The following is a 53,906-nucleotide window of genomic DNA, read 5'->3' as shown; positions in this document are numbered from 1 at the left end:
TCCGGCTCGAGCACTACCGCCCCGCGTTCGACCAGGGCATGCGCGAGCAGCGTGCAGAGGTCGAGGCGATCGCGACGAACCCGGAGTCCCCGACGTTCGACAACACGCTCGTCGCCCTCGAGCGGTCCGGGCAGCTCCTGGCGCGCGTGTCCATGGCCTTCTTCACCGTCGCCTCGGCGGACTCGACCGCCGAGATCCACGACCTCGAGGCCGAGATCTCGCCGCTGCTGGCCGCCCACCGCGACGCGATCACCCTCGACAGTCGGCTGTACGAGCGGGTCGCCGCCGTGCACGACGCCCGCGAGGACCTCGGCCTGACCGGCGAGGACCTCCGCCTGGTGGAGCGGACCCACACCGAGATGACCCTGGCCGGTGCGGGGCTCGACGCCGCCGGCAAGGAGCGCCTGACCGCGCTGAACCAGGAGCTCTCGACGCTCACGACACGGTTCGAGCGCAACCTGCTCGACGACACGAACGACCTCGCCGTGCACATCACCGACGAGGCGGAGCTCGACGGCCTCGACGACGGTGCCCGGTCCGCGACCCGCGGGGCCGCCGAGGCGCGCGGCCTGGACGGCTGGCTCATCACCCTGCCGCTGTTCACCGGGCACCCCTACCTGGCGACGCTGACGGACCGAGCGGTCCGGGCCCGCATCATGGACGCCTCGCTGCAGCGGGGTCGGCGGGGCAACGACTGGGACAACCGGGACCTCGTGCTCCGCATCGTCCGGCTCCGTGCCGAGCGCGCGGAACTCCTCGGGTTCCCGAACCACGCCGCCGCCGTGACCGCCGACGAGACCGCAGGGACGCCGGAGGCGGTGGACGGCCTCCTGACGTCGCTCGCGCCCGCCGCGGCCGCGAACGCCCGGGACGAGCGCGAGGTCCGTGCGCGGGTGCTCGGCCACGAGGTCGAGGCGCACGACTGGGCGTACGCGACCGAGATCCTCCGCGCCCAGCAGTTCGCGGTCGACGCGACCGCGATGCGCGCGTACTTCGAGGCGGAGCGCGTGCTGCACGACGGCGTGTTCCACGCGGCGAACGCCCTGTACGGCCTGTCGTTCGCCGAGCGGCCCGACCTGCACGGCTACAACGACGAGGTCCGGGTGTTCGAGGTCACGGACGAACAGGGCGCGTCGGTCGGCCTCTACCTGCTCGACCTGTACACGCGCGACGGCAAGCGCGGCGGTGCGTGGATGAACCCGATCGTCGAGCAGTCGGCCCTGATCGGCACCCTGCCCGTCGTCGTCAACAACCTCAACGTGCCGAAGCCCGCCGCCGGGTCCCCCACACTCCTGACCCAGGACGAGGTCACCACGCTGTTCCACGAGTTCGGGCACGCGCTGCACGGCCTCATCGCGCGGACGACGTACCCGCGGTTCTCGGGCACGAGCGTCGAGCGCGACTTCGTCGAGTTCCCGAGCCAGGTCAACGAGATGTGGCTCAACTGGCCCGAGGTCCTGGTGAACTACGCCCGACACCACGAGACCGGCGAGCCCATGCCCGCGGAACTCGTGCTCGGCCTCAGCGACTCCGAGGGGTTCAACGAGGGCTTCGCCACGACCGAGTACCTCGCTGCCGCGATGCTCGACCAGGCCTGGCACCGCCTCAGCTCCGCGGAGGCCGCGGCGGTGACCGACGTGGAGGCGTTCGAGCAGGACGCCCTCGAGGCCGCCGGCATCGCCGTCCCCGCGGTCCCCACGCGCTACTCGTCGACGTACTTCGCCCACACGTTCTCGGGCGGGTACGACGCGGGCTACTACGGCTACATCTGGAGCGAGGTGCTCGACGCGGACACCGTGGAGTGGTTCCGGGAGCACGGCGGCCTGTCACGCGAGGCCGGACGCCGGTTCGCCTCGATCGTCCTCGGTGTCGGAGGCTCCCGCGACCCGCTCGAGGCCTACCGCGAGTTCCGGGGCCGCGACGCCGAGGTCGGTCCCCTGCTGCGCCGCCGCGGGCTCGAGTAGGCCGCCCGTCGTCGCGCCGGGGCGCCGCCAGGCTCCGAACACCGCGATGCCGTTCGAACACCGGGATCGCGGTGTTCGAACGGCACGGGCGTGTTCAACGGGCCAGCGGGACGTCCGCCGACCGCGTTGCAGCGGCGCTACGCGGACTTCTCGACGCGCTTGCGCGCCCGCGGCACGATCGTCGGCGCGGCGTTCTCGAGCACGGACTCCCGCGTGACGACGACGCGAGCGACGTCATCGTCCGAGGGCACCTCGAACATGATCGGGCCGAGGACTTCTTCCATGATGGCGCGAAGACCACGGGCACCGGTCTGGCGGAGCACCGCGAGGTCCGCGATCGCCTCGAGCGCCTGCCGGTCGAACTCGAGCTCGACGCCGTCGATCTGGAACATCCGCTGGTACTGCTTGACCAGCGCGTTCTTCGGCTCGGTCAGGATCTCCATGAGGGCGGCCTGGTCGAGCGGTGTCACGGTGGTCACGACGGGGAGGCGCCCGATGAACTCCGGGATGAGGCCGAACTTGTGCAGGTCCTCGGGCAGGACCTCGCCGTAGACGTCGGTCTGGTCGAGCGGGCTGTGCAACGGTGCGCCGAAGCCGATGCCCCGCTTGCCGATGCGGGACGAGATGATGTCCTCGAGCCCGGCGAACGCCCCGGCCACGATGAACAGCACGTTCGTCGTGTCGATCTGGATGAACTCCTGGTGCGGGTGCTTGCGCCCACCCTGCGGCGGCACCGACGCCGTCGTGCCCTCGAGGATCTTGAGGAGCGCCTGCTGCACGCCCTCGCCCGAGACGTCGCGCGTGATCGAGGGGTTCTCGGCCTTCCGGGCGATCTTGTCGACCTCGTCGATGTAGATGATCCCCGTCTCGGCCCGCTTGACGTCGTAGTCGGCGGCCTGGATCAGCTTGAGCAGGATGTTCTCGACGTCCTCGCCGACGTAGCCGGCCTCGGTGAGCGCCGTGGCGTCCGCGACCGCGAACGGCACGTTGAGCCGCTTGGCCAGGGTCTGCGCCAGGTAGGTCTTGCCACAGCCCGTCGGGCCGATGAGCAGGATGTTCGACTTGGCGATCTCGATGTCGTCGCCGCGGTGCTCGGCCGCGGTGATCGCACCCTGGGCGCGGATGCGCTTGTAGTGGTTGTAGACCGCGACCGACAGCGCACGCTTGGCCGGGTCCTGTCCGATGACGTACTCCTCGAGGAAGTCGAAGATCTCGCGCGGCTTGGGGAGGTCGAAGTCGCCGTCCGCGGTGTCCTCGCCGGCCTCGGCCAGGCGTTCCTCGATGATCTCGTTGCAGAGTTCGACGCACTCGTCGCAGATGTACACGCCCGGGCCCGCGATGAGCTGCTGCACCTGCTTCTGGCTCTTGCCGCAGAAGGAGCACTTGAGGAGATCGGCGCTCTCTCCGATGCGTGCCATGCGAGGCCTCCTTGGTCGTCGCGCACCGGTGGCTGGCACACGAGGTCGTCGTGGAGTTGAGCCTAATCGCATCCGACGACACTGACGGCGCGACCGTGCCGCAAACCACCACGCGTTCGCTCGGGGCGGCCGGTTTGTGCCGCAGGACCGCCTCGGACTACGGTGGCCGTCGGGACTCTACAAGTTGTAGAAGCGAAAGGACCTCCATGCGCAAGCGCCTCGTCGCGGGCACCGCCGCCACCGTGGGCATCACGGCCGCTCTCGTCCTCGGGACCGCCGCCGCGGCGAGCGCCCACGTGGAGGCGACGGCCACGGACACCGCCGCCGACTCGTACACGACCCTGACGTTCTCGGTCCCGCACGGGTGCGACGGCTCCCCGACCACCGCGCTGACCTTCCACGTTCCGCGGTCGGTCATCGACGTCACGCCCACGGTGAACCCCAACTGGACGATCACCAAGGCAACGGAGCCCTACACGAGCAAGCAGTCCGCGAGCGACGACGAGGACCCCGCCGACGCCGGGACGCGCGTGACGAGCGTCACGTACACGGCGACGACGCCCCTGGCCGCGGACGAGCGCGACACCTTCCAGCTCTCGCTCTCGCTGCCCGACGGCAAGCCCGGCACGATCGTCGCGTTCCCCGTGACCCAGACGTGCGTCACCGGATCGACCGAGTGGGACCAGGTGCAGAAAGCCGGCCAGGACGAGCCCGAGCACCCCGCACCGGCCGTCACCCTGACCGCGGCGATCCCGGGCGCGGACGACGACGACGACCACGCGCAGGAGCACGCCAGCGACGCGGCGACGGGCAGTGCGAGCGGCACCGAGGCGAGCGGCACCGAGACGAGCGGCACCGGATCCGCCGGCGGGGACACCGACCTCGTCGCTCGGGGCCTCGGCATCGCCGGACTCGTCGTCGGCGCGGTGGGCGTCGTGAGCGCGGCCGCCATGGCCCGGCGGCGTCCCCGGTGAGCGCCCGCCGCATCCGCACCGGATCCGGTGCGGCGTCGCCGGCCGGGAGGACCGGGGCGCGTCGCGCGCTCGCCCTCGCGCTGGCATCGGTGGCGGTCACCGCAGGCGCCGTCCTCGGACTGGCGGCCCCGGCCTCCGCGCACAACTACATGATCGCGTCGACGCCGACCGTCAACGGCACACTGACCTCACTGCCGAAGCGGTTCGAGATCACGACGAACGACCGTCTGCTCGACATCGGCGACACCAACTCGGGCTTCGCCTACCGGATCGTCGGACCGAGCGGTCGGTACTACGAGAACGGCTGCCTCATCGTGGACGGCCCGTCGATGACGACGAAGGCGGCGCTCGGACGGTCGGGTGAGTACACGATCGAGTGGCAGATCGTCAGTGCCGACGGCCACACGGTGTCGGACCAGTACCGGTTCCGGTGGGATGCCCCGGCCGGGTTCCGCCCCGCCACGGGGAGCACGCGGCCGCCGGTCTGCGCGTCCGGGCCGGGCTCGTCAGCCGCCGCGTCGGACTCCGGCACGGGCAGCGCGGGCAGCGGCTCCAGCGGGGTCGTGGGCGACGCCATCTGGATCGGCGCGGGTGGGCTCGTGCTCGTGGCGCTCATCGTGGTGGTCCTGCTGCTGCTCCGCCGCCCTGCCGGATCCGCCGTGGAGCCGGCGACCGCCGGACGCGGCCGCGACGACGAGGACGACCTCGCCGACGACGCCCGAGACTGACCGCAGGCGCCCCCCGGCGAGATCGCAGTCGTTGCCGTTCTGAGGAGACCCAGAACGGCAACGACTGCGATCTCGCGGAAGGGTGGGCGGCCGCAGGCCGGCCGCAGGCCGCAGGCCGCAGACCGCGCAAGCGGCGAAGGCGCGCGGCCACCAAGCCGCCGGACACGACGGAGGGCCCCGACCAGAACGGTCGGGGCCCTCGGTCTGTCGGGACTACTTGACGAGCGCCGGCAGCGACTTGCGGCTGGTCAGCACCTGGTCGATGAGCCCGTACTCGACGGCCTCTTGCGCGGACATGATCTTGTCGCGCTCGATGTCGTGGTTGACCTGCTCCGGGGTGCGGTTCGAGTGCCGGGACAGGGTCTCCTCGAGCCAGGTGCGCATGCGGAGGATCTCCGCGGCCTGGATCTCGATGTCCGACGCCTGCCCGCCACCCTGCTGGGTTGCCGGCTGGTGGATGAGCACGCGGGCGTTCGGCAGCGCGAGACGCTTGCCCGGCGTGCCGGCGGCCAGGAGCACCGACGCGGCGGACGCTGCCTGACCGAGGCACACCGTCTGGATCTGCGGACGGATGTACTGCATCGTGTCGTAGATCGCCGTCATGGCCGTGAACGAGCCACCGGGCGAGTTGATGTACATGACGATGTCGCGGTCCGGGTCCATCGACTCGAGCACGAGCAGCTGGGCCATGATGTCGTCGGCCGAAGCGTCGTCCACCTGCACGCCGAGGAACACGATGCGGTCCTCGAAGAGCTTGGCGTACGGGTCCTGGCGCTTGTAGCCGTAGGCGGTGCGCTCCTCGAAGCTCGGGAGGATGTAGCGGTCGGAGGGTGCGGGGACGTTCTGCGCGCCACCGAGCATGGGGAGATGCATTCTCGATTTCCTTTTCTTGGTGGTGGGCTACTCGGCGGACGGCGCCGCGGCCGGGGTCTCGGTCTCGCCGTCGCCGACCGTCCCGCCGCCACCGATGACCTCACTGGACATCGCACGGAGGTGGTCGACGAAGCCGTACTCCAGGGCCTCCTGCGCGGTGAACCAGTTGTCGCGGTCGTTGTCCTTGAGGATCTGCTCGATCGACTTGCCGGTCTGCTCGGCGGTGAGTTCCGCCATGCGCTGCTTCATGTCGAGGATGACCTTGGCCTGGGTCTGGATGTCGGCGGCGGTCCCGCCGAAGCCACCGGACGGCTGGTGCAGGAGCACGCGGGCGTTCGGGGTGATGTAGCGCTTGCCCGGGGTGCCGGACGAGAGCAGGAACTGCCCCATCGAGGCGGCGAGCCCGATACCGACGGTGACGATGTCGTTCGGGACGAACTGCATCGTGTCGTAGATGGCCATGCCGGCGGTGATCGAACCACCGGGCGAGTTGATGTAGAGGTAGATGTCCTTCTCGGGGTCCTCCGCCGCGAGCAGCAGCAGCTTCGCAGCGATCTCGTTCGAGTTGTCGTCACGGACCTCGGAGCCGAGCCAGACGATCCGGTCCCTCAGAAGACGGTCAAAAACACTGGGGTTCAGTGTCGCTTCGGCCATGTGTAGCTCCCGTTCAGTTGTCGCTTGTCGTCGAACCTATCGGGTGCAACGCGGCGCATCTCCCGAGTTCGCTGTCGGCAATACCAGGGCCGGGAACGACGCACGGGAGGCCCGGGACCACCTGGTCCCGGGCCTCCCGTGCGCGCTCTTCGCATGTGCGACGCGCCAGCGTTGCGCGGCGCCGACCGAGCCTGCGAGGTCGGTCAGTCAGCTCGGCTCACTCGGCCTCGGCCTCGTCGTCCGTCGCCGGCTCCTGCGCGACGCCCGCGGTGAACGCGGACAGGTCGACCGGGTTGCCGTTCGTATCGACGACCTTCGCCTTGGCGAGCACGGTCGCGATCGCCTTGGAACGGGCGACCTCGCCGACCATGCCGGGGATCTGGCCGTTCTGGTCGATCACCTTGATGAACTCGCCCGGCTCCATGCCGTACTGCGCGGCGGCCTGGATCAGGTACTGGGTCAGCTCCTCCTGGCTGACCTGGACCTGCTCCTGCTCGGCGACGGCGTCGAGGAGCAGCTGCGACTTGAACGCCTTCTCGCTCGACTCGGCGACCTCGGCGCGGTGCTCGTCGTCCTCGAGGCGGTTCTCCTGCTCGAGGTGACGGTGGACCTCGTCGTCGATGAGCTGCTGCGAGATCGGGATCTCGACGCTGTCGAGGAGCTTCTCGACGAGCTGGTCGCGGGCCGCGGCGCCCTGGCCGAAGGTCTTCGACTTGGCGATCTGCTCCTTGAGGTCCGCCTTGAGCTCGTCGATCGTGTCGAACTGGCTCGCGATCTGCGCGAACTCGTCGTCGGCCTCGGGCAGCTCGCGCTCCTTGACGGCCGTGAGCGTCACGGCGATCTGGGCGGTCTCGCCCTCGTGGTCGCCGCCGAGGAGCTTCGACTCGAAGGTGGTGGACTCGCCTGCGGTCAGGGTCTCGAGGGCGTCGTCGATGCCCTCGATGAGGTCGCCGGAGCCGATCTCGTACGAGACGCCCGTGGCCGAGTCGACTTCTTCGTCGCCGATGGTCGCGGTGAGGTCGAGCTGGGCGAAGTCGCCCGCGGTGGCGGGGCGGTCGACCGTGACGAGCGTGCCGAAGCGCGTGCGGAGGTTCTGGAGCTCCTCCTCGATCTCGTCGTCGGTGACGTCGACCGCGTCGACCGTGAGCTCGAGGCCCTCGTAGTCGGGGAGGTCGAACTCGGGACGGACGTCGACCTCGAACGTGAGGACGAGGTCGCCGGAGAAGTCCTTGACGCTCGGGAGCTCGGCAATGTCGGCCTCGGCGCGACCGAGCACGCGGAGCTCGTTCTCCTCGACCGCCTGGCGGTAGAAGGTGTCGATGGCGTCCCCGACGGCGTGGTTCAGGATCTCCGGGCGGCCGACGCGCTGGTCGACGATGGCCGGCGGCACCTTGCCCTTCCGGAAGCCGGGGATGTTGATCTGCTCGGCGATGTGCTTGTACGCGTGGTCGATGCTCGGCTTGAGCTCGTCCGGCGTCACGTTCACGGTGAGCTTGACCCGGGTGGGGCTCAACTTGTCGACGGTGCTGGTGACCAAGGGTGTGTTCTCCTGAGGTTGACGATGGTGTGACCTGGTCGGGGCGACAGGATTTGAACCTGCGACCTCCCGCTCCCAAAGCGGGCGCTCTACCAAGCTGAGCTACGCCCCGGTCGTTGCCGGGCCAGGGTCGTGCAACGAGCGCGGGCAGGACGGACCCGACCGCGATCGATCCCGACGAGTCTAGCGGCACGCAAGCGCCGCGTTCCCGGCCCTCCCAGCGGCCGTGGAGGCGGTGGGCACCCGCGTCACGCGGGTGGCGGTGGCAGCGCGCCCCGGTCCTCCCGGCCGTCGGTGGCGGCGTCCTGCCCGCGACCGGTCCTGCGGTCCTGGCGGCCGTCGTCCGCGGCGTCCCGCAGGAGCCGGCGCCGCCAGCGGACGCCCACGGCGACCTGGACGAGCACCGCGGCCGCGAACAGCGCCACCGCGACGATCGCACGGACGACGTGCAGGAGCACGTGCAACGGCTCTCCCACCCGTCCGCCGACGACCGACGGCGCGAACGACAGGACGACGACGCCGACGGCGACGAGGACGTAGGAGACCACGCGCGAACGCCGCACGAGCGGATCGTGGCTGGTGGTGGCGATCCGGGGTACCCGCACGCCGCCGAGTGTAGGCGCGGTGTGCGTGGGCGCCCGGCCGTCCGCTACGATCGGAGGGCGGCGCCGCGGTGTCGCACGGGGATGTAGCTCAATGGTAGAGCCCCAGTCTTCCAAACTGGCTACGCGGGTTCGATTCCCGTCATCCCCTCCACGTGACCCGACCCGACGTCGTCCACCGTGCCGAGCAGGTGCTCGTCCTCCTCGAGCCGGTACCGCACCGGATCGCCGTCGTCCGATGCATCACGGTCGGCGACGAGTGCGATGGTCGAACTCCGGGACACGAGCAGCACGGCCGGGGTCGGCCGGCCGTCGCCACGGTTCACCTCGAGCCACATGAGGCCGTCGGACGCCAGGGCCGTCCGGATCCGCTCCCGCACCGCGTCGGGCCCCTCCTTCGAGATCGTGTACTCGATCCCGTCGTAGATGACGATGGTCCGGATCATGCCGGGGTCCCTTCCGAGGGCTCGGGGACGATGCGCAGTCCGCCGGGTGACCCGGCTGCCTGGGCCAAGGCCTCGACCCACTCGCGGTTGATGGTCGGCGGGCGACTGCCCGAGTAGCGGATGACGAGGGGCACGGTCCGGTCGAGCCAGATCGCGGTCCGACCGTTCCCGACGTCGCGGTCGTCCTTCCAGGAGAACATGAACGACTCGCCGCGGCGCAGCTTCGTCGCGATCACGATCTGCAGGTGCGCGAGCAGGCGGTCCTCGAAGTCCACGGTGTACGAGCTGTTGTAGATCACCCTGCCCATGGGACCAGCCTCCGATCCGGCTCCTGGGATCGCCACCAGGGAGCCCAACGCCTGTCCTGTCAGCGTACCCAGACCGGAACGACCACGCTGGCATCATGCGACGCATCCACTACGCCGGGGGGTACGTCATGACCGGCGACAGCACGTGCAAGGCCCTCCTCCGGTACGCCCGGGCACTCGCCGTGGCAGGCGTCGCCGACGTCGTCCAGATCCCGGTCGTCACGGACGGCGGCAGCAGGGCGTACGCCCACCTGCTCATCGGGCCCGCGAGCCAGATCTTCTCGACACCGGTCCTCGAGAGCCCGGACGAACCGCTCGACCAGGAGGTCATCGAGCGCCTCGAGCGGGGGACGATGTCCCTGCAACCGAGCCGGCCGGAGTGGCCCGCCGAGATGACCGACGTGCAGGACCTCAGTTTCCTCGTCGACCTGGACTACGACGCCACGTAGGGTCGGCCGAGGGCGTACCGGACGCGCAGCCGAGCCGGGACGCGCCGCTCGACTTGACGCGGGTTCGAACACACGTTCGAATAGGGGCATGGGACGGCGACGTGAGGACCGGTGGTCACCACCGGAGCACCCCGAGTCGCCGCGCCCTGACGCGTTCTCGCTGTCGGAGGACGCCCGGGGCGGCGATCCCTGCCACGCCGTCACGCCGATCCCGGTGTGGGCGTGGATCCAGTTCCCGTCGTTCCACGTCCGGGTCAAGGCGTTCGCCCGCAGCTGGACCGTCGACGCCGTCCTCGTGGAGTGGGCGCAGTTCGGTCATCCGGCCGAGGCCTGGGTCTGGCGATCCGCCGTCAAGCACCGCACCCTCCGCGAGGACGACCGCCGGACGCGCCGGGTGGCGGACGACCGATGGTGACCATGCAACGACGCCGCGGACGCACGGATTGCGTGAAGCGGACATTCTGACGCGACCGCATTGACAGCCCTGCCCATACAGAGGATCGTTCAGCGAATCGCACGTCGTTGAACATTTCAGCGCGCGAAGGATTGGACGGACGGACCAGTGCCGGCCGCATCGACCACGGGAGGGCAGATGAAGAAGACCGACGTCCCCTCCTGGATGTCCCACGTCCTCACCCCGCCCGAGGTCATCGCGGCCTACGTCGAGCAGCGCGTCAACGACCCGTCGCTCCTCGCCCCGGACCAGACCGAGCCGACGTACGCGGACTTCCTCGTGTCCGAGGACTGACCGGCCCCGGCGCGGGCCGGGAGGCCCGTCAAGCGGGCGGCGCGTCGGGTACCGGTGAGCTCCTCCCGCGCTCCCGTCGGCCGCTCACGGTGACGCCGATGCTCGCCAGCGTCACGCAGGCCAGCGCGACGAGCTCCCGCGCCGACAGGGCCTCGCCCGCGATCGCGAACCCGGCGAGCGCTGCGATGGCCGGCCCGAGACTCTGGAGCACCCCGAACACCCGCGGGGGCAACGTCCGGAGCGCCTGCATCTCGAGGGCGTAGGGCAGGACGCTCGACAGCACGGCCACGGCGCCGAACACGAGCAGCAGCACCGGATCCGCTCGGACACCGTGCACGGCGGCGCCCGCACCGACCGGGAGGGCGACGAGCATCGCGACGACGAGCGAGACGCTCAGACCGTCCACCCCGGGGATCCGCGCGCCGACGTGCCGGTTGAGCACGATGTACGCCGCCCAGCACACCGCGGCGACGACGGCGAACACGAACCCCGCGACCGCGGCGGGACCGGACGCGCCGACACCGAGCAGCACGACGCCGGCGAGTGCGAGCGCGGCCCAGACCACGTCGCGCCATCGCCGGGTGTACACGAGCGAGAGCGCGAGCGGCCCGAGGAACTCCACCGTCACCGCGATGCCGATCGGGATGCTCGCGAACGCGACGTAGATGCAGACGTTCATGCCGCCGAGGGCGAGACCGAGCCCGAGGGCGCCGAGCCACTGCGCCCGGTCCCACGACCGCACCGCCGGCCGCACCACGAGGGCGAACACGACGGCGCCGATCGTCAGACGGAGCACGGCCGCACCGACGGACCCGACGACGTCGAAGTGGGTCTTCGCGATCGCCGCGCCGAGTTGCACCGACACCATGGCGGCGACGGCGAGCGCGGGCGCCGGGACACGTGCCGCGCGGTCACCGTCCCGGGTCGGGGTCGGCGCGCTCATCGGTGCCTCATCGCAGGGACGCGAGGACGGCGAGGACACGACGGTGGTCGTCGCCGGTGTCCTCGAGTCCGAGCTTGGCGAAGATGTTCGACACGTGCTTCTCGACGGCGCCGGTCCCGATCACGAGGGTGCGTGCGATCGCGGCGTTCGAGCGCCCCTCGGCCATGAGCGCGAGGACGTCCCGCTCGCGCGGTGTCAGGGCGGCGAGCGGGTCACGCCGGCGCCCCATGAGCTCCGTCACGACCTCGGGGTCGAGCACCGTTCCGCCGCTCGCGATGCGCCGGATCGCGTCGTCGATCTCGTCGAGGCGCGTGACGCGGTCCTTGAGCAGGTAGCCGAGCCCGCTCGATCCGTCTGCCAGGAGCTCCTCGGCGTACGACGCCTCGACGTACTGCGAGAGGAGGAGCACCCCGATGCCCGGCACCGTGCGACGGGCCGCGACCGCGGCGCGCACACCCTCGTCCGTGTAGCTCGGCGGCATGCGGACGTCCATCACGACGACGTCCGGTCGGACCTCCGGCAGGCTCGCGAGGAAGGTCGCCGGGTCACCGTACTGCGCGACGACCGCGATCCCGGCCTCGTCGAGGACGCGCGTGAGGCCTTCGCGCAGGAGGACCGCGTCGTCGACGACGACGGCCCGGATGCGGGGTGCATCCGGGCCGTCGGTCATGCGCTCGATGCTAGCCGTCACGGCGCCGCGGTCGGCCCCGCGGCGGGCGCGACCGGACCCGTGGTGGACGAGGACGGGCCTCCCGGCATCGACGTCGGCGTACCCCGCAGCGCGCCGAGCGGGATCCGCGCCACGGCGTCGGTCGGGCCACCCGCCGGGCTCGACACCGACAGCTCGCCGTCGAGCGCGCGCATCCGCCCCATGAGCCCGAGGATCCCGTGGCCCTCCTGCACGGCGGCACCACCCCGGCCGTCGTCCCGGACCCGGAGTTCGAGCACCGGCTGACCGTCGGGGTCGGACGTCAGGGTGATCGAGACCTCGGCGGAGGACGCCTCCGCGTGCTTCGTGGTGTTCGTCAGGAGCTCGCTCACCGTGAAGTACAGGTTGCGCTCGATCTCGGTCGGCAGCACGAACCCGTCCGGCAGCCGCACGTCGAGGTCGACGGGCAGGGGCGTCCGGGACACGAGCGCCTCGAGTGCCGCGACGAGCCCGCGGTCGAGCAGGATCGGCGGCGCGAACCCCCGGGACAGCGCACGGAGCTCGTCGAGGGCGTCCTTCGCGTGCCCGGACGCCTCGGCCATGAGTCCGCGGGCACGCTCGGGGTCACGCATGAACGCGCGCTCGGCCGCCGCGAGGTCCATCCGCAGCCGGACGAGCCGCTGCTGCGGTCCGTCGTGCAGGTCACGCTCGATCTGACGGAGCGCCTGGCCCTCGGCGGTGACGGCACCGGCCCGCGACGCCTGCAGCCCGACGACGCGCTGCTGCAGCACCTCGGACCGGAAGCCGCCGAGGAGTGCTCGGTCCACCCAGTAGTGCGCGAGCACCGCGCCGCGGGTCCACAGCGGGAACAGGAGGACCGCTGCCGTCACCGACACCGCGCACGCGATCGCGCCGACCACCCACGGCCAGGTCTGGCCGATCCCCTGGTGGGCCAGGTACTGGTCGATCTGCCACCCGTGGGTGATGGCGGCGAACCCGGCGCCGACCGGGGCCACGACGCCGGCGACGAGGGTGGCGCCGGCGCCGATCGTGATGCACGCGACGAGCGGGTAGACGACGACCGCGTGCAGCAGGTACAGCCAGTAGTGCGGGTTCGCCACGGCCGACACGATCCGGAGGAACCAGTTCTGTCGCCACCGCGGCGTCCAGTCGACGGGGCGGAAGCGCTCGGGCTCGGCCCAGCTCATCCGGAGCTGCTCGAACGCGCCGAGCCATCGCGCGACGAACAGCGACGCCAGGAACAGCACGAGCGAGATCGGGTTGAGCACCTGCCCGGCGGTCCCGTGCAGGATCACGAGGGGGAACACGGAGTACACGGTGCCGAGGAGCAGCGCCGTGAACGCGAGGTACCCGAAGTCGCGGGGGACGTGCCTCCAGGCGTCCCGGTAGAAGGAGCGGCGCGGGGTGCCGTCACCGCCACCGCCACCGCCGGGCGGGACGGCGCCGTCGTCCGGGCCGGACGGGGGGACGTCGGAGGGCATGGGCACGGTCTCCGCGGTGTCGATGCGAGCTGTTTCGGTCATGGTCCGAGCCTCGCGGTCGGCGGGCTCGCGCCCCATCCTGCCCGCTCCCGGACCCGGGGTGGGGTTGTCCCCCCACCGACCCCCGAGCAGTCCCACCCGGTCCCCTTCCGCCTGTTCCCGACGCGGCGGTCGTCGTGCGACACCCGCATCGTCGCTACATGCCGCCGCACAGGTACCTTGGATCGCCGGTTGGGGAACTCCCCGCACCCCTTGTACCGCCCTTTGTATTTCGCGGTCTCGCTGCGCCGTGTTCCGCGGCTGCTTGCTCACTGCGGTGTTGATGCTTGTGCGGTGATCGCTGCGTCGAGCGCGTCGGCTTGGGCGTCGAGCTGCGCGGCGTGCTGCGTGTAGGTGTCCGCCATCTGCGAGTACGAGGCAGCGGAGGTGCGTGCTTGGGCGGCGTCGGTGCGGAGTTGGTCCCGCTGCTGGGTGAGCGCCGAGGTGATGGTGACGGGCGCGGTGTTCGTGGTGTCGGACACGGGCTGCTCCTGTCAGTACGCGGGTGCTGTGGCGAGCAGGACGCCGAGGCCGAAGACGAGGGTGATGACGACGCACAGGACGATGACGGCGATGGTGTTGTCGCGTGGTTCTCGCATGCGGTGGCCACCCGATCTGGTCGCGGTGCACTGGGGTTCCCCGTACTCGACGCAGCGTGACTGTGGTGTGTCTGCGGGTCGGGGAAGATGACGCCCGGTGTCGGTGGCGAGCCGATCGCTGTTCGGTCCTGGACGCAGCGATACGTCCGTCGCGCTATCCCTAGCGGACCTGGTTGTCGGCGGCGAGCTCTTGCCTGCCTGCCTCGTAATCCGTTCGGCTACCCGGTGCCCTCGGAGGATCAGTCCGGCCATCCGTGCCGTGTGCGGCACGGACATGGTCTGAAAACGCGGAAGGCCCCCGCCGAAGCGGGGGCCTTCCTGAAGTCTTACGAGGCGGGCGGTTCCGTCACCACTGGCCTACGGCACCACCGTAAGCGGACAGCATGAAACTGTCAAGCACCATGTGCAGGCGTGTCTCACCCCGGTGGGCGCAGGTAGGTCAGCAACTTTTCGCGGTCCTGAATAAGAGAATCGAGTACGGCCCGATTCGCCGAATCGGTATCGGGTAACGCACTGATGTCAGCAATGATGCGATCAATCTGACCGAGTTCTTTCATGAGGGAATTGGAATCCCTACCGGAGGAAGTCGCGCGCACCTGCCCCTTCGATCCGACAACCGCTTCCGCGGAGTATGAGGGTGAGGCCTGCGCCCGTCGATTGTTCCGTTGGCTCCGTTCCAACCGGTCGAGGCGCAAGACAATCTGACTAAGCGCCTCCGCAATCGCCTCGTTGCTCTCCGTTCCCGGTGGCGTTGTTGAGATTGCCGTGAAAGCGCCGTAGGCGGACAAGGGTGTGCGTGGCACGCCTGGGTTAGTAGTGAGCCACTCCTGAGAGCTCCGCAGGGAGCTGATCGCGGTATCGACCGACTCCGGGTTCTCGAGCTCGTAGAAAATGGCACGCTGATCGGCGATGTCGAACGGCATGGCTTCGCCGGTGGTGATCATGTGCAACACCGGACGTTCGTACCCATGTGCTACCGCGAGCTCGTAGAACACGTTTGGGTTGTGCCCTGATAGGTCCGCGACGATGAGGTCGCTCTCGTAGATCCTCTTGATCACCTGGGTCGAGATGGAGTCAGGCGATTCCTCATCGTCCGCCCGGATCACCTTCCACTCAGGAGCCGGGAATGCCTTCTTCACGATGTAGTCGAGCACAAGCTTCGCTCGGCGGTGCCCCTCGGTGCCAGCCTTGCCGATGGGTGTGACAAAGAAGACGGTCTTCGGGAGTTCACCGGTATCGACCGCGGACTTGCGCTTGCGGCCCGGGTCCGAGGCATCGGTCATCTCGCCAACGTACCAGCGGCGAAGACCGTACTTCTAGTCGCATCCGGCCTGCTAGGAACCGAAGGGTCCATACCTGCAGCCCAGTCACGACGTCCTTCCGTACTTGGCCAGCAGCCGATTCTTGGTTCGCTCAGACAGCCGAAGCTCCTTCGCTGCCGCCTTGTCGCCGATCACGGCGCGAGATGCGTTGTGAGCCCGCACATAAGCCCGGTACTCGTCGGCGGTGAACTGCCGGCCGCACTGACTGCATGCCGCGGACTCAGTGTCCGTTTCCGATTCGGCTGGGTAAACGGCGACACGGCCACCGTCGGTAGGGCAGGGCAGCGGGGACCAGTACGCGCGGCGTCTGGTAGGCCAGCGTCCCTTGATGGCCCACACGGTGCGGAGCTCGTCGCTCATGTACTCGACGTCGGCTGGTTCCTGCCAGCAGATGTCCTCGAGGTGCGCGACAAGCCACGTCGCCATGATCGAGACGGCGTAGCGGGCCTGGTGCGGTTCGATGTCGGCGGGGAGGCCGACGACGCGTCCCTCGCTGTTCGTCCACGCGCCTTTCGCCGGCGCCGGCGCTTGACGGCGTAGCCGGTCGGCCCACAGGCGGGTGAACATCACGAGGGTGGCGTACAGGGTGTTCGCGTCGTTGAACGCGGTCGTGTTGAACGGCAGCGGGGCGTCCTTCGTGCCGGACACTTCGTCGTCGCCGCGGGTGGCGACGGTGATCATCGACACGACGTGTTCGGTCAGGTCCGCGGCCGTCTCGAGGGCCTTCCGCATGTTGCCGTAGTAGCGCTCGGAGAAGTGGCCGCGGGTGGCGAGCTCGTCGGGGTTGTCCCGGGCGGTGCGGGTTGCGGTCTCGGTCATGCGTCCTCCTGGTGTGCGGGGTCGGTGGCGCCGCGTCCGGGCCACCTGGAATCGGAAGAGGCCGCAGACGGTGTGTCTGCGGCCTCACGGGTGGTGCTGTGGGTGGCGGGTTGGAACTCTCGCAAGCCGCACACGTCGCCACAGGTTGGGCAGTCGTCAGGCATCGGCGCATGGTCGCCTCCGCTCGCGATCTCGAGGAGCACGTCGGCGTGGCAGGGCTGGTCGAGCGGGCACCAACAGGCGAGGTCATGCCCGGCAAGGGTGCGTCGGACGTCATCGACCGTGATCATGAGCTCGCCGCGGACGAGGTCACGGCGGAATGACTGGACCGCCCAGTACGGCGCGCTGTTTCTGGCGTCTCGCTCCCAGCGGTCGAAGCGGCCGACGATGGCCCCCGAGTTGTCATGCACGACGTCGGCGGCGTCGCTGAACGCGAAGCGCGGATCGTGCACTGGGATGATGCGCCAGGGGTTGCCCCACTTGCTGGGCCGGGCGACGACGATCACGCCCTCAGGCTTCCGCCACCCCTTGCGGCGGCTGAGCTGAATCCGGTGCGGCATCAGATGCTCCCGTTCAAGCCGAAGCGCGGCAGCTCCGGAGAGCCGTCGAGCAGCCCCCAGAGGTGCAGGGCGGTGGCGTGGATGTTGACGTGCTCGGCCCGGGGCACGAACACCTGGTACGCGTAGCCGGCGTCGCCCCACACGGCGTGGTGGAGCATGACCAGGTCGTCGTAGTCGGGCATTCGGTCGGGGCGCGAGATCGACGCGTGCACCAGGTCGGCGGCGACGTCGTCGGGGCCGGCAGCACCGAGCGTGACGATGATCCGGACGTCGTCCCGGACGAGGTCTATGAGGAGTCCATCCGGTCCGAAGGGGCGCACGATGTTCGCTTTCGAGAGCCGACGGAGGATCGCATCGCGATCGAGGTGCATGGGCATGGTGGTGTGCTCAGAACGGGGTGTCATCGCGAGCCCCTCCCCAGTCGTCGACTCCGGCGGAGCTGTAGCCGGTGCCGGTGGCGGATCGATCGACCTGGCCGCCGTACGGATCGCTGCTGCTCTGCTGCCCACCCCGACCACCACCCGACGCCCGGGTGACCTGCGCGGTCGCGAACCGCAGGCTCGGGCCGATCTCGTCGACCTCGAGCTCGATCGACGTGCGCTGCTGACCATCGCGGTCCTGGTAGGAGCGCTGACGCAGACGGCCCTGCGCGATGACGCGCGAGCCCTTGGTCAGCGATCCCGCGACGTGCTCGGCGAACTCACGCCAGACACTCGCGCGGAGGAACAGCGAGTCGCCGTCGACGAACTCGGCCTTCTGCCGGTCGAACGTCTTCGGAGTGGACGCGATCGTGAACGACGCGACCGCGAGCCCGTTTTGCGTGTACCGCAGCTCGGGGTCCGCCGTCAGGTTGCCGACGACGGTGATGATGGTTTCTCCTGCCACTGCAGGTTCCTTTCGTTGTGGGCGCAGCGCTACGGTCAGCACGTGATGCTTGTGATCGACGACTGGCACCCGAGTTGGATCTCATACGAGTGGTGGCGCGACATTGGTGTGCCGCTGGGCGGAGCTATCGCAACCTTCGTCGTAGGTCTGGGCGCAATCGTCGTCGGTCGAAGCGGCAACAAGCAGGCCGCCACTATCGCCAATCGTGAGAGCGCCGCGCGAGAACGTGCAGAGGGAGATCAAGCGCGGGAACAACGAGCCGCATTCGGGCTCGCCTTCATTCGCTGGACGGACCGAGCGATTTTCGAGAAGACGCACCCTTCGTCTGCGGCGCGTAGCTCGGACATACCGGCCAAGACGCAACGCAGCGACCTCGACGTTCTCGCGTCCACGCTGGCAGATTGGGACGCCGCTAGTCTGCTCCGCGCCGCAGACGAAACGATCGGGAAGGTGCCCGACGCCTTGGATGACAATTGGGAGCGACTGAGCGCGATCTACACGAAGGCCCTCCATGTCAGCGTCCAGGCATGGATTGCTGACCCTGGGTCGTGGTCCGAAATCGAGAAGTTCGCTCGGCTGTCCGCCGAGGAGTGGACGGCCCTCGCACAGCTGCGGGGGCGCATCGACGAGTGATGTCCCTTAGGCGGCACGCCCCAGGTGCTCGCTGAGGCTCATGGGGTCGAATCCGGACCAGTGGACCTCGTCGCCGGGTGTCCCGTTGGAGACGATGACGACGGGTGCCTGCTGGTGTCCGAGCTCCTTCGCGGCGGCCGTGTTGCCCTCGGTGGTGATGTCCCCGACGTCGAACTCGACGTCGTGCTGCTTCAGCCACCGCTTGGTGGCGTCGCACGCCTGGCAGTTCGGCTTCGTGTAGACGATGACGATTGGCTTGGTCATGCCGCGTGTCCTTTCGTGCGGCCCGGGAACCTGCGGTTCGCGGGCAGGTGAAGTTGGCGTCGCATCGATGCGACGGCCGTGGTTGTGGTGTTCAGGTGCTGCGCGATCGCGGCGTCGGACAGGCCGAGGGACTGCAGCCGAGCCACGGTCGACTGTCGCGACTCGGTGACGCCCGCGATCGTGAGGCCAGCGCGGAGGAGGTACTCGGCAACGGTGAGGTCCGCGTCCTCCGCACGGTCGGTGAGCGCGAAGAGCACGCGCTCGGGCACTTCGACGACGACGCGCACCGTCACGACGCTGCCGCCAGGTCGAGGCGGTCGTAGTCCCAACGCACGTCGTCAGGGCTGGTCCTGCACGCAGTTGCCACGTACGCGTCGAGCTTCAGCGCCCGCAGCGGCACCGTGAACAGTCCGCCGAACGGGTCGTAGACGACGTCACCCTCGTTCGAGTACCGCTCGATGAGCCTGTCGACGATGTCGAACTGCAGCGGGCAGATGTGGAACTCGAGGTTCCGGCGTGCCTGCTCCCCATTGAGGGTCTGCATGCGGTTGACGTCGTGCCACACGTCCGGGTGCCACGACCCGGGCGCGAGGGACATGAACGTCGACGGCAGCGCCTTGCGTTGGTGCACGCGCAGATGTCGACCATCCCGTCGTCCAACGACCGCGGGAGTGTCGAAAACCAGCGGGGCGGCGGGGGCGGCGGGCGGCGGCGGGAAGGGAGTGCGGGGTCAGCCGGCCAGGCGGGCCTCACGTCGGGCGGCCTGCTCCACGGGGTCGGGCACGGGAGCGGCCGCGATGAGCCGGCGGGTGTACGCGTCCTCGGGCGAGCGGAGGATGCGTTCGCGGGTCCCCGACTCCACCAGCCGCCCGTGGTTGAGCACGACGACGCGGTCGCAGAGCGAGTCGACGACGGCGAGGTCGTGGGTCACGAAGAGGCAGGCGAACCCCAGGCGCTCCTGCAGTTCGCGGAACACGTCGAGCACCCGCGCCTGCACGGACACGTCGAGGGCGCTCGTCGGCTCGTCGGCGATGAGGAGTGCCGGATCGAGCGCCACCGCGCGGGCGATCGCGATCCGCTGCCGCTGACCGCCCGAGAGCTCGTGCGGGTACCGGTGTCGCCACCCGGGGCCGAGCCCGACGTCGGTGAGCAGTCGGTCGACGCGCACGTCGACCTCCGCGGGGTCCAGCCCGAGGATGTGGCGGAGCGGCTCGGCGATCGTCTGCGCGACCGTGTACCGGGGGTTCAGCGAGAGCATCGGGTTCTGGAACACGACGCCGACCCGCCGACGCATCGCACGCCGGTCGGCACGACGCGCCGTCCCGACGTCCGTCCCCACGACCGTGACCGTGCCGGCGCTGATGGGTGCGAGTCCCACCGCGGCCCGTCCGATCGTGGTCTTGCCGCTGCCGGACTCCCCGACCAGGCCGACGATCTCACCACGCCCCACCGTGAACGTGACGTCGTCGACCGCCCGGAACCGCCCGCGGAGGCGGCTGCCGTACTCGACCACGAGGCCGCGGACCGCGAGGACCGCGTCCGGGACGGGCGTGGTGGCGGTGGGCACGGCCTCCCGGCCGGTCTCGCCCATGCGCGGGACGGCGGCGAGCAGCTCACGCGTGTACTCGGCGGCGGGGTGGTGGAAGACGTCCGCGACGTCGCCGGTCTCGACCACGCGCCCGTTGCGCATCACGACGACGCGGTCGGCCAGGTCCGCCACGACGCCCATGTCGTGGGTGATGAGCAGGATGCTCGCCCCGGTGCGTGCGCGGAGCCGGCGGAGGACGTCGAGCACCTCGGCCTGCACCGTCACGTCGAGCGCCGTCGTCGGTTCGTCCGCGATGAGGAGGTCCGGGTCCGCGGCGAGCGCCATCGCGATCATGACGCGCTGGCACTGGCCCCCGGACAGTTCGTGGGGGTACTGCCGGATCCGGTGCTCCGGGTCCGGCACCTCGACCATGCGGAGCAGCTCGACGCACCGCACGCGCACGGCGTCCCGGTCGCGGAGGCCCGGGTCGGCCCGGCGCACCGCCTCGGCGAGCTGGAACCCGATGGAGAACACCGGGTTGAGCGCGGCCATCGGGTCCTGGAAGATCATCGACACGCGTCGGCCGCGGACCCGGCGGAGCGTCGGCTCGTCCGCGCCGACGACGTCGAGATCGCCGAGTCGGACCGCTCCCGACGTCCGCGCTCCCTCGGGCGCGATGCCCATGACCGTCATGGCGGTCATGCTCTTGCCCGACCCCGACTCCCCGACGACGGCGACGACCTCGCCGCGGCCGACGGTGAACGAGGCGTGGTCGACGGCGACGACCTCCTCGTCCTCGACCGTGAACGCGACGGTGAGGCCGTCGACGACGAGGACGGGTGCGTCCGTCGCGGTGTCGTACGCGGTCGGTGTCGTCATGGTCGCTCCTCGGGGTCGGTGCCGGCGTCGCGGGCGGCCTTGAACGCCTCCCACTCCGCGAGCATCTTGCGGTGGTGGCTGTGCAGCCACGTCATGTAGTCGCGTCCGTTGACCAGGCGTTCGCGGATCGGTGCGTCGGCGGGGTCGTCCGAGTCGCCGAGTGCCGCGAGACCCTGCTCGATCACGTCGCGCTCGCGGTCGAGGTAGCGACGCTCCCCCGCGAGCCAGCTCCCCCACACGTCGTTCTCGGCGCGGAAGTAGTGGCTGCGCTCGCCCGGGACGAAGTGCCGCTTGATGAACCCCGACACGACGAGGTGCCGCGTGGCCATCGACACCGCGCCGGAACTCGCCTCGAGCCCGGCCGCGATGTCCGCCGACGACGAGTACGGCGCGCGCGTCATGATGAGGTACGCGAGCACCCGTCCGTCCATGAGCGGGAACCCCGACCCCTGGAGCATGATCGCGAACTCCTCGACGAACGCCTGGCGGGCGGGGTCGAGGACGGGGCCGACACCGGTGGCGTCGGCGGGGGTCCGCTCGTCCGTGCTCATCCGTGTCCCGTGCTCAGGCGAGTCCGGCGGCGACCGCGGGCGACTCGTCGCCCGGGACGGCCCAGGGCGTCATCGACATGCCCCCGCCCGCCCGGATCGCGGTCACCGTGCCGTCGTCGTCGCGGGTGTACCGGATGTCCTCGTCGACGGAGCCGAACCGGTTGCCGGAACTCATGCGCACGGTGTCCGGCCCGGTGACGGTGAGGCGCGTGACGCTGTCGAGCGGCCCGGGCGCCGAGGGGTCGATCTCGAGCAGGCGGTCGCCGATCCGGGCGATGTCCGCGACGCCCCACGGGTTCGCGAACCGACCGGTCAGGGTGTCGACGTCCACGTCGTCGGGGGCGTCCGAGAGCGCGTCGCCCGGAGCCGCCGTGTCCGCGGCGGCGTCGAGCAGCCGGAGGATGCCCTGGGCGAGCAGGGTCGCGGGTCCGGCGGCGGCGTTCGTCATGACCGAGATGACGAGCGACGACGTCGGGTCGAACAGCGACTGCGTGATGTGACCAGGGAACCCGCCCGAGTGTCCACGGACGTCGTGCCCGGCCACGCGGTCGACGATGAACCCCATGCCGTACCCGCGCGACGCCGGGTCGTCCTCGGCGGTCCACGCCCGACGCTGCGCCTGACGCTTGGCGTGGTCGGACAGGAGCTCGCCCTGCCCGATGACGTGCGCGGAGAAGTACCGGACGAGGTCCTCGGCCGTGCCATGGAACCCGGTCGCCGAGGCCATCGCGCGCGTGTCCACGTGCGGGAGCCGCGAGCGGGTGCGGTCGACGTGGAAGCCCGTGTACCCGACGACGAAGTCGTCCGCCCGGGTCGGGTCCCAGTCCGGCCCGGTGTCCCGGAGGCCGAGGGGCTCGATGATCGCCTCGCGCACGTAGTCGTTGTAGGGACGCCCGGAGACCGCGGCGACGACCATGCCGAGCAGCGAGTACCCGAGGTTCGAGTAGTTGAAGCTCGAGCCGACCGGGACCTTCGACCCCTGGTCGAGCACGAGCGCCAGCAGTTCGTCCTCGTCGGGGAACGGCCGCGCCAGCGACCAGTAGTCGCCGTCGAGTCCGTCGCGGAGGACCCCGGCGCCGTGCTCCATGAGCTCGCGGACGGTCGCGTCGGCGATCGGCGACCCCGCGTCGACGAGCGCGGGGACGTACGTGCCCACGGTGTCGTCGAGACGGAGCTGCCCCCGCTCGGCGAGCAGCATGAGCGCCGTGGCGGTGAAGGTCTTGGAGTGCGAGGCGATGCGGAACAGGTCGTGCTCCGTCAACCGGCGCCCGGCCTCCACGTCGGCGTAGCCGTAGGCGGCCGACCAGACGACCTCGCCCTGGTAGCCGACGGCGACCTGCACGCCCGGCACCCGGAGCTGCCACACCTTGTACGCGACCCAGTCGGCGATGTACGGGAGGACGCCGCGGTACGCGTCGAGCGCGGCGGCGGAGGGTTCGGCGTTGGTCAAGGAAGTACCTCCTGATCGGTGACCGGCGTCAACGGCGACGCGGGTCGAGTGCGGTCCGCAGCGTATCGCCGAGCCCGATGACGCTGAGCACGGTGACCGCGAGGAACAGGGCGGGGAACACGAGCATGTGTGGCGCCTGCTGGAACTGGGTGGTGGCCGCCGAGAGCTGGAGGCCCCAGGAGATCGCCGGCGCTTCGAGCCCGATGCCGAGGTAGGTCAGCGACGACTCGGACACGATGACCCCACCGACCGTGATGGTCGCGAGGACGAGCAGCGGCGAGATCGACGACGGCAGGACGTACCGCGTCGTGATGCGCCAGGTCGAGAGTCCCATCGTGCGGGCGGCGAGCACGAACTCGGCCTGCCGGATGCCGCGCACGGACCCGCGGACGAGCCGGGCCATGGTCGGCCAGCCGAAGAGCGCGAGCACGAGCGACACCGTCAGGACGTTCCGGTCGCCGACGCTGTTGAGCACGACGACGGCGCCGAGCAGGAACGGGAAGCCGAGGAACACGTCGGTGAGGCGGGAGAGGACGGCGTCGACCCAACCGCCGTTCATGCCGGCGAGCGTGCCGACGACGACCGCGACGACCATCGCGAGGACGGTCGTCAGGACCCCGACGGCGACCGACGAGCGGGTGCCGTACACGACGTTCGCGTACACGTCGCAGCCCTGCAGGTCGTACCCGAACGGATGCCCGGCGGACGCGCCGTGGCCGCTCCTGCCGAGGTCGCAGGCACGCGGGTCGCCGTGGCCGAAGAACCCGGCGAAGAACGCCGGGAACACGGCGATGAGGAGCACGAGCGCCAGGACCGCGGCGGGGACCCAGAAACCGGGCGTGCGGAGGGCCGCGGCGAGCGGACGACGACGCGTGGCGACGACGGGTTCGAGGGTGGCGCTGAGCGCGGAGTCGGTCATCGTCTCACTCGCGGGTCGAGGGCGGCGTGGAGGAGGTCGACGAGCACGCTCGTCACCAGGAACACGAGGATGAGGGCGGTGGAGATCCCGACGACCGTGGCGCCCTCGTGCGACCGGATCCCCTGGAACAGCAGGTTGCCGACGCCGGGCAGGTTGAAGATGCCCTCGACGATGACGGTCCCGCCCATCAGGTACCCGAGGTCCGTCGCCAGGTACGTGACCGTCGGGATGAGGGAGTTGCGCATGACGTGCACACCCACGACGCGTCCGGGGGTGAGCCCCTTGGCCCTGGCGGTGCGCACGAAGTCCGCGTCGAGGGTGTCGAGCACGCTGGTCCGCGTGAGCCGCGAGACCGCCGCGAGACCGAAGACCGCGATGACGAGGGCGGGCAGGACGTAGGCGAACGGCCACCCCGCGGTGACCCCGGCGACCGGGAACCACCGGAGCCGCACGGAGAACACGAGTTGTGCGCCGACGCCGAGCACGAACACCGGCACGGCGCCGATCACGATCGTGCCGATGAGCACCGTCCGGTCGAGCACGGTGCCCCGCCGGAGCGCCGACACGACGCCGAGTCCGATGCCGAGGACGATCTCGAACAGCCAGGCGGTGAGCGCGAGTGCGATCGTCACGGGCCACCGCGCGGCCATCTCCGAGCCGACGCTCTCGCCGTCGAAGTCCGTGCCGAAGTCGCCGTGGAGCAGGCCGCCGAGGTAGCGGAGGTACTGCTCCCACAGTGGCTCGTCGAGGTGGTACTCGGCCCGCAGCGCGTGCACGACCGCGTCACTGAGCGGCCGGTCGCCGCCGAGCGCCTTGATCGGGTCGCCGGGGAGCGCGAACGTCATCGCGTAGATGAGGAACGTCACCCCGAGGAACACGATGAGCAGGCCACCGAGTCGGCGGCCGACGACGAGCGCGGTCCGCATCACGCGCCTCCCGGCACGCCCACCGGTCGGGAGGCGCGGCTGCGGGCGGCCCCGTCGCCGGCGTCCGCCCCTGGGTCCGCCTCCGCCGAAGAGCCGGCCGCCGGTCCGTCGCCGCCGCCCGCCACCGGGCCGAGCGTGCGTGCGAGATGCGACGCCGCAGCGAGGACCGCGCCGTACTGCACGCCGACGAGCGCGGCGAGCGGGATCGGCTGCTCCGCCCCGGTCCCCGCCTCGGCCTGCCACGTCGCGTACTGCTCGACGAGGCGGTCGCGGAGGCGACGGAGCGCCACGGGCGCCGTGCCCGCGGTGGTCTCGGCCTCGATCGCACGGAGGAGCATGCCGCCGTAGCGGAGCCGGAAGCACCGCACGAGGTCCTCGAGGCCGAACCGCTCGGCGACCGTGGCCATCCGCTCCGGCGGTTCGCGGTCGGCCCGGGCTCGGTCCGTCTCCGCCATGCGCGCGAGCATCGGGACGAAGGCGCGCGAGGCCTCGAGGAACGGGGTCGCGATGGTGAGCATCGGGGACGCGGCGTCGAGCACCTGATCGAGGACGGAACCGGTGACCGCCATGGCGTCGGCGGTCCGACGGACGAGGTCGGCGTAGGACTCGCCCGTCGCCGTGTCGTCGTCGGCGTCCGGGTGCTGCCAGTACGGCAGTTCGGCCACGAGCGAGAGCGTGCCGTGGCGCCCCGCCCACGAGGACGACGACGACCCACCGATGAACGCGGCGGGGTCGATGCCGAGGGACTCGTAGTAGTCGTACGCCTCGTCGATCTCCCCCATCGCGAACACCGACCGCGCGTACTCCCGCAGGTACGGGGACTCGGGTTCGCCGGTGTCGAGCGGGAGCCCGAGCGCGGCCGGCACGGCGTGCAGGGTGGTGATGACCTCCGGCTCGTCGCGGGAGAGGTAGTAGTAGACGCCGCCCATCTCGCCGTTGTGCAGGCTCACGAGCAGATCCGGCTGCACCCGGTCGATGAGCAGCATGAGTCCGAGCGTCTCGGGCAGGACCCGGTCGAAGTACGCGCCCTTGTGGTTCGTCGGGAACGTCCACTCGACCTGCGCGTCGGGTGCCGGCCGGTAGAAGTGCCGGGCGTAGTGCACGCGGTCCGTCGGGTCGTCGAACCACGCCTCGTTGAGCCGCATGCCGTCCGGGTCGATCGTCGGGACGATGTGCCACGTCGTGTCGAGGGCCGCCGCGAGCACCGGGTCGGTGAGCACGCTCTGGGCCAGGTGCAGCGCGGTCCACGACCCGATCGGCTCGTTCGGGTGCACCCCGCCGACCACGACCGCCGAGCGTGCACCGCGGCCGACCCGGTAGGCGTGGATCGGCTCGCCGAGGCGGCTGGTGCCGACGCGCGTGACCGTGACGGCGTCGGGGTGGTCGGCCGCCAGGCGCTCGAACCGTGCTACGAGGTCGTCCACCGTCGGGAACCCGGTGTGCTGCGGGACCGCGCGGGCGTGTTCGACGATCGTGGCGGTGTCGAGGCCGGTCACTTGCTGACCTGGATCTCCGAGATCACGGGGCTGCCGGCGACCTCGGGGAGCTTCGTCACCTTGCTGCTCGTGACGTAGGAGTACTTGTCGAAGAACGTCGGGACGATCGGGAAGTCCTGGAGCACCCGCTTCTGCGCCTTGTTGTACAGGGCGTCGGCGGCGGACTGCGTCGATGCGGCGTCGGCCTGGTCGAGCAGCCGGTCGACGTCGTCGTTCTGGTAGTACCCGGTGCAGGTCGTGCACCCGCCCGCCGCGGTGAACAGCGCGCGGAGCGTGTTCTGCTGGCTCGTGTACAGGGCGCCCCAGTGGCCGAAGTGCGGTCCGGCGACCGTCTTGGCGGTCAGCGTGCTGTAGTACGACGCCCAGTCCGTGGTGGGCTTCGCCACGACCTTCGCGACACCGAGGTTCTGGCGGATCTGGTTCGCGTACGCCTGGTACAGGGAGTCGAGTCCGAGGCCGCCGGGGTAGACGAGGTCCATCTCGCCGGAGAACCCGCCCGCCGCGGCGAGGAGCTGCTTGGCGGCCGCGGGGTCGTACGTGCAGTACTTGCCGCAGATGCCCTCCTGGGTTCCGGACATGACCGGCGGGGTGAGCGCGGTCGCGGGTTCGTAGAGTCCGCCGTAGATCGCCTTGTCCACCTGCTTGCGGTTGATCGACATCGAGATCGCCTGACGGATCCGCGGGTCGGAGTACCGCTTGTCCCAGAGCGGGAACCCGAGGTAGTCGATGCCCGGCGAGGTGAACGAGTACAGGTGGTCCCCGAAGTCCGACTTCGCGCTGGTCATCTTGTCGGCGGGCAGGTAGAGGACGTCCGCGTTGCCGGCCAGGACGTCCGTGTAGGCGGTGTCCATGTCGCTGTAGCTGCGGTAGGTGACCCGCTCGGCCTTCGGCGCCGGGCCCTGGTACCCGCTCCAGGCCCTGACGGTGAACTCCTTGTTCTTCGTCCAGGCCTCGGTCATCTCGTACGGGCCGTTGCCGATCGGCTTCTTGTCGTACGCCTTGATGTCCCGGTAGGCGGCCTTCGGCATCGGGTAGAACGCGGTCTGCGCCTGGCTCAGCTGGAGCGGGAACTGGCTGTCGGCGTGGGTCAGCGTGACGGTGAACGTGTCCTTGCCGGTGACCTTCAGCCCGCGCATGGTGTCGGTCGTCGGCGTGCCCGAGGTGGGGTTGAGGTCGGAGTACCCGACGATCCCGGCGAGCTCGCCGCTGTTCTCCCACGCGTGCGGGGCGTACGCCGTGTAGTTCCAGGCGCGGACGTAGCTCTCGGGCGTCACGGTCTCGCCGTTCTGGAACTTCCAACCGTGGCGGAGCGTGATGGTCCAGGTCGTGGCGTCGTCGCTCTTGACGCTCTTCGCGGCCAGGTCCGTGAGGTGGTCGTCGCTGTCGGTCTGGACGAGCGGCGCGAACAGGCTCATCACCTGGTCGAACGCCACCGTCTGTCGGCCCGGGGTCAGGTGGTCGGGCACGCCGGTCGCGTACACGAGGCTCGTGCCGGACGCGTCGTCCGACGAGGACCCACCGCCCGCCGAACACCCGGTCGCCACCAGTGCCAACGCCGCCGCCGCGGCCACCGCCGCGATGCCACTCCGTCGCATGTCCATCTCGCTCCTCGCGGGGCCGCGACGCGTCGCGCCGGGCCTGCTGTGGCCGCCGGATCGGTCGGCCGGGCCGGGCAGGAGCCGGCTTGGCTGCTCACGGTAGGGAGCACGGCGGCGCGCACTCAAGGCTTCTTTCACTCCGCGTTGAAAGCTTCACGAGGTCGAAACACCGACGAAACAGCCCCGGTGGTGGCCGCGCAGGGCCTGTGGGACGCTGTCCGACATGCGCCACACACCCGCGTTCCTGATGACGGACCCCGAGGAGGTCCGCCGCCTGGTCCGCGCGCACCCGTGGGCGACGATCGTGTCCGCGACGGCGGAGGGCCTGGTCGCGTCGCACTACCCGTTCCTGCTCGAGGACCCGGGTGACGACGCCACGGAGATCACCCTGGTCAGCCACGTCGGGCGCCCCGACGAGGTCGCCCACGAACTCGGACGGCACGAGGTCCTCGTCATCGTGCAGGGTCCGCACGGGTACGTCTCGCCCGCCTGGTACCCGGCCCAGCAGTTCGTGCCCACCTGGAACCACGTGACCGCCCATCTGTGGGGCACGCCCGAGATCCTGCCCGACGAGGAGAACTTCCGTGTGCTGGGGGAGCTCGTCGACCACTTCGAGCGGCGCATGCCGTCGCCGGTCGGCCTCGACGTCGACGAGGACGCCGCCCGCCGCATCGCCCGGGGCACCGTGGGGATCCGGATCCGGGTGACGCGGTTCGAGGCGCGCGCCAAGCTCAGTCAGAACAAGGCGCCCGAGGTCGTCGACGACGTCATCGCCGGGCTCGAGTCCCCCGGGCCGTACGGACACCCGGCGCTCGCCGCGGAGATGCGTCGCGTCCGTGACCGTGCCACGGCCGCGCCGGATCCCGAGGACCGGCCCGCGCCGGAACCGGCCCCCGGGACGGACCGCACGTGACCGGGACCCTCATCCGCCACGTCCGGCGCATCGGGACCGCGGGCGCCTCCGCCGACGTGCTCGTCCGGGAGGGCCGGATCGCCGCCGTCGCACCGGCCGGCGTCATCGAGTCCACCACGCCCACGGCCGACCTCGAGGACGTCGTCGACGCGGACGGTGCCTGGCTCGGCCCCGGGCTGTGGGACCACCACACGCACTTCGACCAGTGGGCGCTCGTCCGGCGCCGGGTCGACGTCTCGGCATGCACGAGCGCCGCCGCCGTCGCCGCGGTCATCGCCGACGCCGCGCGGAGCGCCCCGCCCGACGACGTCCTCATCGGCTACGGGTTCCGGGACGGGCTCTGGCCGGACGCCGCCCACCGTGAGCTGCTCGACCGGGCCGCACCGGGCCTCCCGGTCGTCGTCGTCAGCGGTGACCTGCACGCGGTGTGGTGCAACGGGATCGCGCTCGCGCGGTACGGCGACCTGCTCGACCGGCCCCTCGTGACCCATCCGACCGGGCTGCTCCGCGAGCAGGACGCGTTCGACGTCAGCACGGCGATCTCCCGCGTGCCCGACGCGGTGCTCGACGACTACGTCGCCGACGCCGTCGAGGCGGCGAGCGGCCGGGGCGTCGTCGGGGTCGTCGACCTCGAGATGCGGTTCGGGCTCGACCGCTGGACGCGCCGCGTCCGCGCCGGCATCGACGGCATCCGGGTCCGATCCGGTGTCTACCCCCAGGAGCTCGACGCGGTGCTCGACCGCGGGCTGCGCACGGGCGACGTCGTGCCCGGCACCCTCGGCCTGGTGTCCATGGGGCCGTTCAAGGTGATCACCGACGGTTCGCTCAACACCCGCACCGCCGCGGTCGACGAGCCCTACGCGGGGCTGCACGGGCACGACGCACTCGGGGTCCTCGCGTTCACGCCGGACGAGGTCCGCGCGCTCGTACGCCGCGCCGCCGACGGCGGGCTCGTCCCCGCGGTGCACGCCATCGGCGACCGGGCGAACGCCCTGGCGCTCGACGTGTTCGAGCAGGTCGGGGTCCGCGGGTCCATCGAGCACGCACAGCTCCTGCGCCCCGCCGACGTCGCCCGGTTCGCTCGACTCGGCGTCGACGCGAGCGTGCAGCCGGAGCACGCGATGGACGACCGCGACGTGGCGGATCGCTACTGGGCCGGTCGGACCGACCGCGCGTTCGTGTTGCGCACACTCCGCGAGGCCGGGGCGCGCCTCCGCCTCGGGTCCGACGCCCCCGTCGCGCCGCTCGATCCGTGGGTGTCGATGGCGGCGGCGGTCGGTCGGGACCGCGACGGCCGGGAGGCGTGGCACCCGGAAGAGCGCATCGACCAGCTGACCGCGTGGACGGCGTCGACCGACGGCCGCACCACGGTCGCGGTCGGCGACGTCGCGGACCTCGTGCTCGTGGCATCGGACCCGCTCGCGGCGTCGTCCGGTGCGCTCCGGTCGATGCGCGTCCTGGGGACCGCGGTCGCGGGGCGCTGGACGTACCTGGACCGCTGAGCGGGGCCGGCGCCGACCGGGGCCGGCGCCGAGCGGGGCCGCTGCGGTGCGGACCGGGTCAGGTCTGGTCGACCGGGCACCAGTAGAGCTTGCGGCCCGCCATCATCGCCATCGCGATGTTCGTCCCGCACACGCGGCAGGGCAGCCCGGCGCGGTGGTACACCCAGTGGCGGTCGTCCCGGCTGCGGAGCGCGGCGTCGTACTCCTCGGGGGTCAGGTCGTCCATGGTCATCATCTGACCGACGCGGACGCCGTCGTGCAGGAGCTTCGACCAGTCCCGCCAGAGGGCCCGTGCCTGCTCGTCGGTGACCTGCTTGCCCGGCTTGTACGGGTCGAGGCGGGCGCGGAACAACAGCTCCGCCCGGTAGACGTTCCCGATGCCGCTGACGACCGACTGGTCCATGAGCAGCTGCCCGATCGGGACGTTCCGCCGCCGCACGCCGTCCACGAACCGCTGCTCGGCCTCGGGGCCGTCGTCGACCATGGGGTCCGGGCCGAGCTTGTCGATGGCGCGCTGGATCTCCTCCGCCGTCTCGACGACGCACGCGGTCGGCCCACGGAGGTCGGCGACGGCGGTGTCCGTGAGGATCCGGACCCGCACCTGGCCGACCGGCTCGGGCGGGAAGGCCTCGATCGGGGTCTCCTCGTGCTCCTGCTCCGCCATGCGGTAGCGCGAGCGGCGGGGTGCCCCGATGCTGGCCAGGGAGTCCTCGCCCGCGGCGTCGACGATCGTCCCGCGCTGGTTGGTCTGCCCGATCCGGCCGTTCGCGCTCGCCATCGTGGCGTCGGTCGATATCTCGCCGGCGAAGTCCCACGCACCGTAGAGGCCGAGGTGCACGCGGAGGAACAGGCCGCCCTCGAACTCGAGGAACATCTGCTTGGCCACTGCCGTCGCCCCGGTCATCACGCGGCCGTCGAGCTGGGCGGCGCCGGCCGCGAACCGCCCCTGGGGGCTCGACACGCTGCAGCGCTGCCCCACGAAGTGCAGGGAGAACTGCCGCGCGATGCGGTGGATGGAGTGACCCTCGGGCATCGGGACGACTCAGGCGTCGATCTGCTTGCCGGCGATCGTGCCGGTGGTCTCGTACTCGGCGAGCTGCGCGATGCGACGCGCGTGGCGCTCCTCACCCGAGAACGGCTCGGCGATGAACAGGTCGACGAAGCGGATGGCCTCGGCCTCGGTGTGCTGGCGGGCACCGATCGAGATGACGTTCGCGTCGTTGTGCTGCCGGGCCAGCAGCGCGGTCGACTCGTTCCACACGAGCGCGGCGCGCACACCCTCGACCTTGTTGGCGGCGATCTGCTCGCCGTTGCCCGAGCCACCGAACACGACGCCGAGGGCCTGCACGCCCGCACGCTGGTCGCGCACGACGGCCGACGCGGCGTTGATGCAGAACGAGGGGTAGTCGTCGAGCGGGTCGTACTCGGCGGGACCATGGTCGACGACCTCGTGGCCGGCCTCGGTGAGGTGCTGGGCGAGCGTGTGCGAGAAGTCGAGGCCGGCGTGGTCCGTGCCGAGGTGGATGCGCATGCCTGCGATCCTATTCCCGGGCGCAGACGCCGCTCCGGGCCGGTCCGGCGTGCTGCCGGCCCCTAGCATCGAGGCATGACCACGACCCCGCCGGACGTCGTCGTGCGGCATGCCGAGCCGGACGACCTCGACGTCGTGCACGCGCTCCACCGCGAGGCCGTCCTGCACTCCACGGCGATCTGGCGCGACGAACCGCTCCCCCGCGCGTGGTTCGACGACTGGCTGGCGGAGCGCCGCCGCGACGGGTTCCCGGTGTTCGTCGCCGAGGCCGACGGTGTGGTCGCGGGCTACGTCACCTACGGACCGTGGCGCGAGAACCCGGGCTACCGGTGGACCGTCGAGGACAGCATCTACCTCGACGCGCGGTTCCACGGCCGGGGCATCGCGTCGACGCTCCTCGGGGCCGCGATCGACCACGCCGTCCGGGCCGGACGACACGTCATGATCGCCGACATCGCATCGGACAACGCCGCGTCGATCCGCCTGCACGAACGGTTCGGGTTCGAGCACGTCGCCACCGTGCGCGAGGTCGGCCGCAAGTTCGACCGGTGGCACGACCTCGTCGTCATGCGGCGAGCCCTGGCCTGACGGCCGCCGGCCTCCGCCCTCCGCCCTCCGCCCTCCGCCGAGATCGCAGAACACGCCGCTCACGTCCATGGCGGTCTCAGGCGGTCAGTGCAACGCGTTGGATGTACTCGTCGAGTTTCTCGGCGGGGGTGCGGAAGCGCAATGTCTGGCGGGGTCGGCGGTTGAGTTGGTCTTGTACGGCTTGGAGCTCGGTGTCGGTGACGGTGTTGAAGTCGGTGCCCTTGGGGAAGTAATCCACCCGGAGCAGGCCGTTGAGGTTCTCGTTGCTGCCCCGCTGCCAGGGCGAGTGGGGGTCGCAGAAGAACACTGGGACCGCGGTCGCGACGGTGAACCTCGCGTGCTTGGCCATCTCGGTGCCCTGGTCCCAGGTCACGGAACGGCGCAGCTGCTCGGGAAGCGTCGCGACCATCGCGGCAAGCCGGTCGATGACGGTGTCGGAGTCCCGGCTCCCGGGAAGCCGACCCAGGAGCGCGAACCGGGTGCTGCGCTCGACGAGGGTGATGATCCCGGAGTTCCGGGGTCCGACAACCAGGTCCCCTTCCCAGTGCCCCGGGATCGCGCGGTCCTCCACGACCGCGGGCCGCTCGGACAACCGCGCGCCCTCAAGCCAGGGCCTGCTACTGCGCCTGGGTAGTTTCGATTGCGGCAACCGACCGGTCCGACCCGAGCGGAGTGCTTTCTCGACCGTGAGTTCGTGCCGGAGCGCACCACGGCCCTGGAGATACAAGGCCTGGTAGATCGTCTCGTGCGACACCTGCATATCCTCGCGCCCCGGAAACACGTCCCGCAGCCGGCCAGCGACCTGCTGCGGGGAGTGGCGATCGTTCAGCTGCACCACGACCGCCTCCCGCAGCTCGGGCCGGGCGTCCAGCAGCCGCTGCCGCGGCCGACGGCGGCGTTGCCCAGCGAGATGCTCCCCAATCGCGGCGTCGTAGTGCCACCGGGACCGATACACGCTCCGGCTCCGACGCACCTCTCGCGAGACGGTCGATGCTGACACGCCGATCAGCGCCGCGATCGCTCGCATCGACAGTCCCTGGCCGAGCCCGATCTCGATCCGGACCCGGTCCATCCGCGAAAGCCGCCGACCATGACCCACCCCACCCGGGACGAGCTGACGAACTCGGACCGCGCCACCATCAGGACCTCGCTGTAGCTCCACGCCCGCAAGCATCGCCCACGTCGTGACCGTCCGCAGCGGCACACCGAACCGTCCCGCAACCGACCCTGCCGACTCCCCATCGATCAGCGACCCGACCGCGGACGCCCGAACCACCAACGACGCATGCGTTGCCACGACAACTCCCGAACCTCAGGCGTTGCACTCACCAGCTGAAACCGCCCATCCGTGAGCGGCGTGTTCTGCGATCTCGGCGACTCCCGGGGGCCGGCCAGGGGCGGCCGGGAGGGACGGGGCGGGACCGACCCGCGCCTCCCGGCCGACGGCGGCCGCGTCAGACGGTGTCGAAGATCGGGCCGACGGTGCGGGAGCGCTTGAGCTCGAAGAAGCCGGGGTACCGGGCCGCCGCGACGATGCCGTCCCACAGGTCGAGCGCCTGCTGGCCCTTCGGGGCGGGCGAGATGACGGGGCCGAAGAACGCGGTGCCCTCGACGGCGATCACCGGGGTGCCGACGTCCTGGCCGACCCGCTCGATGCCGTCACGGTGGCTCTCGCGCATGGCGGCGTCGGTCTCGTCGGTCCACGCGGCGTCGGCGAGATCGGCCTCGAGTCCGAGCTCCTCCAGGACGGTGGGCACGACCTGCTGCGGGTCCTTCTCCTGACGGTGGTGGATGTGCTCGCCGAGGGCGTCGTAGAGGCGCTTGACGACGTCCTGGCCGTGGCGGAGGCGCGCCGCGGTGACGAGCCGCGAGTACACCTGGTTCCGGTCGAGCGCCTCCTTGTAGTTCTCGGGGATGTCCTGGCCCTCGTTGAGGACGAACAGGCTCATGACGTGCCACGTGACGTCGAGGTCGCGGTGCTGCTCGACCTCGCCCACCCAGCGGCTCGTCATCCACGCCCAGGGACACGTGGGGTCGAACCAGAAGTCCACAGCGGTCGGGGTCGTCGGGGAGCTGTCCACAGCGGTGTCCGTCATGCCGGTGACACTACGCGCGTCGGTAGAGTTGACGGGTCGCCATCGACGGCGACGACAGCCCCGACGCGCCGGGCCCACGACGCCTGCGCGCTCGCAGAAGGATGGAGCGGCCCGTGCCCGGAGAGAACCTCACCCGAATCGAAGCCCAGGAGCGTGCGGCCGTCGTCGACGTCGCCGCCTACGAGGTCGACCTCGACCTGACACGGGGTGACGAGACCTTCGGGAGCACCACGACCGTGCGGTTCTCCGCGACGCCGGGTGCCGCGACGTTCATCGACGCGATCACCGCGGCCGTGCACGCGGTCACGCTCAACGGCACCGCGCTCGACGTGGCGGACGTCAACGACGGCGTGCGCATCCGCCTCGACGATCTCCAGGCCGAGAACGAGCTCACCGTCGTCGCCGACATGCGGTACACCAACACGGGCGAGGGCCTGCACCGCTTCGTCGACCCCGTCGACGGCGAGGTCTACCTCTACTCCCAGTTCGAGGTCCCGGACTCGCGCCGGATGTTCACCGTGTTCGAGCAGCCCGACCTCAAGGCGACGTTCGCGTTCACGGTCACCGCGCCGTCTCGTTGGCAGGTCGTGTCGAACTCGCCGACCCCCGAGCCCCGCGTCGACGGCGACGTCGCGACGTGGACGTTCGCTCCGACCTCGCGGATCTCGAGCTACATCACCGCGCTCATCGCGGGCCCGTACACCGTGGTCCGCAGCGAACTGACGAGCCGCGACGGCCGCACCATCCCGCTCGGGATCTTCGCCCGGCAGTCGCTCGCCGAGTACCTCGACCCCGAGTACGTCTTCGAGACGACCCGCAAGGGCTTCGCCTACTACGAGGACAAGTTCGACGTCGCCTACCCCTTCGACAAGTACGACCAGCTCTTCGTGCCCGAGTTCAACGCGGGGGCCATGGAGAACGCCGGTGCCGTGACGTTCACCGAGACCTACGTGTTCCGCTCGAAGGTGACCGACGCGATCAAGGAGCGCCGCGTCGTCACGATCCTGCACGAGCTCGCGCACATGTGGTTCGGCGACCTGGTCACGATGAAGTGGTGGAACGACCTCTGGCTCAACGAGTCCTTCGCGGAGTGGGCGTCGACGATCGCGACCGCCGAGGCCACCGAGTGGACCGAGGCCTGGACGACGTTCCAGGCGATGGAGAAGTCCTGGGCCTACCGGCAGGACCAGCTCCCGTCGACCCACCCGGTCGTGGCCACCATCAACGACCTCGAGGACGTCCAGGTCAACTTCGACGGCATCACGTACGCGAAGGGCGGCTCGGTCCTCAAGCAGCTCGTCGCCTGGGTCGGGATCGACGCCTTCTTCGCGGGCGTCTCGGCCTACTTCAAGAAGCACGCGCACGGCAACACCGAGCTGCGCGACCTGCTCGCCGAGCTCGAGGTCACGAGCGGCCGAGACCTCTCCGACTGGTCGAGCGTCTGGCTCGAGACGGCCGGGGTGAACACGCTCCGTCCCGAGTTCACGACGGACGACGACGGCGTGATCACCGCGTTCGCGGTCCTCCAGGAGGCCCCGAGCGACCACCCGACGCTGCGTCCCCATCGCCTCGCCATCGGCGTGTACGCGTTCGGCGGCGACGCCCACGAGGAGGCCGTCCACCCGTTCGGCGCGAACGCCGCGTCCGCCGGTGGCAAGCTCGAGCGCACGCACCGCATCGAGATCGACGTCGACGGCCCGCGGACCGAGGTCCCGGAGCTCGTCGGCGTGCACCGCGGGGACCTCGTGCTGCTCAACGACGACGACCTGGCGTACGCCAAGATCCGCCTCGACGAGGACTCGCGCCGCACGGCGGTGGAACACCTGGCCGCGATCGCGAACCCGCTCGCCCGGTCGATCGTCTGGGGTGCGGTGTGGGACGCCACCCGCGACGCCGAAGCGCCGGCGAGCGACTACGTCCGCCTGGTCCTCGGCAACATCGCCACCGAGACCGAGTCGACGACCATCCGGACCACGCTGTCGCAGCTGCTCCTGGCCGCCCGGAGCTACGTCGCGCCCGCGAAGCGAGAGGCCACCGTCCGCGAGGTCGGCGACGCCCTCTGGCAGCTGGCGGCGACGGCGGAGGCCGGATCCGACGCCCAGTTCCAGTTCGTCAAGTTCTTCGCGCAGATCGCGTCGACCCCGGAGCACGTCGCCACGCTGCAGGGGCTCCGGAGCGGTGACGTCCTGCTCAACGACCTGACGATCGACACGGACCTGCGCTGGGAGTTGCTCGAGGGGCTCGTGCTCAACGGCGCCGCGGGCGAGTCCGAGATCGCCACGGAGCTCACCGCCGACCCGACGGCGAACGGTGAGCAGGCCGCGGCGCGCGCGCGGGCGACCATCCCCACCGCCGAGGGCAAGCTCACCGCGTTCTCGTCGCTCGTCGACTCCGACGCCCTGCCGAACGCGATCGTGCGGCAGACCGCGGTCGGGTACCAGCACGTCCTCACGCCCGTCGCGCTCGAGGGCATCGTGTCGCGGTACTTCGACGCCCTGACCGAGATCTGGGCCAACCGGACCTACCACATCGCGGAGACCCTGGTGGCGGGCCTCTACCCGGCGCCGCTCGCGAGCGTCGAACTCCGCGACGCCACGCAGGCATGGCTCGACACCCACCCGGAGACCCCGGCGCTCCGCCGCCTGGTCGTCGAGAACCTCGCCGGTGTCGAGCGGGCGCTCGCGGTCCAGGCGGCCGACGCCTGATCGAAGGGAGGGGTGGCGGGAGCCCCCGCCGCCCCTCCTCGGGTACTCCGCCCGCTCCTGGGACCCTCTCCCGGGTGTCATCCTCGTGACAGGCCTCGGGACCCCTGAGAACACCGTGTGACCGCGCCTCGGCCGGGCGCAGCTGAACGTCCGGCCGAGGTCCATCCCCTACCATCGCTCGGACCATGCTCCTCGCCGCGACATCGACCCCATCCCCCACCGACGAAGCGAAGACCATCGTGACGAACGCCTTCACGCAGTTCGTCGACACCTGGCACACGGCGATCACGATCGTGATCGTCGTGGTCCTCGCTGTCGTCCTGCGACTGTTCCTGCGCCGGGTCATCCGGAACCTCGTCGACCGCATCGTCAACGGTGTGAAGCGTCGGCAGAACGTCGAGGACACGCAGGCCCTCATCGCGTCGCCCCTGCAGACCGCGCGTGTGATCCAGCGCACCCGGACGCTCGGCAGCGTGCTCGAGAACGTCGCGACCGTGGTGATCGCCGTCGTGGCGCTCGTCATCATCGCCAGCCAGTTCGGCGCGAACCTGCTCGGGCTCGTCGCGGGGGCGTCGGTGGTCGCCGCGGGCCTCGCCGTCGGGGCGCAGAGCATCGTCAAGGACCTGCTGTCCGGGATCTTCATGATCATCGAGGACCAAGCCGGCGTCGGTGACGTCGTCGACACGGGTCAGGCCACCGGCGTGGTCGAGAACGTCGGCCTGCGGGTCATGCAGGTCCGTGACGTCAACGGGATCCTCTGGTTCGTACCGAACGGGCAGATCCTCCGCGTCGGGAACATGTCGCAGGGATGGTCCCGCGTCCTCGTCGACGTCACCGTCCCGTACGAGACGGACATCGACGCCGTCGAGGACGCACTGCTCGGCGCGGCGGTGGCGATGGCGCAGGAGACCCGCTGGCGGCAGCGCATCGTCGAGAAGCCGGAGATCTGGGGCCTCCAGACGATCACCGACGGTGCGATGGTGTTCCGGCTCGTCATCAAGACGCGCGCTGCCGAACTCGACGCCGTCGGCCGGGAGCTCCGGGTCCGCCTCAAGAAGGCGGTCGACGACCTCGGCGTGACGCTGCCCGCCATGGCGATGATCATGCCCGCCGGATGGGAGAACGCCACCTCGATCAACGGCGCTCGCCCCCCGCGCACGCATCCGACGCCCGTCACCCGACCGTCCCGCAAGAAGGCCACGGCGCCCCGGGACCCGGCATGAGCGGCGACGGCACCGAGCGCCCCGCCCACGGCACCGAGCGCCCCGGCGTCGGCGTCGGCGTCGGCGCCGGCGCCGGGCCGCAGCCGATCACGCTCCGCGTCGGCTCGGGCGGCGTGACCCCGGGCGGCGAGCTCTTCCACCGGATCGGCGGCGCCCCGACGTTCGACCGGCTCGTCCGCGCCTTCTACGAGGGCGTCCAGAGCGACCCCGTCATCTGGCCGATGTACCCGGCCGAGGACCTGGAGGGCGCGATCTCGCGACTCTCCCTGTTCCTCCAGCAGTACTGGGGCGGACCGACGACCTACTCGGAGGAGCGCGGGCACCCGCGGCTGCGGATGCGGCACATGCCGTTCCGCGTGACCCCGGATGCGCGGGACCGCTGGTTGCGGCACATGCGCGCCGCTGTCGACGGTCTCGACCTCGCTCCGATGGACGAGGCGATGCTCTGGGCGTACCTCGAGCGCGCGGCGCACGCCATGGTGAACGCCGCGGGCGACGTCAGCGGGACAGGCTCCACGCCCGACGCTTGACGAGCACGTGGCCGCGGGTCGTCGTCAGGCGGCTCCACGGCCCCGTCTCGAACAGACGGACGGGTTCACCCTCGGCCAGGAACCCGAGGCTCTCGGCCGCGAACGCGGCTCCAGCGGGCAGGTGCTCCTCGCCGTTGACGGGCCTTCCCCAGACCTCGGCGCGGACGCGGCGCACGACGGCGTCGCCGGCGGCCGTCGGGACGGCTTCTGCCACCTCGGCCATGCCCTCGCGCGCGACCCGGCGGAGCGTGCGGGCATCGATGTCGAGCTGCGCGACCCAGCCACCGCGGGGCGGCGAGATCGCGGCCCAGGTCACGGTGTGGACCTCGAGCGGGAGCTCAGCCGTGACGGCGGTCGCCGCGGTCGGGTCCAGTCCGCGTTCCTCGGCGGAGCGGTGCTCCTCGACGAGCGCGTCGAGCCGGTGGACGAACGACGCGATCGGGACGACGGCGTCGAACTCGACCGGGTCGGCCAGCGCGAACGTCCGGAGTCCGAGCACCGTCGGCACCTCGTCGAGCAACCCGACCGGGTAGAGGATCGCCGTGTAGACGGCGAGGACGCCGCCACCGGCGATGAGCCGCACCGATCCGTCCTCCACCCGGGAGGCCCGCCCCAGGTAGGTGCGGAGGTCGCCGAGGGAGGTGGTGTCGGGAAGCGTGAACGACGGGCTCATCAACGGTCGAGGATAACGGACCGCGCCCGCGGACCGCTGGGGCACCCCGCTCGGGTGGCTCGTAGACTACGGGGCGATGAACGGCCCAGCGCACGGAGGCCCGACGACGGGCGAACCGGACTTCATGCCCACCCTCCGGCTCGTGGACACGGGTGCGAGCACCGGCGAGGACATCTTCACCGGGTCGAGCCACTGGTCACCCGGCGGCCGGGTGTTCGGCGGGCAGGTCCTCGCCCAGTGCGTCGTCGCGGCGCAGACCACGATCGACGGGCGGGCCATCCACTCGATGCACGGGTACTTCCTCCGGCCCGGTGCCATCGACGAGCCGATCACGTTCGCCGTCGAGCGGATCCACGACGGCCGCTCCTTCGCCACGCGTCGGGTCCAGGCGTACCAGCGGGGTGTGCCGATCTTCTCGATGATCGCCTCGTTCCAGACGCCCGACACCGGCGTGGAGCACCAGGACGCGATGCCCCTGGACGTCCCCGATCCCGAGTCCCTGCCGTCGGCCGCCGAGCTCCTCGCCGGGATCGACCACCCCGTCGCCCGCCACTGGGCGAAACGGTCGATCGACGTCCGGCACCCCGGAGGGCCGGTGTTCATCGAGGTGACCGGCGAGCGCGTCGCCCACCAGGCCGTCTGGCTCCGGGTGGCCGGTGACCTGCCCGACGACCCCGCCCTCCACCGTGCCGTGCTCGGTTACGCGAGCGACCTGTCGATCCTCGAGCCGATCATGCGGCGGCACGGCCTGGCCTGGGGCACGCCGGGCGTCAAGAGCGCGAGCCTCGACCACGCGATGTGGTGGCACCGCGACGGCCGCGCTGATGACTGGGTGCTCTACACGCAGGAGTCACCGAGCGCGCAGAGCGGCCGTGGACTGGCGATCGGCCGGATGTTCGACCGTTCGGGCCGCCTGCTGACCACGGTCGCGCAGGAGGGCATGCTCCGCGTGCCCGGGGCCTGAGCGGGGGTCTGACGGTCCCAGGAAGACCCGACGACTCCCCCACGGCTCCGGGCGCGCCCACGATGCTCATGTCCCCGTCACCAGACAGAGAGCAGAGCACCATGGACATCAACGGACGCAGCGTCTTCATCGTCGGAGGGACCTCCGGCATCGGCCTCGGACTCGCCAGACGGTTCGCCGCGGCGGGCAGCACCGTCGTCGTCGGCGGGCGGAACGTCGACCGGGTCGACGACCTCGAGACCGTCGTCGTCGACGTCACCGATCCGGCCTCCGTCCTCCACGCACGCGACACCGTCCTGCGGGATCACCCGGACCTCGACGTCGTCGTCACGATGTCGGGCGTGATGCTCCTCGAGGACCTCCGCGATCCGGCCCACTTCGCGCAGACCGCGGTGACCGTCGACGTCAACCTCCTCGGGACGATCCGGGTCATCGACGCGTTCACGCCGCACCTCATCGCGCGTGGCGGCGGTGACCTCATCACGGTGACGTCGGGGATCGCGTTCCTCCCGTTCCCCCTCATGGCGAGCTACGCGGCGTCGAAGGCCGGGGTGCACGCGTACTCGGAGGCCCTCCGCGCGCAGCTCGCCGGCACCGGGGTCGCCGTCACCGAGCTCGTCCCGCCCGCGGTCGACACGGGTGAGCAGGGCGCGGTCAACCCCGCGGCCCTGCCGCTGGAGGGGTTCCTGGACGAGGTGACCGACCTGCTCACCCAGGGCCCGACGCCCCACGAGATCCTGGTGCAGGGCGTGCAGATGCACCGCTGGGCGGAGCGTGACGGCACGTACGCGGACCTCGTGGCACGACGGTCGGCAGCGCTCGCGAACCTGCCCGGGCGCTGACCGGCAGCCGAACCCGGCAAGCGGGTCGTGGGCGGCGGCACCGGCCGTCGCCCACGACGGTCCTACGGGCGCGAGAACGCCACGGGCTCCTCGCGGTACGCCTCGCACGCGGCACGCTCGACGTCGGTGAGGCGGCGCGGGCGGTTCGTCTCGGCGTCGACGAGCACGAGCGAGGTGGTCGCCCGGGTGAACACGACGAAGGGGTCGGTACCGGCGGGCGAGCAGACCTCGTACGAGACGTCGATGCTCGCCCCGCCGATCCGCCCGACCCACATCTGGATGTCGAGCGGCCGCCGGAGGTACGGGATCGACTGCAGGTACTCGAGCCGCTGTCCGGCGATCACCGTCAACGTCCCGGATCCGGGGCGACCGTCGATGATCGGCGGCGGCGTCTCGGACGTGCCCTCGAGTTCCTCGGGGTCCGGCGCCCAGAACGCGAGGATGCGTGCTTCCTCCAGGAGCCGGAGCATCGCCGAGTTGTTGACGTGCCCGTACGCGTCGATGTCACTCCACCGGATGCGGACGGGCACGCGCAGTCGTGCCACCGTCAGTCCCGCGTGAGCTTGCGGTACGTCGCCCGGCCGGGCTTGGCGGCATCGGCGCCGAGGCGCTGGATCTTGTTCTCCTCGTACGCCTGGAAGTTGCCCTCGAACCAGTACCAGTTCGGCACGCCGTCCTCGTTCACGCCCTCCCACGCGAGGATGTGCGTCGCGATGCGGTCGAGGAACCACCGGTCGTGGGTGATGACCACGGCACAGCCCGGGAACTCGAGGAGGGCGTTCTCCAGGCTGCCGAGGGTCTCGACGTCGAGGTCGTTCGTCGGCTCGTCGAGGAGCAGGAGGTTGCCGCCCTGCTTGAGCGTCAGCGCGAGGTTCAGTCGGTTGCGCTCACCACCGGAGAGCACGCCGGCCTTCTTCTGCTGGTCGGGGCCCTTGAACCCGAACTGCGACACGTACGCGCGCGACGGGATCTCGGTCTTGCCCACCTGGATGAAGTCGAGGCCATCGGACACGACCTCCCACAGGTTCTTGTTCGGGTCGATGCCGCCGCGCGTCTGGTCGACGTACGAGATGTCGACGGTCTCGCCGATCTTGAGGTCGCCGGCGTCGAGGGGCTCGAGGCCGACGATCGTCTTGAACAGCGTCGTCTTGCCCACGCCGTTCGGGCCGATGACGCCGACGATGCCGTTGCGCGGCAGCGTGAACGACAGGTTGTCGATGATGATCCGCTCGCCGAACTGCTTGTGCAGCTTGGCCGCGTCGATGACCTGCGAGCCGAGGCGGGGCCCCACGGGGATCACGATCTCCTCGAAGTCGAGCTTGCGCGTCCGCTCGGCCTCGGCCGCCATCTCCTCGTAGCGGGCGAGGCGGGCCTTCGACTTCGCCTGGCGGCCCTTCGAGTTGCTCCGCACCCAGTCGAGCTCGTCCGACAGACGCTTGGCGAGCTTGGCGTCCTTCTTGCCCTGCACCTCGAGGCGCGCACGCTTCTTCTCGAGGTACGTCGAGTAGTTGCCCTCGTACGGGTAGAGCCGCCCGCGGTCGACCTCGGCGATCCACTCGGCGACGTGGTCGAGGAAGTACCGGTCGTGGGTCACGGCGAGGACGGCGCCGGGGTACTGCTGCAGGTGCTGCTCGAGCCACAGCACGCTCTCGGCGTCGAGGTGGTTCGTCGGCTCGTCGAGCAGGAGCAGGTCGGGCTTCTGCAGCAGGAGCTTGCAGAGGGCGACGCGACGCTTCTCGCCACCGGAGAGGTGCGAGACGACCTCGTCCGCCGGCGGGCACTGGAGCGCCGCCATGGCCTGCTCGAGCTGCGAGTCGAGGTCCCACGCATCGGCCGCGTCGATCTCTTCCTGCAGGGTGCCCATCTCGGCCAGGAGCGCGTCGAAGTCGGCGTCCGGCTCGGCCATCTGGGCGGAGATCTCGTTGAAGCGGTCGAGCTTGGCCTTGATCGGGCCGACGCCTTCCTGCACGTTCTCGAGGACCGTCTTGTCCTCGTCGAGCTCCGGCTCCTGCATGAGGATGCCGACCGTGAACCCCGGCGTGAGCTTGGCCTCGCCGTTCGACGGCTGGTCGAGGCCGGCCATGATCTTGAGGATCGTCGACTTGCCAGCGCCGTTCGGGCCGACGACGCCGATCTTGGCGCCGGGCAGGAACGACATCGTGACGTCGTCGAGGATCAGTTTCTCGCCGACCGACTTGCGGGCGCGGACCATTTGGTAGATGTACTCAGCCATGTCTCGTCCAGTCTACTGAGGGGTACGGAGGACAGCGGGGGCGGTGATCACCACCCCCGGCGTCATTGGATGCTCTCGGTCTTGCCGATCAGGCACTTGCCCGTGCTGAGCACGGGAGCCGTCTCGCTCACGAACGCCGCGCCGCGGAACTGACCGATGAGGCAGGTGGACCCGACGAGCACCGACACCTGGATCGAGTCGGCGGCGCGACCGATCGAGGTCGTGTCCGGCGTGATCTGCATCGCCTTCTTCGGGAACCCCGCGTTCACCAGGGAGTTCACGATCGCCGCGTCGTCGGGGTGCGCGTTCGACGTGGTGAGCGTGTGCGCGGCGTCGTCGAACCGGCCCTTCGCCGCGGTGGCGGCGGCGTCCAGCGTCGCGGTCGGGACGGGGACGTCCGTCGGGGTCGAGATCGCCGTGGCCGTCGTGCTCGCGGAGACGCTGCTGCTCGGCGGTGCGGACACCGTGTCGTGATCACCGCCGCCCGTGCAGGCGCTCACGCCGATCCCGGCGAGCATCGTGATCGCCAGGACCATCGGGAGCCTGCCTCGCATGGACGCGTCCTTCCTGCGACGGCGGTCCCCCCGGCGGCGCCGCACCAGTGTACGGGCAGGACCCGGGCGGGCCGGGAGACCACTGCCCGTCACGCCGTGGCGTCCACCGCGAGGGCCGAGGGGTCGTGACGGTCCGGGCCAGGGGCCGGTGCGGCGTCGTCGTCGGGCACGACGCCGTCGGGGCCCACGCCCGCGAACTCCGGTGCCACGAACATCCCCGGTGTCGAGGCGAGACCGTCGCCATCCGGGCCGCCGTCGTCCAGGTTCCCGTCCATGGAGCCAGCGTCGTCGGCACCGGGCGTCGCCCCCAGCGCGCCGGCTGCGACCTCGACCGCGACGGCACCGGCCACCGCGCGTTCCTCGGCCGACGGCGCGTCACCCGGAGCCGCCATCTCGTCGGCCGTCTGCCGCGGCGTGCGGCGCCACTGACCGCGCCCGTAGGCCAGGTCGTGCCCGATCGCGTCGGCGTCGATCTCGACCGCGAGCCCCGACCGGTCCTGGCGCTCCCACGTCCGGACCCGCAACCGCCCCGCGACGAGCACCCGGTCCCCCTTGACGACGGAAACGGTGCAGTTCGACGCCAGGCTGCGGAACGCGGTGACCGTGAACCAGTTCGTGTCGCCGTTCACCCAGGCGGAGTTGGCGCGGTCCCACCGCCGCGACGGCGACGCCAGTCGGAAGCTCGTGATGGCCAGGCCGGTCCCCGTGACGAGGTGCCGTGGTTCGGTCGCGACGATGCCGCGGATGGTGATCGTGTCGTTCATGCCCCGATCGTCGGGCCTGGCCCGACGCGGCGAGGCGCTGTCGACCACACCGGTGGACAACCGCCCCGACGGGTCCCTTGGGGACGACGTCCGGTCAGTGGGCGCGGAACTCGGGCCGCTCGGCCAATGGCCCGAGCGCCGCGTGCACGGCACGCTTCGCCGACTCGAGCGTCGGGTACGACGCGTGTCGATCCTCCCGGCCGTACAGCGCGACGCGGAACCCGGCTTCGGTGCGGTGGATGCTGCCCACCGCACCGGCCGGTCCGATCGCGACCCAGGTGTCCGTCGTGCGTGTGGTGACACGCTCGTCCGTCGTCGTCATCGTCGACCACCTCCTCGTGGTCCCGCGCCGCCCGACGACCGGATCGGTGTCCGGCTAAGACGCCAGGATGTACTGAGCGTACGCCCGGCGCACCTTGTTCACCTTGGGCACCGCGACGGCCATGCAGTAGCCCTGACCCGGGTTCTTCGCGAAGAAGTCCTGGTGGTACTCCTCGGCCCGGTAGAACTCCGTGAGCGGCTCGATCGTCGTGACGATGGTGCCGTCCCAGATGTCAGCCGCACGCTCGATCGCGCGCTCGAACAGGGCACGCTGCTCGTCGTCGGCCGGGAACATCGCCGACCGGTACTGGGTGCCGACGTCGGCGCCCTGACGGTTGAGCTGGCGCGGGTCGTGCAGCGTGAAGAAGACGTCGAGGATGACGTCGGCGGGGATCACGGTCTCGTCGAAGGTGACGGCGACCGCTTCGGCGTGCCCGGTCCGGCCGGTGCACACGAGCTCGTACGAGGGGTCGGCGACCGTCCCGCCGACGTAACCGGACACGACGTCCTGCACGCCCTGGAGCGTGCGGTACACCGCGTCGAGACACCAGAAACAACCACCTGCGAGCACGAACGTCGTCATGGGGGCAACCTACCTTCCGCGGCCGGGCGACTCCCGGCTGGGTGGTCAACGACGACGGGCCCCTCGCCATTCCCCGGCCCGCCCTCCACACGGGAGGCACGGCGCCCGTCGTCCACACCGGTCGCGGTCGCGCGCTGCGCTGTCGGCGGGTGCTCCTAGCGTCGTCGTCGAGCCGGGAACCGCCTGGCGGACGAGGAGGCGACATTGGAGACGACAGCAGCTCCCTGGCGGATCGGGACGCCACGGCCGGTCGCGCGTTCCCGTGGCGGCCTCCGCGTCCTCGACGTGCGTGAGGACCTGAGCCGGGTGACCCGCGCGAACGGCGAGATCGTCGGGTACGTGGACCGCGTCGAGGTCGCGGGCGCTCCGGCATACCGAGCGCGCCGATACGTCCCCGCCGAGCGTCGCTTCGTGGCGCTCCCCACGGTGTGGGACCCGGACGACGCCGTCGACTGCCTGCGCTGGTGACACCGATCGGACCCTCCGCGGGGCGGTTCTCGGCAATGGCCTGTCGCACGCCGACGGCGCCGCGAGCCATGGATATGGTGCGCACATGCAATGGTGGAACAGCTTCATCGACTGGTCGGGTTCGGCCCATGGGTGGCGACTCATCTCGGGCGCGATCATCCCGTTCGTCGCGATCGTCGTCGCGGGCATCGTCGCGGCCCTCATCGGTCGCGGTGCCACCAAGCGCGTCGTGGCGATGCAGGAGCGCGAAGCGAAGAACGCCGCCGTCGCCGGCGTGATCTCCGCCGCCCGCAAGGCGGCGACCTGGGGTTCGCTGGGCCACGACGAGCGTTCCTATGCGGATCACCTGGCCGAGGACGCCGACATCCGGCTGCGGCTCCTGCCCGTGGTCGGTGCACCCGTGGCGGCGAACTGGGCGCAGCACGAGATCGCCGACATCAAGAAGCACTCGTCGACCTTCAGCTTCCAGGCCGAACAGTCGCTGTCCGAGTTCCGTGACCGGATGCTCGAGTGGCAGGCGCGGCCGTCCAGGGCACGCAAGCTGTTCCGCGCGGACCTGGAGCGCTGGAAGTTCGAGAGCCCGGACCCCGACGCCGACCTCGTCAAGCGCCAGCAGGAGTGGAACGCGGACCAGACCGACGCGGTACGGGCGGGATCCGGTGCCGAGCGCGGTGCCACGATGACGCCCCTCCGCGCCGGGCGCTCGGACGCGACGGGCACGACCGCGACGGGCACGACCGCGACGGGCACGACCGCGGCGAGCGGGACCGCCGACGCCGCCGCCGGTGGGGTGACGGTCGGTTCGGGGACCGCTCCGCGTCCAGCGCCGATCGCACCGGTGCTCCCCCGTGTGGATCGCAGCCCCCTGCCTGATCGCGCCGCATCGGCAGCTCGCGGCACACTGACCGACCGCAGTGCTTCGGCAGACAGCAGCACCCCGACGGACCGCGCCCCTTCGGCACGGCCGGTCGGGACGCCGGACCGCGAGGCGGGAGCCGACGGATCGGCAGCGGTGGCGCCGTCCGGCACGGCAGTGTCCGGTACCGGCGGGACCGAGGCGGACCGGCAGACGGCCGTGGTGCCGGCAGTGGCCCTCGCACGACCGTCGACGTCGGAGCGTCCGGCGACCCAGTCCCCGACCGCGGCCCCGGCCCCGGCCCCGGCCCAGGTCGCCCCGGTGAGCGCGGATGAGTCCGGCGAGCAGGGCCGACCGGCGGGCGAGCTGACGGACCCGAAGGTCGACGCAGCCGGGCCCGCGACCACGAACACGACGTCGATCCCGACCCGCATTGCCGACGCGCCGGTCGAGCCGGCCGATCCCGACGAAACAGACGAGGCGCCGTACGGTTCGCCGGTCAGCGCAGCGGAACTCCGGCGCCGGGCCGACCAGGACGACGACTGATCGAGCGCCCGCTCAGACGGACCACATGGACGGCCGCTCCCTCGACGGGGGCGGCCGTTCGTCGTCGCGCGCCCCCGGCAGGATTCGAACCCGCGACAGGATGGGTAGAAACCATCTGCTCTTCCACTGAGCTACGGAGGCCTGCGAGCGATTGTACGGCGTGGCCGTGGACGGCGACGGGTCGCATGCCGGGACGACGGGGGCGCGTCAGGGCAGCGCGCGGGCGAGCGCCGTCAGCAGCTGGTCCGCCCGCGGGACCCCTGCGGCACGGAACACCTCGTCACCGTCCGCCCCGCTGATGACGATGGTCGGCGTGGAGCGGATGCCGAGCGCCTCGACCCGGTCCGGGTGCGCCGCGACGTCGAGCTCCCGCACCTCGAGCGCGGGGACGAGCCGCTGTGCCTCGCCGACGACCCGTCGTGCCGCGGCGCAGGGGGCGCAGAACGCGGACGTGTACAGGTCGAGGTGCATGCGGGGCCGAACGCGATCCGGCCGACCTCCATTCCCGGAGGCCGGCCGACGCGGGTCAGGGGCGGTCGAACTCGCCGGTGCGGTCGCCCCGGTTCTCGAGTGCGTCGACGGGGTCCGAGTGCTCGGCGTCCCAGCGGTAGTCGACGTGCACCTGGTCGACGACCTGCTTGGCGTTCTCGGCCTTGTAGGTGAACGCGGTCTCGAGTCCGTCGACGATCGCGAACGCCGTCACCTCGTCGTCCCACGTGTCGCTCGTCGCGGTGCGGGTGTCCGTCGTGCCGTTGAAGGGGCCGTCGTGGTAGATGGCGGTGTACTCGTCGCCCTCGTGGATGGTGATGTCGCTCATTCGTCCCTTCTACCAGTCGGGGCATCGAGCGGCCCGCGCATCGGGCACCACGAGGACGGTCGGGAGGACGGCCCTTGTCCGATACATAGCTCAGCTATAGAATTGTCGGCATGGACGATCGCGAGGCCACCATCGAGGCGCTCCTCGTGTCCGTGAATCGACTGATCCGTCGCGCTGCCCGCGCCAGCGGCAACACGACCTCGTCGGCCGTGTGGCGGACCCTCGGCATCCTCGACAGCGACGGCACGATGCGCCTCGGCGAGCTCGCCGCGGTCAGCCGGGTCAGCCAGCCGACGATGACCAAGCTCGTCGCGGGCATGGTCACGGACGGCCTCGCGAGCCGGACCACCGACCCGGAGGACTCCCGGGCCGGCCTCATCACGATCACCGACGCCGGTCACCAGGCCATCCGGGACTGGCGCGCCACCCTCGCGCGCGAGGTCGGTCCGCTCTTCGCGGACCTCGACCCCGACGAGTGGGACACCCTGCACCGAGCAGCGACCCTCGTCACGGCGAGGGTCAGGACGGAGACACCCGCGTGACGGACCACGCAGCACCGACCGGCACCGGCCACGGCCCCACCGGCCACGGCAGCAGCAGCAGCAGCAGCAGCAGCATCCTCAAGCAGTCCTCGGCGGTCTGGGCGATCGCCTTCGCCTGCGTCGTGGCGTTCATGGGCATCGGGCTCGTGGACCCGATCCTCCCGGCGATCGCGCAGTCCCTCAAGGCCACGCCGACGCAGACCGAGCTCCTGTTCACGAGTTACCTCGCGGTGACGGGCGTCGCGATGTTCTTCACGAGCTGGGTCTCGAGCCGGATCGGCGCGAAGAAGACGCTCATGATCGGGCTCGCGCTCATCGTGCTGTTCTCGGTGCTCGCCGCCACGTCGGGCAGCGTCTGGCACATCATCGACTTCCGCGCCGGGTGGGGGCTCGGCAACGCGCTCTTCATCTCGACCGCGCTCGCCACGATCGTCGGTGCGGCGTCGGGCGGGACGGCCTCGGCGATCATCCTGTACGAGGCGGCGCTCGGGCTCGGCATCGCGATCGGTCCGCTGGTCGGCGGGCTCCTCGGGTCGATCAGCTGGCGCGGGCCGTTCTTCGGCGTGACGACGCTCATGGCGATCGCGTTCGTGGCGATCCTCGTGTTCCTCCGGGGCAACGGGGTGGAGAAGCCGTCGCCCACCCCGCTGTCCGCCCCGTTCCGCGCGCTCGGCCGTCCGGCGCTGGCCGCCCTCGCCGCGACCGCGCTGTTCTACAACATCGGCTTCTTCGTGCTCCTCGCCTACACGCCGTACCCGCTCGGCTTCGACGCGCTCGGCATCGGCTTCACCTTCTTCGGTTGGGGTGTCGGCCTCGCGGTCACCTCGGTGTGGGTCGCGCCGATGCTGACGGCCCGGCTCCGGCGCACGTCGGTGCTCCGGCTCGCGCTGCCGCTGCTGGCGCTCGACCTGTTCGCGGCGGCGGTCGTGGTGCACAGCCAGGTCGGCCTGGTGATCTGCGTGGTGATCGGCGGTCTCGTGCTCGGCGTGCTCAACACCGTCCTCACCGAGAGCGTCATGGAGGCCACGGACCTGCCCCGTGCCGTTGCGTCGAGCGCCTACTCGGCCGTCCGGTTCATCGGCGGCGCGGTGGCCCCGCCGGTCGCGACGCTGCTCGCGGACGCGATCGCCCCGAGTGCCGCGTACGTCTTCGCCGGCGCGTCCGTCACGGTCGCCTTCGTCGTGACGCTCGTCGCGGCGCGCGCACTCCGCCGCGTCGACGACGGACCCGAGCCCCAGCGCATCGAGGCGGAGGCCGTCAGCGCCGGCAAGGTGAGCTGACCACCGGACGTCCGCCGCGCCTCCCGACCGCACGCGGCCCGGCCGGGAGGCCCGACCCCGCCCCCCAGGACCGTCACCGGACCGGCATAGGATCGAGCACATGTCCACGTCACACGACCGCCTCGTCTGGATCGACTGCGAGATGACGGGGCTCGACCTCGACGCCGACGAACTCGTCGAGGTCGCGGTCGTCGTCACGGACTTCGACCTCGAGCCGGTCCACCCGGGCTTCGACATCGTCATCAAGCCGAACCAGTCGGCACTCGACAACATGAACGACTTCGTGCGGAACATGCACACGACCTCGGGCCTCATCGACGAGATCCCGAACGGCGTGAGCCTGGCCGACGCGGAGTACCAGGTGCTCGAGTACATCCTGCGGCACGTCCCCGCCGAGGGCTCGGCACCGCTGGCGGGCAACACGATCGGCACCGACCGGTCGTTCCTCGCGCGGTACATGCCCCGGGTCGACAACCACCTGCACTACCGCAGCGTCGACGTGTCGAGCATCAAGGAACTCTGCCGCCGCTGGTTCCCGCGCGTGTACTTCAACGCACCGGAGAAGCACGGCGGCCACCGCGCCCTGGCCGACATCCTCGAGTCGATCCGGGAGCTCGAGTACTACCGGCGCGCGGGGTTCGTCGCCGAGCCGGGGCCGGCCACCGAGGACGTGCGCGGGATCGCGGAGCAGGTCGTCGACAAGTGGGAGTCCCGGCTGGCCGCACCGCAGGCCTGACCGGCAGCGCGGCGCCGGACTGTCCCCTCGACGCGGACGCCCCGGACTGGGGTCACCAAACCCCGAGCCGGGCCGCCTCGAACACATAGCGTGTCCAGCACCATGCGCAGCGCGACCACCACAACGGCCTCCCGCATCATCAGCGTCGGGGGCGTCCGCGGGGACCTCGTCGTCCCGAACGACGACCTCGTCGGTCCCATCGACTCGTCCGACGAGTGGATCCGCCGCCGCACGGGGATCGTCACGCGTCGGCACGCGCGCAAGGAGGTCCTGGTCGAGGACCTCGCCGAGCAGGCCGGGCGCAGTGCGATCGAGGCCGCCGGGATCGACCCCGAGCAGGTCGACGTCGTCATCGTCGCGAGCATCTCGTGGATGCAGACCACGCCCGCGATGGCGCCCCTCGTGGCGCATCGGCTCGGCACCGGACCCGGCACCGCCGCGTTCGACGCCAACGCCGCCTGTGCGGGCTACTGCTACGGGATCGGCCAAGCGGATGCGATGATCCGCTCGGGGCTCGCCCGGCACGTCCTGGTGATCGGTGCCGAGAAGATCTCCGACTTCATCGAGCCGACCGACCGCACGATGTCGTTCATCATGGGTGACGGCTCGGGTGCCGCACTCGTCGGACCGAGCGACACCCCCGGCATCGGCCCGACCGTGTGGGGGTCGGACGGCCGCCTCAACGGCGCGATCGGGCTGACGCACTCGTGGCTCGACTTCAAGTACGCCGCCGACGACGAGCGCGTGCCGTGGCCGACCGCGCGCCAGGACGGACCGAGCGTGTACCGGTGGACGCAGACGGCGCTGCCGGAGCTCGCGCTCAAGGCGATCGCGGACGCGGGCCTGACCCCGAAGGACATCGAGGTCTTCGTGCCGCACCAGGCGAACCTCCGGATCGTCGAGGGACTGCACGACCGGCTCGGACTCGCCGACGACGTCATCGTCGCGCGCGATATCGTCGACACGGGCAACACGTCGTCCGCGTCGGTGCCGCTCGCGACCGAGCGGCTGCTGCGTGAGGGACTCGCGCAGCCGGGCCAGATCGCCCTGCAGTTCGGGTTCGGCGCCGGGCTGGCGTACGCCGCGCAGGTCGTGCGGCTGCCCGAGCACGTGGGCGTCGCCGGACCCGGCGCGCCCGTCCCGGTCGCGGAACCGGTCGCCGTGTGAGTCCCTGGACGTCGGCGGGCGCCGCGCCTGCCGAACCGAGGAGCACCGTGACCGCGCACCAGCCCACCGTCGTCGTGACCCGCCCCGCGCCGGGCGTCGTCCTGGCGACGCTGTCCCGCCCGGAGCGGCTCAACGCGATCACGGTCGGGATGTTCGCCGAGCTCGAGGAGCTCGCCGCATCGCTCGCCCGCGACGAGCACGTCCGCGTGCTCGTGCTCACGGGCGCCGGCCGGGGGTTCTCGTCCGGCTACGACCTCGACGAGGCGAAGGAGCTCCCGCAGCTCACCGCCATGGGGATGCTCGCCCGCCAGGAGGCCGCGGCACGCGCGCTCGTCGGCCTCCGGTCCCTGCCGATCCCCGTCGTCGCGGCGGTGAACGGTCCGGCCGCCGGTGGCGGGTTCTCGCTGGCCCTCGCGGCGGACATCCGACTCGCCTCCCCCACGGCCACCTTCGTCGCGTCGTTCGTCCGGATCGGCCTGTCCGCCGGTGATCTCGGGTTGTCCTGGCTCCTCCCACGCGTGATCGGGTCGGGCCGCGCCGCGGAGATCACGTTGACCGGTCGCGCGGTCGACGCCGCCGAGGCGGAGCGGATCGGACTCGTGTCCCGCGTCGTCCCGGCGGAGTCCCTGCTCGAGGAGGCGCTGGCCACCGCGGCCGCGATCGTGGGGAACTCGCCGTCGGGCGTCCGGTTCTCGAAGCGAGCGTTGCAGCACAACCTCGAGATCGGGTCGTACGCCGCGGCGGTCGAGTACGAGAGCCGAGGACAGGCGCTGCTGTCCCGGACCGCGGACATGGCCGAGGCGCTCGACGCGTTCCTGAACCGGCGCCCGCCCGAGTTCACCGGGCAGTGACCGCCCCTACCGCTGGTCGGCCCCGGCGCCCTCCGCCTGCTGCGCCTTCGTCGCGGCCGCAGCGGCCTTGCCCCGAGCGCGGATCGCGGCCCAGTCGTCCGCGGTGAGGTGGGTGAGGTCCGAGAACGTCGACGGTCCGGCGAGCCGCTGCCCGCCGTCCATCGCGATCGTCTCGCCGGTCAGGTAGTCGCACGCGTCGGACAGCAGGAACATGACGAGGTTCGCGACCTCGTCGGGGCGCCCGAACCGGCCCGCGGGGACGCCGCGCACGTCGGTGGCCCCGATGACCGAGCTGTCCCCGGGGTCGAGGACGTCCCAGGCGAACTCCGTCGGCACCGGACCGGGCGCGACGGCGTTC

Annotated in this window: 62 protein-coding genes and 3 tRNA genes (2 of these 65 running past the window's edge); 23 read left to right on the top strand and 42 right to left on the bottom strand. The window is 71.0% G+C overall.

What is annotated here, in order from left to right; translation table 11 throughout:
• Positions 1-1,964, top strand: the 3' portion of a protein-coding gene (locus tag DEI88_RS04170) for a M3 family metallopeptidase (protein WP_111037254.1). 61 nt of this gene lie to the left of the window's left edge; only the last 1,964 of its 2,025 coding nucleotides appear in the window; its start codon lies off the left edge, out of view; it ends in the stop codon at positions 1,962-1,964.
• A gap of 137 nt (positions 1,965-2,101) precedes the next feature.
• On the opposite strand, the gene clpX is transcribed toward DEI88_RS04170, so the two are convergent.
• Positions 2,102-3,382, bottom strand: coding sequence for an ATP-dependent Clp protease ATP-binding subunit ClpX (gene clpX / locus DEI88_RS04165; RefSeq protein WP_111011025.1), 1,281 nt, complete (start codon positions 3,380-3,382; stop codon positions 2,102-2,104).
• 206 nt (positions 3,383-3,588) lie between these two features.
• On the opposite strand from clpX, the gene DEI88_RS04160 reads away from it, so the two are divergent.
• A complete protein-coding gene (locus tag DEI88_RS04160) occupies positions 3,589-4,356 on the top strand; it encodes a YcnI family copper-binding membrane protein (RefSeq protein ID WP_111011024.1) in 768 nt (255 codons plus the stop codon).
• On the top strand, positions 4,353-5,084 hold the full coding sequence (locus DEI88_RS04155; protein WP_111072359.1) for a copper resistance CopC family protein: 732 nt from the start codon (positions 4,353-4,355) through the stop codon (positions 5,082-5,084). Before DEI88_RS04160 ends, DEI88_RS04155 begins: the two co-directional genes overlap by 4 nt.
• Before the next feature lie 213 nt (positions 5,085-5,297).
• Here DEI88_RS04155 and DEI88_RS04150 read toward each other — a convergent pair whose 3' ends face one another.
• The 5 genes from DEI88_RS04150 to DEI88_RS04130 all read right to left on the bottom strand — a co-directional run bounded on the left by DEI88_RS04150 (position 5,298) and on the right by DEI88_RS04130 (position 8,753).
• Positions 5,298-5,957, bottom strand: coding sequence for an ATP-dependent Clp protease proteolytic subunit (locus tag DEI88_RS04150; RefSeq protein ID WP_111011022.1), 660 nt, complete (start codon positions 5,955-5,957; stop codon positions 5,298-5,300).
• A 27-nt stretch (positions 5,958-5,984) separates the two neighbouring features.
• Positions 5,985-6,611 (bottom strand): ATP-dependent Clp protease proteolytic subunit, encoded by a 627-nt coding sequence (locus DEI88_RS04145; RefSeq protein ID WP_111011021.1) that lies wholly within the window; start codon positions 6,609-6,611, stop codon positions 5,985-5,987.
• Between the two features lie 217 nt (positions 6,612-6,828).
• Positions 6,829-8,148: a trigger factor gene (gene tig / locus DEI88_RS04140; protein WP_111049829.1), complete on the bottom strand. Its 1,320-nt coding sequence runs from the start codon at positions 8,146-8,148 to the stop codon at positions 6,829-6,831.
• Between the two features lie 35 nt (positions 8,149-8,183).
• A tRNA-Pro gene (locus DEI88_RS04135) sits at positions 8,184-8,260 on the bottom strand.
• A 136-nt stretch (positions 8,261-8,396) separates the two neighbouring features.
• Positions 8,397-8,753, bottom strand: coding sequence for a hypothetical protein (locus tag DEI88_RS04130; protein ID WP_146246085.1), 357 nt, complete (start codon positions 8,751-8,753; stop codon positions 8,397-8,399).
• Between the two features lie 77 nt (positions 8,754-8,830).
• On the opposite strand from DEI88_RS04130, the gene DEI88_RS04125 reads away from it, so the two are divergent.
• A tRNA-Gly gene (locus tag DEI88_RS04125) sits at positions 8,831-8,904 on the top strand.
• Here the strand turns inward: DEI88_RS04125 and DEI88_RS04120 are convergent.
• Together DEI88_RS04120 and DEI88_RS04115 are read right to left on the bottom strand one after the other, a co-directional pair.
• The gene (locus DEI88_RS04120; protein WP_111011018.1) at positions 8,873-9,196 is read right to left on the bottom strand and encodes a hypothetical protein; all 324 of its coding nucleotides are present in this window, start codon (positions 9,194-9,196) and stop codon (positions 8,873-8,875) included. The two genes, DEI88_RS04125 and DEI88_RS04120, sit on opposite strands and share 32 nt — an antisense overlap.
• Positions 9,193-9,504, bottom strand: coding sequence for a DUF7882 family protein (locus DEI88_RS04115; RefSeq protein WP_111072361.1), 312 nt, complete (start codon positions 9,502-9,504; stop codon positions 9,193-9,195). The genes DEI88_RS04120 and DEI88_RS04115 overlap by 4 nt, the downstream gene beginning before the upstream one ends.
• 95 nt (positions 9,505-9,599) lie before the next feature.
• On the opposite strand from DEI88_RS04115, the gene DEI88_RS04110 reads away from it, so the two are divergent.
• The 3 genes from DEI88_RS04110 to DEI88_RS04100 all read left to right on the top strand — a co-directional run bounded on the left by DEI88_RS04110 (position 9,600) and on the right by DEI88_RS04100 (position 10,701).
• Positions 9,600-9,953: a hypothetical protein gene (locus DEI88_RS04110; RefSeq protein WP_111011016.1), complete on the top strand. Its 354-nt coding sequence runs from the start codon at positions 9,600-9,602 to the stop codon at positions 9,951-9,953.
• 88 nt (positions 9,954-10,041) lie between these two features.
• On the top strand, positions 10,042-10,368 hold the full coding sequence (locus DEI88_RS04105) for a hypothetical protein (RefSeq protein WP_111011015.1): 327 nt from the start codon (positions 10,042-10,044) through the stop codon (positions 10,366-10,368).
• A 177-nt stretch (positions 10,369-10,545) separates the two neighbouring features.
• The gene (locus DEI88_RS04100) at positions 10,546-10,701 is read left to right on the top strand and encodes a hypothetical protein (RefSeq protein ID WP_181434930.1); all 156 of its coding nucleotides are present in this window, start codon (positions 10,546-10,548) and stop codon (positions 10,699-10,701) included.
• Between the two features lie 28 nt (positions 10,702-10,729).
• Here DEI88_RS04100 and DEI88_RS04095 read toward each other — a convergent pair whose 3' ends face one another.
• The 9 genes from DEI88_RS04095 to DEI88_RS04055 all read right to left on the bottom strand — a co-directional run bounded on the left by DEI88_RS04095 (position 10,730) and on the right by DEI88_RS04055 (position 18,019).
• A complete protein-coding gene (locus DEI88_RS04095; RefSeq protein ID WP_111072362.1) occupies positions 10,730-11,644 on the bottom strand; it encodes an EamA family transporter in 915 nt (304 codons plus the stop codon).
• 7 nt (positions 11,645-11,651) lie between these two features.
• The gene (locus tag DEI88_RS04090; protein WP_111011012.1) at positions 11,652-12,314 is read right to left on the bottom strand and encodes a response regulator transcription factor; all 663 of its coding nucleotides are present in this window, start codon (positions 12,312-12,314) and stop codon (positions 11,652-11,654) included.
• A 17-nt stretch (positions 12,315-12,331) separates the two neighbouring features.
• On the bottom strand, positions 12,332-13,837 hold the full coding sequence (locus DEI88_RS04085) for a sensor histidine kinase (protein WP_111072363.1): 1,506 nt from the start codon (positions 13,835-13,837) through the stop codon (positions 12,332-12,334).
• A gap of 266 nt (positions 13,838-14,103) precedes the next feature.
• Positions 14,104-14,316, bottom strand: a complete 213-nt coding sequence (locus tag DEI88_RS04080) for a hypothetical protein (protein ID WP_111072364.1) — start codon at positions 14,314-14,316, stop codon at positions 14,104-14,106.
• 533 nt (positions 14,317-14,849) lie between these two features.
• Complete coding sequence (locus DEI88_RS04075; protein WP_111072365.1) at positions 14,850-15,716, bottom strand: hypothetical protein; 867 nt, start codon at positions 15,714-15,716, stop codon at positions 14,850-14,852.
• A gap of 84 nt (positions 15,717-15,800) precedes the next feature.
• A complete protein-coding gene (locus DEI88_RS04070; RefSeq protein WP_111072366.1) occupies positions 15,801-16,574 on the bottom strand; it encodes a hypothetical protein in 774 nt (257 codons plus the stop codon).
• On the bottom strand, positions 16,571-17,134 hold the full coding sequence (locus DEI88_RS04065; RefSeq protein ID WP_111072367.1) for a DUF4326 domain-containing protein: 564 nt from the start codon (positions 17,132-17,134) through the stop codon (positions 16,571-16,573). The genes DEI88_RS04070 and DEI88_RS04065 overlap by 4 nt, the downstream gene beginning before the upstream one ends.
• Positions 17,134-17,538, bottom strand: coding sequence for a DUF7694 domain-containing protein (locus DEI88_RS04060; protein ID WP_146246086.1), 405 nt, complete (start codon positions 17,536-17,538; stop codon positions 17,134-17,136). Before DEI88_RS04060 ends, DEI88_RS04065 begins: the two co-directional genes overlap by 1 nt.
• Positions 17,522-18,019 (bottom strand): single-stranded DNA-binding protein, encoded by a 498-nt coding sequence (locus DEI88_RS04055; RefSeq protein WP_111072369.1) that lies wholly within the window; start codon positions 18,017-18,019, stop codon positions 17,522-17,524. The genes DEI88_RS04060 and DEI88_RS04055 overlap by 17 nt, the downstream gene beginning before the upstream one ends.
• Positions 18,020-18,061: 42 nt before the next feature.
• Between DEI88_RS04055 and DEI88_RS04050 the strand changes: the two genes are divergently transcribed.
• A complete protein-coding gene (locus DEI88_RS04050) occupies positions 18,062-18,652 on the top strand; it encodes a hypothetical protein (RefSeq protein ID WP_111072370.1) in 591 nt (196 codons plus the stop codon).
• A gap of 6 nt (positions 18,653-18,658) precedes the next feature.
• Here DEI88_RS04050 and DEI88_RS04045 read toward each other — a convergent pair whose 3' ends face one another.
• From DEI88_RS04045 to DEI88_RS04000, 10 genes are all read right to left on the bottom strand, one after another.
• Positions 18,659-18,916, bottom strand: coding sequence for a glutaredoxin domain-containing protein (locus DEI88_RS04045; RefSeq protein ID WP_111072371.1), 258 nt, complete (start codon positions 18,914-18,916; stop codon positions 18,659-18,661).
• Positions 18,913-19,203 (bottom strand): hypothetical protein, encoded by a 291-nt coding sequence (locus DEI88_RS04040; RefSeq protein WP_146246087.1) that lies wholly within the window; start codon positions 19,201-19,203, stop codon positions 18,913-18,915. The genes DEI88_RS04045 and DEI88_RS04040 overlap by 4 nt, the downstream gene beginning before the upstream one ends.
• Before the next feature lie 2 nt (positions 19,204-19,205).
• Complete coding sequence (locus DEI88_RS04035) at positions 19,206-19,547, bottom strand: DNA methyltransferase (RefSeq protein ID WP_220038170.1); 342 nt, start codon at positions 19,545-19,547, stop codon at positions 19,206-19,208.
• Between the two features lie 99 nt (positions 19,548-19,646).
• On the bottom strand, positions 19,647-21,323 hold the full coding sequence (locus DEI88_RS04030; RefSeq protein WP_111072373.1) for a dipeptide ABC transporter ATP-binding protein: 1,677 nt from the start codon (positions 21,321-21,323) through the stop codon (positions 19,647-19,649).
• The gene (locus DEI88_RS04025; RefSeq protein WP_181434902.1) at positions 21,320-21,874 is read right to left on the bottom strand and encodes a GbsR/MarR family transcriptional regulator; all 555 of its coding nucleotides are present in this window, start codon (positions 21,872-21,874) and stop codon (positions 21,320-21,322) included. Before DEI88_RS04025 ends, DEI88_RS04030 begins: the two co-directional genes overlap by 4 nt.
• 13 nt (positions 21,875-21,887) lie before the next feature.
• Positions 21,888-23,324, bottom strand: coding sequence for a serine hydrolase (locus tag DEI88_RS04020; protein ID WP_111072374.1), 1,437 nt, complete (start codon positions 23,322-23,324; stop codon positions 21,888-21,890).
• A 28-nt stretch (positions 23,325-23,352) separates the two neighbouring features.
• Positions 23,353-24,243, bottom strand: a complete 891-nt coding sequence (locus DEI88_RS04015; RefSeq protein ID WP_111027786.1) for an ABC transporter permease — start codon at positions 24,241-24,243, stop codon at positions 23,353-23,355.
• Positions 24,240-25,169 (bottom strand): ABC transporter permease, encoded by a 930-nt coding sequence (locus DEI88_RS04010; RefSeq protein WP_111009919.1) that lies wholly within the window; start codon positions 25,167-25,169, stop codon positions 24,240-24,242. The genes DEI88_RS04015 and DEI88_RS04010 overlap by 4 nt, the downstream gene beginning before the upstream one ends.
• A complete protein-coding gene (locus tag DEI88_RS04005) occupies positions 25,169-26,665 on the bottom strand; it encodes a M14 family zinc carboxypeptidase (protein ID WP_111072375.1) in 1,497 nt (498 codons plus the stop codon). The genes DEI88_RS04010 and DEI88_RS04005 overlap by 1 nt, the downstream gene beginning before the upstream one ends.
• The gene (locus DEI88_RS04000) at positions 26,662-28,266 is read right to left on the bottom strand and encodes a peptide ABC transporter substrate-binding protein (protein WP_258375134.1); all 1,605 of its coding nucleotides are present in this window, start codon (positions 28,264-28,266) and stop codon (positions 26,662-26,664) included. Before DEI88_RS04000 ends, DEI88_RS04005 begins: the two co-directional genes overlap by 4 nt.
• A gap of 220 nt (positions 28,267-28,486) precedes the next feature.
• Between DEI88_RS04000 and DEI88_RS03995 the strand changes: the two genes are divergently transcribed.
• Together DEI88_RS03995 and DEI88_RS03990 are read left to right on the top strand one after the other, a co-directional pair.
• Entirely contained in the window at positions 28,487-29,176 is a 690-nt protein-coding gene (locus DEI88_RS03995; RefSeq protein WP_111009922.1) for an FMN-binding negative transcriptional regulator, read from the top strand.
• Entirely contained in the window at positions 29,173-30,678 is a 1,506-nt protein-coding gene (locus DEI88_RS03990; RefSeq protein ID WP_220038171.1) for an amidohydrolase, read from the top strand. Before DEI88_RS03995 ends, DEI88_RS03990 begins: the two co-directional genes overlap by 4 nt.
• Before the next feature lie 58 nt (positions 30,679-30,736).
• On the opposite strand, the gene DEI88_RS03985 is transcribed toward DEI88_RS03990, so the two are convergent.
• Together DEI88_RS03985 and DEI88_RS03980 are read right to left on the bottom strand one after the other, a co-directional pair.
• A complete protein-coding gene (locus tag DEI88_RS03985; protein ID WP_111013788.1) occupies positions 30,737-31,711 on the bottom strand; it encodes an Fpg/Nei family DNA glycosylase in 975 nt (324 codons plus the stop codon).
• A 9-nt stretch (positions 31,712-31,720) separates the two neighbouring features.
• Positions 31,721-32,209, bottom strand: a complete 489-nt coding sequence (locus DEI88_RS03980; RefSeq protein ID WP_111009926.1) for a ribose-5-phosphate isomerase — start codon at positions 32,207-32,209, stop codon at positions 31,721-31,723.
• A gap of 75 nt (positions 32,210-32,284) precedes the next feature.
• Here DEI88_RS03980 and DEI88_RS03975 point away from each other — a divergent pair, with 75 nt between their 5' ends.
• Positions 32,285-32,797 carry a GNAT family N-acetyltransferase gene (locus DEI88_RS03975; RefSeq protein ID WP_111035595.1) on the top strand — a complete coding sequence of 171 codons (513 nt, stop codon included), beginning with the start codon at positions 32,285-32,287 and terminating at the stop codon, positions 32,795-32,797.
• A 76-nt stretch (positions 32,798-32,873) separates the two neighbouring features.
• Here DEI88_RS03975 and DEI88_RS03970 read toward each other — a convergent pair whose 3' ends face one another.
• Positions 32,874-34,094, bottom strand: coding sequence for an IS30 family transposase (locus DEI88_RS03970; RefSeq protein WP_502866970.1), 1,221 nt, complete (start codon positions 34,092-34,094; stop codon positions 32,874-32,876).
• Positions 34,095-34,251: 157 nt separating this feature from the next.
• On the bottom strand, positions 34,252-34,893 hold the full coding sequence (locus DEI88_RS03965; protein ID WP_111072223.1) for a mycothiol-dependent nitroreductase Rv2466c family protein: 642 nt from the start codon (positions 34,891-34,893) through the stop codon (positions 34,252-34,254).
• A 113-nt stretch (positions 34,894-35,006) separates the two neighbouring features.
• On the opposite strand from DEI88_RS03965, the gene pepN reads away from it, so the two are divergent.
• The 3 genes from pepN to DEI88_RS03950 all read left to right on the top strand — a co-directional run bounded on the left by pepN (position 35,007) and on the right by DEI88_RS03950 (position 39,351).
• Positions 35,007-37,598, top strand: coding sequence for an aminopeptidase N (gene pepN, locus DEI88_RS03960; protein ID WP_111072300.1), 2,592 nt, complete (start codon positions 35,007-35,009; stop codon positions 37,596-37,598).
• Between the two features lie 185 nt (positions 37,599-37,783).
• Positions 37,784-38,821, top strand: coding sequence for a mechanosensitive ion channel family protein (locus DEI88_RS03955; protein WP_111009932.1), 1,038 nt, complete (start codon positions 37,784-37,786; stop codon positions 38,819-38,821).
• Between the two features lie 113 nt (positions 38,822-38,934).
• Positions 38,935-39,351: a globin gene (locus DEI88_RS03950; protein WP_258368570.1), complete on the top strand. Its 417-nt coding sequence runs from the start codon at positions 38,935-38,937 to the stop codon at positions 39,349-39,351.
• Here DEI88_RS03950 and DEI88_RS03945 read toward each other — a convergent pair.
• Positions 39,320-40,024, bottom strand: coding sequence for a DUF8185 domain-containing protein (locus DEI88_RS03945; RefSeq protein WP_111009935.1), 705 nt, complete (start codon positions 40,022-40,024; stop codon positions 39,320-39,322). The genes DEI88_RS03950 and DEI88_RS03945 overlap by 32 nt on opposite strands.
• 76 nt (positions 40,025-40,100) lie before the next feature.
• Between DEI88_RS03945 and DEI88_RS03940 the strand changes: the two genes are divergently transcribed.
• Positions 40,101-40,988 carry an acyl-CoA thioesterase gene (locus tag DEI88_RS03940; protein ID WP_181434903.1) on the top strand — a complete coding sequence of 296 codons (888 nt, stop codon included), beginning with the start codon at positions 40,101-40,103 and terminating at the stop codon, positions 40,986-40,988.
• A gap of 101 nt (positions 40,989-41,089) precedes the next feature.
• Entirely contained in the window at positions 41,090-41,830 is a 741-nt protein-coding gene (locus DEI88_RS03935; protein ID WP_111072225.1) for an SDR family oxidoreductase, read from the top strand.
• A gap of 62 nt (positions 41,831-41,892) precedes the next feature.
• Here DEI88_RS03935 and DEI88_RS03930 read toward each other — a convergent pair whose 3' ends face one another.
• The 6 genes from DEI88_RS03930 to msrA all read right to left on the bottom strand — a co-directional run bounded on the left by DEI88_RS03930 (position 41,893) and on the right by msrA (position 46,285).
• Positions 41,893-42,360: an acyl-CoA thioesterase gene (locus DEI88_RS03930; RefSeq protein ID WP_258368554.1), complete on the bottom strand. Its 468-nt coding sequence runs from the start codon at positions 42,358-42,360 to the stop codon at positions 41,893-41,895.
• A gap of 17 nt (positions 42,361-42,377) precedes the next feature.
• Positions 42,378-44,063 carry an energy-dependent translational throttle protein EttA gene (ettA, locus tag DEI88_RS03925; RefSeq protein WP_111009941.1) on the bottom strand — a complete coding sequence of 562 codons (1,686 nt, stop codon included), beginning with the start codon at positions 44,061-44,063 and terminating at the stop codon, positions 42,378-42,380.
• Positions 44,064-44,125: 62 nt separating this feature from the next.
• On the bottom strand, positions 44,126-44,617 hold the full coding sequence (locus DEI88_RS03920; RefSeq protein WP_146246077.1) for a DUF6993 domain-containing protein: 492 nt from the start codon (positions 44,615-44,617) through the stop codon (positions 44,126-44,128).
• Between the two features lie 89 nt (positions 44,618-44,706).
• Positions 44,707-45,381, bottom strand: a complete 675-nt coding sequence (locus tag DEI88_RS03915) for a single-stranded DNA-binding protein (RefSeq protein WP_111072226.1) — start codon at positions 45,379-45,381, stop codon at positions 44,707-44,709.
• 94 nt (positions 45,382-45,475) lie between these two features.
• Positions 45,476-45,703, bottom strand: coding sequence for a methyltransferase (locus tag DEI88_RS03910; protein WP_111009946.1), 228 nt, complete (start codon positions 45,701-45,703; stop codon positions 45,476-45,478).
• A gap of 54 nt (positions 45,704-45,757) precedes the next feature.
• Positions 45,758-46,285, bottom strand: coding sequence for a peptide-methionine (S)-S-oxide reductase MsrA (gene msrA, locus DEI88_RS03905; protein ID WP_111009948.1), 528 nt, complete (start codon positions 46,283-46,285; stop codon positions 45,758-45,760).
• Positions 46,286-46,489: 204 nt separating this feature from the next.
• On the opposite strand from msrA, the gene DEI88_RS03900 reads away from it, so the two are divergent.
• Positions 46,490-46,753 carry a hypothetical protein gene (locus tag DEI88_RS03900; RefSeq protein WP_111009950.1) on the top strand — a complete coding sequence of 88 codons (264 nt, stop codon included), beginning with the start codon at positions 46,490-46,492 and terminating at the stop codon, positions 46,751-46,753.
• Positions 46,754-46,838: 85 nt separating this feature from the next.
• Positions 46,839-48,155 (top strand): hypothetical protein, encoded by a 1,317-nt coding sequence (locus DEI88_RS03895; protein ID WP_111072227.1) that lies wholly within the window; start codon positions 46,839-46,841, stop codon positions 48,153-48,155.
• A 69-nt stretch (positions 48,156-48,224) separates the two neighbouring features.
• Here DEI88_RS03895 and DEI88_RS03890 read toward each other — a convergent pair.
• From DEI88_RS03890 to DEI88_RS03880, 3 genes are all read right to left on the bottom strand, one after another.
• Positions 48,225-48,296, bottom strand: a tRNA-Arg gene (locus DEI88_RS03890).
• Positions 48,297-48,362: 66 nt separating this feature from the next.
• Positions 48,363-48,626, bottom strand: a complete 264-nt coding sequence (locus tag DEI88_RS03885) for a glutaredoxin family protein (protein WP_111072228.1) — start codon at positions 48,624-48,626, stop codon at positions 48,363-48,365.
• A gap of 55 nt (positions 48,627-48,681) precedes the next feature.
• Complete coding sequence (locus DEI88_RS03880) at positions 48,682-48,972, bottom strand: oligoribonuclease (protein ID WP_111009955.1); 291 nt, start codon at positions 48,970-48,972, stop codon at positions 48,682-48,684.
• A gap of 110 nt (positions 48,973-49,082) precedes the next feature.
• Between DEI88_RS03880 and DEI88_RS03875 the strand changes: the two genes are divergently transcribed.
• The 5 genes from DEI88_RS03875 (at position 49,083) to DEI88_RS03855 (ending at position 53,548) form a co-directional block, all read left to right on the top strand.
• A complete protein-coding gene (locus DEI88_RS03875; RefSeq protein ID WP_111013794.1) occupies positions 49,083-49,514 on the top strand; it encodes a MarR family winged helix-turn-helix transcriptional regulator in 432 nt (143 codons plus the stop codon).
• Positions 49,515-49,588: 74 nt separating this feature from the next.
• The gene (locus DEI88_RS03870; protein WP_258375126.1) at positions 49,589-50,794 is read left to right on the top strand and encodes an MFS transporter; all 1,206 of its coding nucleotides are present in this window, start codon (positions 49,589-49,591) and stop codon (positions 50,792-50,794) included.
• A 100-nt stretch (positions 50,795-50,894) separates the two neighbouring features.
• Positions 50,895-51,530 carry an oligoribonuclease gene (orn, locus tag DEI88_RS03865; protein ID WP_111009960.1) on the top strand — a complete coding sequence of 212 codons (636 nt, stop codon included), beginning with the start codon at positions 50,895-50,897 and terminating at the stop codon, positions 51,528-51,530.
• A 102-nt stretch (positions 51,531-51,632) separates the two neighbouring features.
• Positions 51,633-52,697 (top strand): beta-ketoacyl-ACP synthase 3, encoded by a 1,065-nt coding sequence (locus DEI88_RS03860; protein ID WP_111013797.1) that lies wholly within the window; start codon positions 51,633-51,635, stop codon positions 52,695-52,697.
• A 47-nt stretch (positions 52,698-52,744) separates the two neighbouring features.
• A complete protein-coding gene (locus DEI88_RS03855; RefSeq protein WP_111072230.1) occupies positions 52,745-53,548 on the top strand; it encodes an enoyl-CoA hydratase/isomerase family protein in 804 nt (267 codons plus the stop codon).
• 6 nt (positions 53,549-53,554) lie between these two features.
• Here the strand turns inward: DEI88_RS03855 and DEI88_RS03850 are convergent, their stop codons facing one another.
• Positions 53,555-53,906, bottom strand: the final stretch of a protein-coding gene (locus DEI88_RS03850) for an SDR family oxidoreductase (RefSeq protein ID WP_111013799.1). The gene runs 593 nt beyond the window's last position; only the last 352 of its 945 coding nucleotides appear in the window; the start codon falls outside the window, past its right edge; its stop codon occupies positions 53,555-53,557.

Source organism: Curtobacterium sp. MCBD17_003 (assembly GCF_003234885.2).
Classification (GTDB): Bacteria; Actinomycetota; Actinomycetes; order Actinomycetales; family Microbacteriaceae; genus Curtobacterium.
Note: the sequence above shows the minus strand (reverse complement) of the source record. Positions and strands in the feature narration are given on the sequence as shown.

Bases quoted from the DNA above. Each gene is read 5' to 3' on its own strand.
- clpX (WP_111011025.1), bottom strand. From the start codon at position 3,382: ATGGCACGCATCGGAGAGAGCGCCGATCTCCTCAAGTGCTCCTTCTGC.
- DEI88_RS04160 (WP_111011024.1), top strand. From the start codon at position 3,589: ATGCGCAAGCGCCTCGTCGCGGGCACCGCCGCCACCGTGGGCATCACG.
- DEI88_RS04150 (WP_111011022.1), bottom strand. From the start codon at position 5,957: ATGCATCTCCCCATGCTCGGTGGCGCGCAGAACGTCCCCGCACCCTCC.
- DEI88_RS04145 (WP_111011021.1), bottom strand. From the start codon at position 6,611: ATGGCCGAAGCGACACTGAACCCCAGTGTTTTTGACCGTCTTCTGAGG.
- DEI88_RS04120 (WP_111011018.1), bottom strand. From the start codon at position 9,196: ATGATCCGGACCATCGTCATCTACGACGGGATCGAGTACACGATCTCG.
- DEI88_RS04115 (WP_111072361.1), bottom strand. From the start codon at position 9,504: ATGGGCAGGGTGATCTACAACAGCTCGTACACCGTGGACTTCGAGGAC.
- DEI88_RS04110 (WP_111011016.1), top strand. From the start codon at position 9,600: ATGCGACGCATCCACTACGCCGGGGGGTACGTCATGACCGGCGACAGC.
- DEI88_RS04105 (WP_111011015.1), top strand. From the start codon at position 10,042: ATGGGACGGCGACGTGAGGACCGGTGGTCACCACCGGAGCACCCCGAG.
- DEI88_RS04100 (WP_181434930.1), top strand. From the start codon at position 10,546: ATGAAGAAGACCGACGTCCCCTCCTGGATGTCCCACGTCCTCACCCCG.
- DEI88_RS04095 (WP_111072362.1), bottom strand. From the start codon at position 11,644: ATGAGCGCGCCGACCCCGACCCGGGACGGTGACCGCGCGGCACGTGTC.
- DEI88_RS04090 (WP_111011012.1), bottom strand. From the start codon at position 12,314: ATGACCGACGGCCCGGATGCACCCCGCATCCGGGCCGTCGTCGTCGAC.
- DEI88_RS04085 (WP_111072363.1), bottom strand. From the start codon at position 13,837: ATGACCGAAACAGCTCGCATCGACACCGCGGAGACCGTGCCCATGCCC.
- DEI88_RS04075 (WP_111072365.1), bottom strand. From the start codon at position 15,716: ATGACCGATGCCTCGGACCCGGGCCGCAAGCGCAAGTCCGCGGTCGAT.
- DEI88_RS04070 (WP_111072366.1), bottom strand. From the start codon at position 16,574: ATGACCGAGACCGCAACCCGCACCGCCCGGGACAACCCCGACGAGCTC.
- DEI88_RS04065 (WP_111072367.1), bottom strand. From the start codon at position 17,134: ATGCCGCACCGGATTCAGCTCAGCCGCCGCAAGGGGTGGCGGAAGCCT.
- DEI88_RS04060 (WP_146246086.1), bottom strand. From the start codon at position 17,538: ATGACACCCCGTTCTGAGCACACCACCATGCCCATGCACCTCGATCGC.
- DEI88_RS04045 (WP_111072371.1), bottom strand. From the start codon at position 18,916: ATGACCAAGCCAATCGTCATCGTCTACACGAAGCCGAACTGCCAGGCG.
- DEI88_RS04030 (WP_111072373.1), bottom strand. From the start codon at position 21,323: ATGACGACACCGACCGCGTACGACACCGCGACGGACGCACCCGTCCTC.
- DEI88_RS04025 (WP_181434902.1), bottom strand. From the start codon at position 21,874: ATGAGCACGGACGAGCGGACCCCCGCCGACGCCACCGGTGTCGGCCCC.
- DEI88_RS04015 (WP_111027786.1), bottom strand. From the start codon at position 24,243: ATGACCGACTCCGCGCTCAGCGCCACCCTCGAACCCGTCGTCGCCACG.
- DEI88_RS04010 (WP_111009919.1), bottom strand. From the start codon at position 25,169: ATGCGGACCGCGCTCGTCGTCGGCCGCCGACTCGGTGGCCTGCTCATC.
- DEI88_RS04000 (WP_258375134.1), bottom strand. From the start codon at position 28,266: ATGGACATGCGACGGAGTGGCATCGCGGCGGTGGCCGCGGCGGCGGCG.
- DEI88_RS03995 (WP_111009922.1), top strand. From the start codon at position 28,487: ATGCGCCACACACCCGCGTTCCTGATGACGGACCCCGAGGAGGTCCGC.
- DEI88_RS03985 (WP_111013788.1), bottom strand. From the start codon at position 31,711: ATGCCCGAGGGTCACTCCATCCACCGCATCGCGCGGCAGTTCTCCCTG.
- DEI88_RS03980 (WP_111009926.1), bottom strand. From the start codon at position 32,209: ATGCGCATCCACCTCGGCACGGACCACGCCGGCCTCGACTTCTCGCAC.
- DEI88_RS03975 (WP_111035595.1), top strand. From the start codon at position 32,285: ATGACCACGACCCCGCCGGACGTCGTCGTGCGGCATGCCGAGCCGGAC.
- DEI88_RS03965 (WP_111072223.1), bottom strand. From the start codon at position 34,893: ATGACGGACACCGCTGTGGACAGCTCCCCGACGACCCCGACCGCTGTG.
- DEI88_RS03955 (WP_111009932.1), top strand. From the start codon at position 37,784: ATGCTCCTCGCCGCGACATCGACCCCATCCCCCACCGACGAAGCGAAG.
- DEI88_RS03945 (WP_111009935.1), bottom strand. From the start codon at position 40,024: ATGAGCCCGTCGTTCACGCTTCCCGACACCACCTCCCTCGGCGACCTC.
- DEI88_RS03940 (WP_181434903.1), top strand. From the start codon at position 40,101: ATGAACGGCCCAGCGCACGGAGGCCCGACGACGGGCGAACCGGACTTC.
- DEI88_RS03935 (WP_111072225.1), top strand. From the start codon at position 41,090: ATGGACATCAACGGACGCAGCGTCTTCATCGTCGGAGGGACCTCCGGC.
- ettA (WP_111009941.1), bottom strand. From the start codon at position 44,063: ATGGCTGAGTACATCTACCAAATGGTCCGCGCCCGCAAGTCGGTCGGC.
- DEI88_RS03920 (WP_146246077.1), bottom strand. From the start codon at position 44,617: ATGCGAGGCAGGCTCCCGATGGTCCTGGCGATCACGATGCTCGCCGGG.
- DEI88_RS03915 (WP_111072226.1), bottom strand. From the start codon at position 45,381: ATGAACGACACGATCACCATCCGCGGCATCGTCGCGACCGAACCACGG.
- DEI88_RS03910 (WP_111009946.1), bottom strand. From the start codon at position 45,703: ATGACGACGACGGACGAGCGTGTCACCACACGCACGACGGACACCTGG.
- msrA (WP_111009948.1), bottom strand. From the start codon at position 46,285: ATGACGACGTTCGTGCTCGCAGGTGGTTGTTTCTGGTGTCTCGACGCG.
- DEI88_RS03895 (WP_111072227.1), top strand. From the start codon at position 46,839: ATGCAATGGTGGAACAGCTTCATCGACTGGTCGGGTTCGGCCCATGGG.
- DEI88_RS03885 (WP_111072228.1), bottom strand. From the start codon at position 48,626: ATGCACCTCGACCTGTACACGTCCGCGTTCTGCGCCCCCTGCGCCGCG.
- DEI88_RS03880 (WP_111009955.1), bottom strand. From the start codon at position 48,972: ATGAGCGACATCACCATCCACGAGGGCGACGAGTACACCGCCATCTAC.
- DEI88_RS03875 (WP_111013794.1), top strand. From the start codon at position 49,083: ATGGACGATCGCGAGGCCACCATCGAGGCGCTCCTCGTGTCCGTGAAT.
- orn (WP_111009960.1), top strand. From the start codon at position 50,895: ATGTCCACGTCACACGACCGCCTCGTCTGGATCGACTGCGAGATGACG.
- DEI88_RS03860 (WP_111013797.1), top strand. From the start codon at position 51,633: ATGCGCAGCGCGACCACCACAACGGCCTCCCGCATCATCAGCGTCGGG.